Source organism: Microcoleus sp. Pol12B5, from assembly GCF_036701335.1.
Classification (GTDB): Bacteria; Cyanobacteriota; Cyanobacteriia; order Cyanobacteriales; family Microcoleaceae; genus Microcoleus.
Window position 1 is genome coordinate 1 of the sequence record NZ_JAUBQQ010000002.1, and the last position, 57671, is coordinate 57671.

At 46.2% G+C, this 57671-nt stretch carries 40 protein-coding genes (1 of these 40 running past the window's edge); 14 read left to right on the top strand and 26 right to left on the bottom strand.

The window, feature by feature from the left end; translation table 11 throughout:
- Together QUA24_RS01385 and QUA24_RS01390 are read left to right on the top strand one after the other, a co-directional pair.
- On the top strand, positions 1-4923 hold a 4923-nt coding region (locus tag QUA24_RS01385; RefSeq protein WP_445242577.1), incomplete at its 5' end, for a trifunctional serine/threonine-protein kinase/ATP-binding protein/sensor histidine kinase.
- A gap of 189 nt (positions 4924-5112) precedes the next feature.
- Positions 5113-5382, top strand: coding sequence for a hypothetical protein (locus QUA24_RS01390; RefSeq protein WP_333226617.1), 270 nt, complete (start codon positions 5113-5115; stop codon positions 5380-5382).
- Positions 5383-5397: 15 nt separating this feature from the next.
- On the opposite strand, the gene QUA24_RS01395 is transcribed toward QUA24_RS01390, so the two are convergent.
- The gene (locus QUA24_RS01395) at positions 5398-5832 is read right to left on the bottom strand and encodes an MAPEG family protein (protein ID WP_333226619.1); all 435 of its coding nucleotides are present in this window, start codon (positions 5830-5832) and stop codon (positions 5398-5400) included.
- Positions 5833-6270, bottom strand: coding sequence for a DUF6220 domain-containing protein (locus QUA24_RS01400; protein ID WP_333226621.1), 438 nt, complete (start codon positions 6268-6270; stop codon positions 5833-5835). It abuts the gene before it with no gap.
- Positions 6271-6440: 170 nt separating this feature from the next.
- On the opposite strand from QUA24_RS01400, the gene QUA24_RS01405 reads away from it, so the two are divergent.
- A complete protein-coding gene (locus QUA24_RS01405; protein ID WP_333226623.1) occupies positions 6441-7160 on the top strand; it encodes a LuxR C-terminal-related transcriptional regulator in 720 nt (239 codons plus the stop codon).
- A gap of 110 nt (positions 7161-7270) precedes the next feature.
- On the opposite strand, the gene QUA24_RS01410 is transcribed toward QUA24_RS01405, so the two are convergent.
- The 6 genes from QUA24_RS01410 to QUA24_RS01435 all read right to left on the bottom strand — a co-directional run bounded on the left by QUA24_RS01410 (position 7271) and on the right by QUA24_RS01435 (position 15302).
- Positions 7271-8344, bottom strand: a complete 1074-nt coding sequence (locus QUA24_RS01410; RefSeq protein ID WP_333226625.1) for a M14 family metallopeptidase — start codon at positions 8342-8344, stop codon at positions 7271-7273.
- Between the two features lie 256 nt (positions 8345-8600).
- Positions 8601-9416, bottom strand: a complete 816-nt coding sequence (locus tag QUA24_RS01415; protein ID WP_333226627.1) for a DMP19 family protein — start codon at positions 9414-9416, stop codon at positions 8601-8603.
- A 273-nt stretch (positions 9417-9689) separates the two neighbouring features.
- On the bottom strand, positions 9690-11276 hold the full coding sequence (ndhD1, locus tag QUA24_RS01420) for a photosynthetic/respiratory NAD(P)H-quinone oxidoreductase subunit D1 (RefSeq protein WP_445242578.1): 1587 nt from the start codon (positions 11274-11276) through the stop codon (positions 9690-9692).
- A 447-nt stretch (positions 11277-11723) separates the two neighbouring features.
- Positions 11724-13769, bottom strand: a complete 2046-nt coding sequence (locus tag QUA24_RS01425; RefSeq protein ID WP_333226888.1) for an NAD(P)H-quinone oxidoreductase subunit 5 — start codon at positions 13767-13769, stop codon at positions 11724-11726.
- A gap of 397 nt (positions 13770-14166) precedes the next feature.
- The gene (locus QUA24_RS01430; protein WP_333226629.1) at positions 14167-14544 is read right to left on the bottom strand and encodes a thioredoxin family protein; all 378 of its coding nucleotides are present in this window, start codon (positions 14542-14544) and stop codon (positions 14167-14169) included.
- A 44-nt stretch (positions 14545-14588) separates the two neighbouring features.
- Positions 14589-15302, bottom strand: coding sequence for an NnrU family protein (locus QUA24_RS01435; RefSeq protein ID WP_333226631.1), 714 nt, complete (start codon positions 15300-15302; stop codon positions 14589-14591).
- Positions 15303-15598: 296 nt separating this feature from the next.
- Between QUA24_RS01435 and QUA24_RS01440 the strand changes: the two genes are divergently transcribed.
- The 3 genes from QUA24_RS01440 (at position 15599) to QUA24_RS01450 (ending at position 19946) form a co-directional block, all read left to right on the top strand.
- The gene (locus QUA24_RS01440; RefSeq protein WP_333054398.1) at positions 15599-16603 is read left to right on the top strand and encodes a LysR family transcriptional regulator; all 1005 of its coding nucleotides are present in this window, start codon (positions 15599-15601) and stop codon (positions 16601-16603) included.
- Positions 16604-16742: 139 nt separating this feature from the next.
- Entirely contained in the window at positions 16743-18188 is a 1446-nt protein-coding gene (locus QUA24_RS01445; protein WP_333226633.1) for a serine/threonine-protein kinase, read from the top strand.
- Between the two features lie 63 nt (positions 18189-18251).
- On the top strand, positions 18252-19946 hold the full coding sequence (locus tag QUA24_RS01450) for an asparagine synthase-related protein (RefSeq protein ID WP_333226635.1): 1695 nt from the start codon (positions 18252-18254) through the stop codon (positions 19944-19946).
- A 450-nt stretch (positions 19947-20396) separates the two neighbouring features.
- Here the strand turns inward: QUA24_RS01450 and QUA24_RS01455 are convergent, their stop codons facing one another.
- Complete coding sequence (locus tag QUA24_RS01455) at positions 20397-21401, bottom strand: zinc-dependent alcohol dehydrogenase family protein (RefSeq protein ID WP_333226890.1); 1005 nt, start codon at positions 21399-21401, stop codon at positions 20397-20399.
- 197 nt (positions 21402-21598) lie between these two features.
- Between QUA24_RS01455 and QUA24_RS01460 the strand changes: the two genes are divergently transcribed.
- Together QUA24_RS01460 and QUA24_RS01465 are read left to right on the top strand one after the other, a co-directional pair.
- On the top strand, positions 21599-22657 hold the full coding sequence (locus QUA24_RS01460) for a transposase (protein ID WP_333226637.1): 1059 nt from the start codon (positions 21599-21601) through the stop codon (positions 22655-22657).
- A gap of 242 nt (positions 22658-22899) precedes the next feature.
- Entirely contained in the window at positions 22900-26445 is a 3546-nt protein-coding gene (locus QUA24_RS01465) for an EAL domain-containing protein (RefSeq protein WP_333226639.1), read from the top strand.
- Between the two features lie 50 nt (positions 26446-26495).
- Here QUA24_RS01465 and QUA24_RS01470 read toward each other — a convergent pair whose 3' ends face one another.
- The 5 genes from QUA24_RS01470 to QUA24_RS01490 form a co-directional block, all read right to left on the bottom strand.
- Positions 26496-26861 carry a four helix bundle protein gene (locus QUA24_RS01470; RefSeq protein ID WP_333210831.1) on the bottom strand — a complete coding sequence of 122 codons (366 nt, stop codon included), beginning with the start codon at positions 26859-26861 and terminating at the stop codon, positions 26496-26498.
- Between the two features lie 112 nt (positions 26862-26973).
- A complete protein-coding gene (ilvN, locus tag QUA24_RS01475) occupies positions 26974-27492 on the bottom strand; it encodes an acetolactate synthase small subunit (RefSeq protein ID WP_333210829.1) in 519 nt (172 codons plus the stop codon).
- 351 nt (positions 27493-27843) lie between these two features.
- Entirely contained in the window at positions 27844-28656 is an 813-nt protein-coding gene (locus QUA24_RS01480) for a carbon-nitrogen hydrolase family protein (RefSeq protein WP_333080387.1), read from the bottom strand.
- 252 nt (positions 28657-28908) lie between these two features.
- A complete protein-coding gene (psaJ, locus tag QUA24_RS01485) occupies positions 28909-29037 on the bottom strand; it encodes a photosystem I reaction center subunit IX (RefSeq protein WP_015174876.1) in 129 nt (42 codons plus the stop codon).
- A gap of 117 nt (positions 29038-29154) precedes the next feature.
- Complete coding sequence (locus tag QUA24_RS01490; RefSeq protein ID WP_333210827.1) at positions 29155-29643, bottom strand: Photosystem I reaction center subunit III; 489 nt, start codon at positions 29641-29643, stop codon at positions 29155-29157.
- Between the two features lie 330 nt (positions 29644-29973).
- Here QUA24_RS01490 and tsaD point away from each other — a divergent pair, with 330 nt between their 5' ends.
- Positions 29974-31047, top strand: a complete 1074-nt coding sequence (tsaD, locus tag QUA24_RS01495; protein WP_333226641.1) for a tRNA (adenosine(37)-N6)-threonylcarbamoyltransferase complex transferase subunit TsaD — start codon at positions 29974-29976, stop codon at positions 31045-31047.
- Between the two features lie 47 nt (positions 31048-31094).
- Entirely contained in the window at positions 31095-31583 is a 489-nt protein-coding gene (locus QUA24_RS01500; RefSeq protein WP_333226643.1) for an N-acetyltransferase family protein, read from the top strand.
- A 203-nt stretch (positions 31584-31786) separates the two neighbouring features.
- Here the strand turns inward: QUA24_RS01500 and QUA24_RS01505 are convergent, their stop codons facing one another.
- From QUA24_RS01505 to QUA24_RS01545, 9 genes are all read right to left on the bottom strand, one after another.
- On the bottom strand, positions 31787-32527 hold the full coding sequence (locus tag QUA24_RS01505; protein ID WP_333226646.1) for an HAD family hydrolase: 741 nt from the start codon (positions 32525-32527) through the stop codon (positions 31787-31789).
- Positions 32528-32767: 240 nt separating this feature from the next.
- Positions 32768-36985 carry a chemotaxis protein CheB gene (locus QUA24_RS01510; protein WP_333226648.1) on the bottom strand — a complete coding sequence of 1406 codons (4218 nt, stop codon included), beginning with the start codon at positions 36983-36985 and terminating at the stop codon, positions 32768-32770.
- Positions 36986-37218: 233 nt separating this feature from the next.
- Positions 37219-38628, bottom strand: coding sequence for an adenylate/guanylate cyclase domain-containing protein (locus QUA24_RS01515; protein ID WP_333226650.1), 1410 nt, complete (start codon positions 38626-38628; stop codon positions 37219-37221).
- Positions 38629-39026: 398 nt separating this feature from the next.
- The gene (locus QUA24_RS01520) at positions 39027-40136 is read right to left on the bottom strand and encodes a 30S ribosomal protein S1 (protein ID WP_333226652.1); all 1110 of its coding nucleotides are present in this window, start codon (positions 40134-40136) and stop codon (positions 39027-39029) included.
- Between the two features lie 639 nt (positions 40137-40775).
- Positions 40776-41333: a transcriptional regulator NrdR gene (gene nrdR, locus QUA24_RS01525; protein WP_333226654.1), complete on the bottom strand. Its 558-nt coding sequence runs from the start codon at positions 41331-41333 to the stop codon at positions 40776-40778.
- Between the two features lie 195 nt (positions 41334-41528).
- The gene (locus QUA24_RS01530) at positions 41529-41624 is read right to left on the bottom strand and encodes a photosystem II reaction center protein T (RefSeq protein WP_006635641.1); all 96 of its coding nucleotides are present in this window, start codon (positions 41622-41624) and stop codon (positions 41529-41531) included.
- A gap of 143 nt (positions 41625-41767) precedes the next feature.
- Entirely contained in the window at positions 41768-43297 is a 1530-nt protein-coding gene (gene psbB / locus QUA24_RS01535) for a photosystem II chlorophyll-binding protein CP47 (RefSeq protein WP_333080405.1), read from the bottom strand.
- A 198-nt stretch (positions 43298-43495) separates the two neighbouring features.
- Complete coding sequence (locus tag QUA24_RS01540) at positions 43496-43825, bottom strand: hypothetical protein (protein ID WP_333135220.1); 330 nt, start codon at positions 43823-43825, stop codon at positions 43496-43498.
- 743 nt (positions 43826-44568) lie between these two features.
- Positions 44569-45312: a DUF3800 domain-containing protein gene (locus QUA24_RS01545; protein WP_333226656.1), complete on the bottom strand. Its 744-nt coding sequence runs from the start codon at positions 45310-45312 to the stop codon at positions 44569-44571.
- Positions 45313-45516: 204 nt separating this feature from the next.
- Between QUA24_RS01545 and mnmG the strand changes: the two genes are divergently transcribed.
- Positions 45517-47433, top strand: coding sequence for a tRNA uridine-5-carboxymethylaminomethyl(34) synthesis enzyme MnmG (gene mnmG / locus QUA24_RS01550; protein WP_333226658.1), 1917 nt, complete (start codon positions 45517-45519; stop codon positions 47431-47433).
- Between the two features lie 74 nt (positions 47434-47507).
- Here mnmG and QUA24_RS01555 read toward each other — a convergent pair whose 3' ends face one another.
- The 3 genes from QUA24_RS01555 to QUA24_RS01565 all read right to left on the bottom strand — a co-directional run bounded on the left by QUA24_RS01555 (position 47508) and on the right by QUA24_RS01565 (position 54066).
- A complete protein-coding gene (locus QUA24_RS01555) occupies positions 47508-47912 on the bottom strand; it encodes a hypothetical protein (protein WP_333226660.1) in 405 nt (134 codons plus the stop codon).
- A gap of 309 nt (positions 47913-48221) precedes the next feature.
- Complete coding sequence (gene glgP / locus QUA24_RS01560) at positions 48222-50780, bottom strand: alpha-glucan family phosphorylase (RefSeq protein WP_333226892.1); 2559 nt, start codon at positions 50778-50780, stop codon at positions 48222-48224.
- 388 nt (positions 50781-51168) lie between these two features.
- On the bottom strand, positions 51169-54066 hold the full coding sequence (locus tag QUA24_RS01565; protein WP_333226662.1) for an EAL domain-containing protein: 2898 nt from the start codon (positions 54064-54066) through the stop codon (positions 51169-51171).
- Positions 54067-54861: 795 nt separating this feature from the next.
- Here QUA24_RS01565 and QUA24_RS01570 point away from each other — a divergent pair.
- The 3 genes from QUA24_RS01570 to QUA24_RS01580 form a co-directional block, all read left to right on the top strand.
- Positions 54862-55440, top strand: coding sequence for a hypothetical protein (locus QUA24_RS01570; RefSeq protein WP_333226665.1), 579 nt, complete (start codon positions 54862-54864; stop codon positions 55438-55440).
- A 353-nt stretch (positions 55441-55793) separates the two neighbouring features.
- The gene (locus QUA24_RS01575) at positions 55794-56834 is read left to right on the top strand and encodes a M28 family peptidase (protein WP_333226666.1); all 1041 of its coding nucleotides are present in this window, start codon (positions 55794-55796) and stop codon (positions 56832-56834) included.
- A 122-nt stretch (positions 56835-56956) separates the two neighbouring features.
- Positions 56957-57671, top strand: partial view of an ABC-ATPase domain-containing protein gene (locus QUA24_RS01580; RefSeq protein ID WP_333226668.1) — the 5' portion only. 1025 nt of this gene lie beyond the right edge of the window; the window shows 715 of its 1740 coding nt (coding positions 1-715); it begins with the start codon at positions 56957-56959; its stop codon lies off the right edge, out of view.

Below are 57671 nucleotides of genomic sequence, written 5' to 3' on the forward strand. Positions count from 1 at the left end.
AGATACCAAAGCGCCCTGGGGCTAAAAGCTGACCTAGAAATGTGCCGTCATCAACTGCAAACCCATGGGAAAATTGGCAACTTCTCAATCGGTAAGAAAGATAAATTTGGACAATTTATCATCCCGCAAAAACTCTATGGCCGCGAACAAGAAGTAGCTACTTTGATGGAAGCCTTTGAGCGAGTCTCCGGCGGCAACAGCGAAATGATGCTAGTGAGCGGTTACTCAGGGATTGGCAAATCTTCTTTAGTGAATGAAGTTCAAAAACCCATTCTCCGGCAGCGTGGCTATTTTATCTCCGGTAAATTTGACCAATTAAAGCGAAATATTCCTTATGCTTCTTTGATTCAAGCTTTCGCCGGCTTGATGCGGCATCTGTTAACAGAAAGTTCGGAAAAACTAGCGATTTGGAAACAGCAACTTTTAGAAGCTTTAGGGTCCAATGGCCAAGTCATAGTAGATGTCATTCCCGAAGTCGAACTGATTGTGGGATATCAAGAAGCTGTTCCGCAATTAGGGCCATCTGAATCCCAGAATCGCTTTAATCGCGTGTTTAAAGAATTCATTCATGTATTTACTAAACCCTCACACCCGCTCGTCGTCTTTTTGGATGACTTACAGTGGGCAGATTCGGCATCACTCAAGTTGATTCATCTGCTTATTTGTGACCCGGACAGCCAATATTTACTGCTGATGGGAGCTTATCGAGATAACGAAGTCAGTCCGACGCATCCGTTGATGCTGACGTTGGATGAGATTCAAAAGAATGGGGCGGTTGTAAATAATATCACCCTCCGTCCTTTGGATCTTGGCAACGTCAGCTTGTTGGTAGCAGATACCCTCAAGGAGTCTTCCGCTCTGAGAAACCGGGTTTCTGAATTGTCCGAGCTACTTTTCAATAAAACCCAGGGCAATCCTTTCTTCTTGACTCAGATGTTCGCTACTCTGCATCAAGAAAAGCTATTGACCTTTGATTTCAGTGCTGGGTTCTGGCATTGGTCATTGAACCAAATTCAAGCGGTAGGCATCACGGATTATAATGTCGTCGAACTGATTGCCAGAAATATTCAAAAACTCCCGGAGGAGACGCAGGATGTCTTAAAATTAGCCGCCTGTATTGGAGACAAATTTAATTTAGACGTTCTGGCTATTGTCAATGAAAAATCTCAGTCGGAAACGGCGGCCCATTTGTGGGAAGCACTTCAGGCTGGCTTGGTTTTGCCCCTGAGCGAAGCCTACAAAATTCCTCTCGTTTTTACCTCCGATGAAATGAGCAGGGAAGTAAAGGAGAGAATAGCTCCAGATTCTCCTCTGGTATCATCCTCACCGGGATCTTTGCCTTACAGTCATCACGCGCCTATCGCTTACAATTTTCTCCATGACCGGGTGCAGCAAGCGGCGTATTCTCTTATTCCCGAATCTCAGAAACAACAGACCCACTTAAAAATTGGTGAACTGATATTGGAGCATACTCCAGCAGAGGAGATTGAAGAAAATATCTTTGAGATTGTCAATCAGTTAAATGTTGGGGCTGGCTTCATCACCCATCAGGCAAAAAAAGAGCGTCTAGCCCGATTAAATTTGATAGCAGGCAAAAAAGCTAAGGCCGCAACAGCTTATGAAACTGCCGCCCGACAACTACGGGTGGGGCTAGAACTCCTCAGAGAAGATAGCTGGGAAAATCAGTATGACCTGACGTTCCCTCTGTATGCGGAAGCGGCGGCGGTGGAATTTCTAAACATCAACTTCGAGCGAGCAAAAATTCTTTCCGAGGAGGCTCTCAAACACGCAAAAACTCTGCTCGAAAAAGCCAAAATTTATGAAATCCAAATGCAGTTTTATTCCCAGCAAAACCAGATGCAAGTCGCGTTCGATATTGCCCTGCAAGTTCTGGGTCTGCTGGGCGTCTCCCTTTGTCCCGAACCTCCACAAGAGATGAATACAGAGGTGTTAGCTTCTCTACCCGAAATGACGGATCTCAATAAGCGGGTGGCGATGGGGATATTATTGAAATCCGCTCCTCTTTGTTTTCATGTGGCTCCTGCCTTATTGCCACAAGTTCCATTTACAATGATTCATCTGTGTATCCAATATGGTAATTCACCCCAAGCTGCTTCGGGGTATGCGGTTTATGGCCTGATTTTGTGCGGGCATCTGGGTGAAATTGAGGCGGGATATCGCTTTGGACAACTAGGTTTAAATTTGTTGGATCGATTTGATGCCAAAGAACTGAAATCTTACCTGTATGTAGTTTTTAATGCTCACATTAGACACTGGAAAGATCATGGAAAAGAAACTTTAGCACCCTTAATTGAAGGCATCAAAAGTGGTCTAGAAACTGGAGATTTAGACGATGTGGGTTATAGTTGTATTTACTATTGCGATCATATATTTTTTACAGGTCAACCGCTGGAGTTTGTGGATCAGAAGCAGGCGCAGTATCTTGATTTACTGCTAAAGCTTCAACAAGATTCGCATATTCCTTATTTGAAACTATGGAGAGTAATGGTATTACAATTACTCGCAGCCCCTGAAGAACAATATACGATCAAGGGCGAAGTTTTGAATGAATATGAACTCCTGCAACAGTCAATTGCCGACAATAAACATATGTTTGTTTTTGTGGCTTACCTGACAAAATTGATTCGATTTTACTTGTTGAAAGATTACGCTCAGTCAGTGAAAAGCGCCAGCGAAGCAGAAAAATATAAAGAAGGTGCACCGGCGCTGATGAGTGGTGCAGAACACAATTTCTACTATTCTCTGGCCCTCCTTGCTCAATATCCTGATGTTTCAAGCAGGGAACAAGCAGAATCCTTGGAGCAAGTAGCGAAAAATCAAAAACAAATGCAGGAATGGGCTATACATGGGCCGATGAATTATCAACACAAGTACGAGTTAGTGGAGGCCGAGAAAGCGCGGGTATTGGGAGAAATTGGCAAAGCGATGGAGTATTATGATGCCAGCATTCAAGGAGCCAGAGAACAGGGATACATTCACGAAGAAGCCATCGCTAATGAACGAGCAGCCGAGTTTTATTTCTCTCGCGGTCGAGAGAAGGTAGCGGAAATTTATTTGACCGATGCTTACTATGGCTATATTCGCTGGGGAGCCAAGGCAAAAGTAAAAAATTTATTTGAAACATATCCTGAGTTCTTCTCGCAAATACTGACCACAGAAGCCCCGATCCTCGATGTATCGCGGACGACCAGTTCGACGACGACTGGGAGTTTTGTCGCACTGGATTTCGCCTCTGTGATGAAATCTTCTCAAGCTATTTCGGGCGAAATTGTTCTGGAAAGCCTGCTTTCTAAGTTATTAAAAATTGCGATCGAGAATGCTGGGGCAGAAAAAAGCTACTTGATTTTAGAAAAAGATGGTCAACTGGTGGTAGAAGGGACGGCAACCATCGATAATGATGAGGTCGTAGTGCTTCAATCCACACCGATAGAAACGAGTCATAAATTGCCGTTTTCTATCCTCAATTATGTGGCTAGAACTCAGGAAAATTTGGTTTTAAATGATGCAAGCAGGGAGGGAATTTTTACCAGGGATAGCTATATCGTCAACGTCAAACCGAAGTCAATTTTATGTATGCCGGTTGTCCATAAAGGAAAGCTCATTGGTCTGCTTTACTTGGAAAATAATCTGACAACGAGCGCGTTTACTCCCGATCGCCTAGAAGTTTTAACCGTGCTCTGTTCTCAAGCGGCGATTTCGCTGGAAAATGCTCGACTCTATGCCAATTTGTCTGAGGCGACTGACAGCCTGAAACAAGCCAATGAGCAATTAGAAGATTACAGCCGGACTTTAGAACATAAAGTGGAAGATAGGACGCAGGAATTAAAGGAAAAAAATCTGCTCCTGAGCCAGGAAATTGGCGATCGCGTGCAGATAGAGCAAGCTCTGCGACAATCAGAAGCGCAATTAAAAAAACAAGCCGAACAACTAGAGCTTTCTTTCCAAGAACTCAAGCGCACCCAGACCCAGCTAATTCAGACTGAGAAAATGTCCTCACTGGGACAGATGGTGGCCGGGGTGGCCCACGAAATCAATAACCCGATTAACTTCATATATGGCAACCTGAGTCACGTCAGGACATACAGTGAAGACATACTAGGACTGGTAAAACTCTATCAAGAACAATACCCCCATCCCACAGCAGCGATTGTTGAGGATATTGAGGCAATCGAATTAGATTTCTTGATGGAAGACTTACCCAAAGTGCTGGATTCGATGAAGGTGGGGGCAGACCGAATTCGCGAAATTGTCCTCTCCCTGCGAAACTTCTCGCGATTGGATGAAGCGGAAATGAAACAGGTCGATATCCATGAGGGCATCGATAACACCCTACTGATTTTGCAGCACCGACTGCAAGCCAAATTAGACCAGCCTGCTATTCAAATCATTAAAGAGTACGGCCCGCTGCCGCTGGTGGAGTGCTATGCGGGCCAACTGAACCAGGTGTTCGTAAATTTACTGGCGAATGCGATTGACACTCTCAATGACCAAAGGGGGCCGCGGGCGATCGCAATTCGCACCTCAGTGGGGTATGGGGAAGAAGAAAAATCCCCGATTTCCAATCCCGCCCTTGCGGAAAGCTCTACAGTTTCTTCGGCTGAGGTGGATTCCCCCAACCTCAACCCGAGCCGCAAAGCTCCCCAATTTGTTGTGATTCGCATTTGCGACAATGGCCCCGGTATGACAGAGGAAGTGAATCGGCGGCTGTTCGACCCGTTCTTCACGACGAAACCCGTAGGGAAGGGTACTGGTCTGGGGCTGTCAATCAGCTACCAGATTGTGGTAGAAAAACACCGTGGACAGTTGAAGTGTGTTTCTCATCCCGGTCAGGGAGCAGAGTTCATCATTCAGATTCCTATTAGACAGCACTATCAAAAATTGGCTTTGCAAAGCAAAACGTGATGAGTAGTTGTTATTGGTATTTCCTGTAGTCCTAAACAGACAATGATCAGTTCTAGTGATGAATAGACATCTTGAAAAAGTCTGGGTGCACTTCCTTCTCTGCGCCTCTAATTCTATTCATCTTTATGAAGATTTTAAACTGGAGTAAGTTCATAATTATAAATTATAGCTATCAGTTACACTGTAAATATGATACCTCACTTGCTCCGGCCGATCGCCCTTAACAAATATCGCACTCTCCGTATAACAACAATCAGGCTAGAAACTAAAAAAGCGATCGCAATACCGAATGGAAGGGCGATCGACCAAATTGTAATTTTAAAGTATTGGGTATTGCGATCGCTAGTTCACTACTCGATTCAGTGGCAGACCGCCCTGCAAGACCCCGAACACACAGGCATAAACAGGGCGGGCTTTCCGCTGCACGCTCATTGTTCGGCGACTGTTGATAACTTCTAGCTCATTTGAGCGAGGTTAATCAATTATGCCAAAGTGGATAAGTGCTGCGCGGATCGCGATGAACCACACCGCGAGCGTGGCAAATAGGTAGAGGTAGAACCGAAGTATGATGAGATTGAATGTGCAATGGACAGCACTATGCAATGTGCGAAACATAACGAATACCCACGCCGCGTTCACATACACTGTATCCACCTGCTTTGTGATGAACAGATATAGAACAAGTGCATAGAAAAGTATCGGCATCTCGAACAGGTTTTTTAGGTTGTCCGATGGATTGGATACGCTTGGTGGTGAAATTTGTGCCAGTGCGCCCGGTACAGCAAGTTCATTCGGGGCGAGCTTTCTACTGGTGATAAAACTGATACGGCGGATGTACATATACACCCAGACTAAGAGTGTTAGAAACACTGTTGCAAAGAAGGGACTGAAAATTGTATCTTGCGTCATTTATACCTCTAAAATTTGATTATTCTGATAGTTGGTGGGCGATAAAGTGCGCGATATGCTATGTACAAGGCTTGAAGAAAAATAGAGTAACGTAAATCCAATTAGAGGATGGAGTATCTCTAGGTGAAGAGGAGTTTTGAGATGAATGCTGGCAAATTGTAGTCCAAACAGGACTGGTAAACTTGCGGCGAGATGTCGTATTCTGCGTGAGAATGGGGCGATAAACGACCATCCCAGTAATACTAATGACAGCCCACTGTACCCTCGCACTAGCCAAATATGAATATCCCACCATGCAGGATTATTGAAGTAGGCAACTCCAACCGTTAATAACTGAGCAATTAAGCAGAGATTAAAGATGATTGAAGTCACATAAAAGCCGAGCTGTATCCAACGTATGGGAGTGCGATCGCGATCGATTTCCGAACTTGTTGTCATGTCAAGTTGCTTTGGAGATTACAAGGGTAATATAATTCAAGTATTGCAATGCTTCTAGACCTCGATCGGGTACTCTTTTTGACAATCCAGCAATTTGGTTACAAGCCCCCGGATTTATCTGTCGGGTCAAATCTAAAATCTAAAATTTAAAATCGGTTGAGACCATGACCATGAAAAGCCTCTTGCAGCTTTTATTTGAAGCGATCGACCAGGTAAAGGACGAACAAGATTTGCGATCGCAAGTCGTGCCCAAAATCGGTGAGTATTTTGCAGCTAAACGATCGGGAATCTTTTTCTTCGATCGACTGCCGTTGTTAGATAGTAAGCTTCAGAAAACACTGCAAATTGGGCTATCGATCGAACATAATCCTGTTGTGCGTTATTTAGCGGAGCGCCATGCTCCTGTCCATGAAGCATTGGTGGCGTCTCCCAAGGTTTGGACAATAATTTGTCCCCGACCCGATCATTGGCACGTGATGGCGGGGCCGATTGTCAGTCGCGGTCAATTAGTGGGTGCAGTAGGTTGCACCCGCGATCGGTCAATGCCCGCCTTTGATACAGAAAATCTAGCCGATTTGAGTGCGATCTGTTTGCATTTATCTGTTTGGGCTGCAACCGTGCGATTTCAACACCAACCTTTCAAGACCTCACGCATAACGCCTCGTGAATTGCAAATTGCCGAATTGGTTGCTTTGGGGCGAACCAACGCAGAAATCGGCAGGGAACTTTGGATTACTGAGAATTCGGTGAAGCAAGCTTTGAAGCGAATGTTCCGCAAGCTTGAAGTTTCGTCTCGTGCAGAAATGGTTGCACAGCTTTCCGCGACAAAACACCATTTGCCAAGTGTAAAAATGTCTCCATCCAACTTGATGCAGAACACCCACCAATAAACTTAATGCTAGAAACTCAGAGAGCGATCGCAATACCGAATTGAAGGGCGATCGACCTACTGGTAATTTTCAAGTATTGGGTATTGCGATCGCTTACCGTCATAACCCTTTCAGTCAATCAAGGCTCGTTTACAAACCTCAAGTCCTTGACTTAAGCATTGTTCTCGCCACTTGTGAGATATGGGTGCAAACATTTCTACCAACTGGTCTTTTATCCATTCATAGCTCTGGTCTGACTTACCCCACCAGTAAGCACGATTCTCCGCCCGCAATGCCTTCAAGACTTGAATCGTTGAGTAAGTGCCAAATTCTGCGGTTAGTAAATCATAGCGACACTCTGGTAGAAGAGCTTGGCACCAAGTTTTTAATCCACCGCGAATGGGATATGACACACCTTCTGTACTGTTCGGTTCTATTGTTTCTGCTCCAAATCGTTGAGCTAGTCTTGAACAAGATTCTGATGTTGCAGATGCGTCAAGCAAAAGCTTATATGTTCCCGAACGTCCTAAACCTGTGTGGAAATCAATATGCAGTACCTCTGAAGAATTACCAATCCATTGGGACAAATTGCTAGCTAGAATCTCTTGAGTTTTGGATGCAGCATGGCCACCAAAAAAAAGTCCCTTTGGAAAATCGTATTGCCCTACAGGAAAAGTGTTTCTCAAACTGGTCATTCCATATCTCAATATCAGCCATATAGCTTGAAGGATATAAAGTTCAAAGCGTGATGGAGGTGAAGTGGGATTTAGAAAGGAATTGAATTTAGGATAAGCCTTTGGGCTGCCCTCAAAAACTTCTTCAGACAATAAAAAGTTACGGTTTAAATCTATGTTGTTTTCATTCCAACGTCTTCGCCATGCAAAACCATAAGGATTTAGAGCATGAATAAGTACAACTTTAATATCAGGTGACAACGATGTGAGAAGTTGGTGCTTTTCTAACAAGGTAAGTTGGATTGCCGAACCCAAAAAGCCTTCTACTCCATGCAAGCCACTAGAAATGACTACACATCGTCGTGGGTTGGAAGAACCACCGATCGCCACATCAATAGTTAATTCTTCACCAGTTGGACTCACCTGATCAATTGGATAGGCTGTGTGCTGATAACCCAAAGATGAAGATGCTGATCGAAATCGCTCTCGTGCAGTAATGTAGTTGGGTGAAAATGCTTCTGAATCGCTCATAAATCTTCGTTACCCACCAGTAACCTTACAATTATGCCTGAAAAGATAACTCACATGGCATGACTATTAATTATACTGTAGTTGCGGTCTAACACTTCGATCGCCCTTAACAAATATCGCACTCTTGGCCGAACAATAACGCTTTGCCGTTTGGTTAGTATTCCCTTTTATTCTAGCAAGTATAGAAATAAGAACAATTAAGAGTAAAGACTAAAAAAGATAGTGCATCAACCTAACTATTAATTTGGCTACATAGTTATACCACTACCAGCTCCGCAATCTGTTCCTCGGACTTTCCAGAAAACATCATTGCCTTCCCGTCAGCCTCCACCATAAAGTGATGCCCATTGTCAGTAATAAAGTGCCAAGCGACTATTCTTTTGCCACCGTACTCATTCATAGTATCGCCTGCCGTAACGCGCTCAAGCTTATGGCCGGCTGCATCACACAAGGCTCGTATCAGTTTAATGTATTTCGGCTCGGCAGCACTGGCCTGGGCGAGCCGGGCCTCGCGATCGGAAATACTCAATGCTCGTCGAGTGACTTCCTGTTGGATTCGATCTTCTGCTACAACAATCAGGCCGGGGCGCGCTTTTAACCAGTTAGCATTTAATCGTTCGAGACTCTCCTCTTGTGCGATCGAATAAAAGTCCTCATTGATGCCATTTAGCCTGTCTCTCTCAGCATTTTCGCCGAATAACCCACTCGAAAAGAACGATGCTAACTTTGTCTTTCCTGCTGTAACCAGCGCCTCTCCTTTTGCAAAAAGATCGGTATGTTGTGTCGCGCCGATTTGCCCAAGGCCTTCTTTAACTAGCGCGATGACCGCAGGCTGCCACCTTGTGTTATAGACAAACTGAGCAAAACCACCATTATTCACCTGCCCGAGGTAATAATCAACGTAGTAACTGAGGAGTGCGTCGTGAGAAATTTCTGAGAGATTCAGAAGCTCTTCAAATAGTGCATTCACAAAGTCAATATTTGATTGGATCGTCGCGCGGATATCATCGCTATTCATGCTTTCCGCTGAGAGCACGACCGCATCTTTCGAGCCAAGTATGTCGTCACTCATTTTTCCGTCTCCCTCTTAGGCTAAAACTTTTTATGTGGCCCAACTATTAATTATATTGCAGTTGCAACATTGAACATAGCCTATCAAGCTCTTTTATGCTTTTTGAGGAACGACAATACTGAAAATCACATCAGCGTTCATCTGTGTTTATCTGCTGAAATCTGCGGTTTAAAAATCCCAATCTAATCGATTTACTTCGATCCGGTATATAGAAAACCCCCAAACCATTTTAAAAATCAAGTTTGGGGGTTTTCTTCCTAAATGCAGTTTAAATCACAACTTACTCGGCTCGATCGCCGGAGCACGCAGAGACACAGTTTTATCCGCAGCAGCCTTAGCCACAAGCGACGGCACAGAATCCCGCAATCTTGCAGTCAACTGTACAGTAGTCGCATCGTAAACCTGAGTCAGCATCTTCGGATACAAACCAATACCAATAATCGGCACTAACAGAGCCGCAATAATAAACACTTCTCGCGGTTCCGCATCCACCAATTCTTCGTGATCGGACAATTCCTTATTTTCAGGCCCGTAGAAGATTTCACGCAGCATCGACAGCAGATAAATCGGAGTCAAAATCACCCCGACAGCAGCTAGAAATACCACACAAACCTTAAACACAGGATTGTAAGCATCGCTCGTTGCAAAACCTACAAACACCATCAATTCTGCTACAAAACCGCTCATTCCCGGCAAAGCCAAAGAAGCCATAGAACAAGCAGTCCACATGGCAAAAACCTTACGCATTTTCTGTCCTACACCGCCCATTTCGTCCAGCATGAGCGTATGAGTACGATCGTAAGTGCAACCCACCATGAAGAACAAACTCGCCCCAATTAAACCGTGGGAAACCATTTGCAGCATTGCACCGCTCATTCCCAAATCGGTAAACGAAGCTATCCCAATCAGCACAAACCCCATGTGCGAAATCGAAGAATAAGCAATTTTCCGCTTCAAATTTCGCTGAGCAAAAGAAGTTAAGGCGGCGTAAACAATGTTAACCACACCCAAAATTACCAAGATGGGTGCGAAGACAGCGTGAGCATCCGGGAGCATTCCCGCATTCATCCGCAGTAAAGCATAGCCGCCCATTTTTAGCAGAATTCCTGCTAGCAACATGTGGGCGGGTGCGGTTGCTTCGCCGTGAGCGTCAGGGAGCCAAGTGTGCAGCGGAAAAATTGGCAGTTTGACGCCGTAAGCTATTAAGAAACCTGTATACAGGAGCAATTCTACAGTGGGGGCGTAATCTTTAGCTGCGATCGCCCGCATATCGAAAGTCACCGTATCGCCGTAAAACGCCATCGTTAGCGCGCCCAGCAAAATAAACAGCGAACCGCCTGCGGTGTATAGGATAAACTTAGTTGCTGCGTAGAGGCGCTTCTTGCCGCCCCAGATTGACAAAATCAGGTAAATCGGGACTAATTCCAGTTCCCAAACTAGGAAAAACAGCAACATATCCTGTACGGCAAAAACTGCGATTTGGCCGCCGTACATTGTCAGCATCAAAAAGTAAAATAGCTTCGGTTTAAATGTGACCGGCCAAGCAGCTAAAGTAGCCAGAGTAGTAATAAAACCAGTCAGCAAAATCAGCGGCATCGATAAACCGTCAGCACCCACAGACCAATTTAAATCGAGTTGCTGCACCCAAGTATAGCTTTCTACCAGTTGCAAATCTGGATTGCTGAAGTCGTACTGAGTGTAAAAAGCGTAAACAAGTAGGGCAAAATCGATCAAACCGACAATTAGGGCATACCACCGCACCGTCTTGCCATCCTTATCGGGAATTAAAGGAATCAGCAAGGACGCAGCAATGGGAAACAGAATTGTTGTTGTTAACCAGGGAAAGTTAGCTGTATCCATTGCGTTTTAAAATGATCCATCAGTTATTAGGTTTAAACACATTTTGCCAATTTTAGCCTAAATTTTATACTTTCTTTATACGGCACAAATTTTTTTGCTATTATTTGGATAAATTATCCGATCGCAACAGTTAATTTTAATCAAAGATTACTTCTATTGGCTAATTGTCAATTGTGAGTTATTGAGCTGATACCATTTCTTAAAATATCTCCTAGTGGGGATACGGCCATGCCCAAAGCGTGTGAACTTAAGCCTAAAAACTTTTGTATCTTTCGTTGCTCGCCCAGTTTATATCCCCCTAAATCCCCCTTAAGAAGGGGGACTTTGAGAGAATACTCTTGTTCCCCCCTTATCAAGGGGGGTTAGGGGGGATCTAGACTTCGAGACAAACAAGAGATACAGTCGGTTTGACATTAAGTTGACACTAAATGCCGTGTCCCTACCGATTTAACTGACTCCCGAAACGATCGCAAAACCCAGAACTGCGACAAACACAATCAAGGCATAAAATTGAGCGCGACCGCTCTCAAAGTATTTCAAACCTTCGCCGCTAACTAGAGTGATAAACCCTGTTAAGTTGACGACACCATCGACGACTCGCAAATCAACTTCCATGACTTGCCGCGCTAAACGGCGACTGCCTTTGACAAAGAGAAAATCGTTGATATCGTCGAGATACCACTTGTTCAGGGAGAACTCGTAAAGCGGTTTGATTTTTTGGGCGATCGCACTTGGGTCAATTTTACGGCTCAAATACATCAGAGAAGCCAAAGTAATGCCCAGCAAAGCAATACCTACAGAGCTTCCGCCCATGATTAGAAATTCCGTCAAATTGAACTCAGCAGCGTGTTCCAAAACTTCTTCGAGAGACTCGCCTGGAGCGCGAACAAACTGCTCGAAATAATTGGCAAACGGCGTACCCAGAAAACCGATAAACACAGAAGGTACTGCCAGCAACACTAACGGCAGAGCCATTGTCAGAGGAGATTCGTGAGGCAAATGATCGTGCTCATCGTGACTGTCGCCAGTTGATGCCAATTCCTTAACGTTCATCGCTCCCGGGCCAAAAACAACACCGGGTTGCAAGAGTTGCCGCTTGATGGCGCTGTTATTGCCCCGGAATTCGCCCTCAAAGGTGCTGAAATACATTCGGAACATATAAAACGCGGTCATCCCGGCCGTCAACCAGCTAACAGCCCACAGAGCGGGATTTGCTGCGAAGGCGCTGGCGAGGATTTCGTCTTTTGACCAAAAACCAGCAAACGGCGGAATTCCGCAGATTGCCAAATTTCCGATTAAAAAGCAAGAAGCGGTAATCGGCATATATTTCCGCAAGCCGCCCATGACTCGCATATCTTGAGCGAGTGCGGGGTTGTGGCCTACAACTGCTTCCATCCCGTGAATCACTGAACCTGAACACAGGAACAGCATTGCTTTGAAGTAAGCGTGAGTCATCAAGTGGAAAAGTCCGGCACTGTAAGCGCCGACGCCCATCGCCATCACCATGTAGCCGAGTTGGGAGATGGTGGAGTAGGCTAAGCCTTTTTTGATGTCATTTTGAGTAATCGCGATCGAAGCACCCATAAATGCCGTAAAACAGCCGGTGCAAGCGATCAAATTCATGACAGCCGGCAGCCCTTCAAACACCGGGTACATCCGAGCGATCAGGAATACGCCGGCGGCTACCATTGTCGCGGCGTGGATTAAGGCCGAAATCGGTGTCGGGCCTTCCATTGCGTCTGGCAGCCAGACGTGGAGGGGGAATTGAGCGGATTTGGCGGCTGGCCCCAAAAATATGAGGACGCCGAAGATTGTCGCCAGAGTCGCGCTGAGGGCGCCGGATTCGACTAAGGAGTGCAGGCGTTCGCCCATCACCTCAAATTCAAAGCTGCCGGTGGCCCAGTAAATGCCGAGGATGCCCAGCAGTAGGCCGAAGTCGCCGACGCGGTTGGTGACAAAAGCTTTTTGGCAAGCGTCAGCAGCGGGTTTGCGATCGTACCAAAATCCGACTAGCAGGTACGAACACATACCTACGAGTTCCCAGAAAATGTAAATCTGAACGATGTTCGGGCTGATTACCAGACCCAACATCGAGGCGCTGAAGATGCTCAGGTAGGCGTAAAAACGCACGTACCCGTCATCGTGAGCCATGTAGCCGTCGGTGTAAATCATCACCAAAAAGGCGACCGTAGTGACGATCGCCAGCATCACCGCCGTCAGCGGGTCGATGATATAGCCCATATTCAGCGAGAAGTCGCCAGCAGAAGCCCACTGAATAGTGCGGGTGTAGGGTGCGTGGCCCTGTAGTTGACTCCACAGCAATGCGAAGGATAGTACCATTGACCCTCCGAGTGCGGACACGATTAATATCGCATTCGCTTGTCGGAGTTTGTTGGTTGCCTGGTTAAAGGTGATTAAGCCGAGACCTACTAGCATTGCGCCTGCCAGTGGCAGGACAGGAATCAGCCAAGCATATTGATAAAGCAGTTCCATGACTGATAGGTAGTTTAAAGTTTCTACTAGATATTGCCAAAACTGTAAACAATTGTGACACACGCCTGCGCGACCCGGCATAAATACTTGTTGTAATTCTCAAGCGTTGTCGATCGACAACGCTTGAGACCTACTGCCTATTTTCCCGATCGAGCCGATCGATCTAGTTCGCCTTAAATCTATGCCCAAATATAGACTGACAAATCGAGCTTGGACGGAAAGAAATCAAGAAACCTGGTTTTTTAACCGATACCCTGGCGCTTCACACTATATTTTTGTAAAAAACACTGTTTCTGCGTTCAGGACTGCGACATTTGGCGCTCAGGTGGCCGATCGACAAATGAGGAATTGCTTCTGCTTTCTACCTAAAAGCCGAATAACTTGCAGCCGTTACCTGTTAACTGCTTCTAACTGCTTCTGGTTGCAGGCGTTGAGTTTGGGAAGAAAGTTGAGTGACCAGCATCCAGGAATCCAGAGTCCGCCGCAGTTCCTCGCGTCCTTGGTAGTCTTCCAATCGAAATCGAACTTTATCGCCCTCAAACAAAATCAGCGTGGGCAGACTTGTCAGCCGATAAGTGTGGGCTAACTTGAAACATTGATCAGCATTCACCCCTACGAGCTTGACTTTTTCTGCCCACTGTGCTTCAAAAGTCTTAAGCGTGGGGTCGATCGCGCGGCACAAACCGCACCAAGGAGCCGAAAAGTGAACTAAAACGGGGGTAGAGGCTTGAAACACCTCTTGTGCAAAAGTGCGTTCGCTAACCGACAACACCATGAGCCCTCAAAATTTAATAATTTTTTTCTATCCTAGGGATCATGCTACCAGTATATGTTCCTAGTGACACGCATCAAAAAAGGATGAATTTCCCACAGCAAACCAGTAAAAATGACTACACCTACGTAGGAAGGGCGCAGAAACTCAAGCAAATCAAGGGTTTGACGCTTTTGTAGGATTGCCAAAAAAGGCATGATTGAGGTTCGAGATTTGATGGTTTCAAAGGATTCTCCAAAACGAGCCTGAAGCCGCCTGTCGCCGTGCCACACTCCGAACAGGTGGTGAAGTACCAAACCGATGGAAGTGACAAGGGTAAAGCTAGTGCCAATCCACAGGGTGTGGGCCACGCACCAAATCACCTGTCCCACCATTTGCGGGTGACGGGTGATGCGAATGATGCCAGTTTCGTAGAGGTGAACTTGGGGCTTTTGGACGGCGGCAATTTCTAGGAGGTTGAAAGTTGCTGGGTACAAAAACAGAAAGGAAATTGCCGAAAGTATCCAAACTGTCGGTTTAACTCCGGGTAATCCCTGTACTTGCCAAAGCTGTACGCCGTCGTAGCGGTGGTTGAAAAAGTAGACAATCAGAATGACGGCTAGCGGCAAACTGACAAGGGCAAACAAAACGCGATAAAGTCTCGGCCCGATCAGCTTTTCACCTTTGGGTCGGAGTGCTGCTAAACCGCTGTGGGCGATCGCAAAAACCAGTAACAAGCCCAGAATAATTAAGTGGGAGTCGAGCGCCAAGTCGATCGTCATTGCAAATATTAAGAAAAGTTATTGATTCTCGGCCAATTTGTGTCACAAAGTATCTATGGGAGCATTCAGCGGTTATCAGTCATCAGTCATCAGTCATCAGTCATTAGTTACTCAATAGCAACTAAAGACCGCTGACAGAGGACGAGTACAACTGACTTTAAGGTTGCGTGTGTTGCAGCCAAATGACTGGCATCGAAGTCAACTCCGACTGTTGCACACCAAATCGAACCAGCTTGTCGATTGACCGCAGAGATTGACAGAAGACCCGCCCCTACACCTACTGACAATTTAGATATATGTCTGACCTTCCTTTCACTTTAGACCAGTTACGCATTCTCAAGGCGATCGCCTCTGAAGGAAGCTTCAAACGCGCTGCCGACAGCCTCTATGTATCCCAGCCAGCAGTTAGCTTGCAGGTGCAAAACTTAGAGAGACAGTTGGACGTGCCGTTGTTTGACCGGGGGGGGCGGCGGGCGCAACTGACCGAAGCCGGACACCTGCTGCTGAGTTACGGCGAGAAAATTTTATCGCTTTGCCAGGAAACTTGTCGAGCTCTGGAAGACTTGCAAAATCTCCAAGGGGGTACTTTGATCGTCGGCGCTTCTCAAACAACGGGAACCTATTTGCTGCCCCGGATGATTGGGATGTTTCGCCAAAAGTACCCGGATGTAGCGGTACAACTTCACGTTCATTCGACCCGCCGCACGGCGTGGAGTGTGGCCAACGGGCAAATCGATTTGGCAATTGTTGGCGGAGAGATTCCTACCGAACTTGTAGAAGCTTTAGAAATTGTTCCTTACGCTGAGGACGAACTGGCTCTGATTCTCCCTCCATCTCATCCGATGGTACAACAAGAAACTATCCAAAAAGAAGACCTTTACAAATTGCAGTTTATATCCCTCGATTCGCAGTCTACGATCCGCAAAGTAATCGATCAGGTACTGACTCGTTGCGGCATAGACACGCGCCGCTTGAAAATAGAGATGGAACTAAATTCGATCGAAGCCATTAAAAATGCCGTTCAGTCGGGGCTGGGAGCTGCTTTTGTCTCGGTTTCGGCGATCGAAAAAGAGTTACTCATGGGCGTCTTGCACAAATCTCAAATGGACGAAGTTTTAGTAACTCGCATTTTGTCGCTGATTTACAACCCCAACCGCTACCGGTCTAAAGCAGCAGAGGCTTTCAGCAATGAAATTTTGCCCCAGTTTGCTACTTATTCGACCATCCTGGAGAAGAAAGAGCCTCCGGCGCTCGATTTGGGATTCATAGAAATAGGAACTCCCAACTCGGCGGGAAGTTAATCTCTTAGGTCGCTGGCAGTTAGCAGTTCGCGGTTAGTTGAGAAATCGAAATCTGATTTAACAATCACTTTTTCTTCCCTCTTCCCTCTTCCTTTTTCCCTCTTCCTTCTTCCCTCTTCCCTCTTCTTAGCAAACCAAAATGGAAGTTTACTGCACCCGACCGGGCTGCCCGCGCCCTCAAAACTATTTTCCCGACCTCGATGACAGTTCGCTGCTGAAAACCGTGCAGCAAAAGTTTTGCACGACTTGCGGGATGCCCCTAATTTTGGGCGGGCGCTATTTGCCCGTCAGGTTGTTGGGTCAAGGGGGTTTTGGGGCGGCATTTTTGGCCAGAGACCGCTATACTCCGGCGATGCGGCAGTGCGTTGCTAAACTTTTGCAGCCGTCGGTAAGTCTGACTCCGCCCCAGCTAAAAATCGCTCAAACTCTGTTTGAACGGGAAGCGGCGGTGCTAGAAGAACTGGGAAACGAACATTCCCAAATTCCGAGTTTGCTGGCTTTTTTTGAGCTGACTGTTATGAGTTTGCAGCCGGGAAAAAACGATCAGTTTTTCTATCTGGTTCAAGAATTTATAGACGGTCAAAATTTGGAGGATGAACTAGCTGTTAAAGGCAAGTTTTCGGAGGCGAAAACGGTGGAGGTGCTGCGGGAAATTTTGAAGGTTCTCGATTTTGTACACTATCGCGGTTCGATTCACCGAGATATTAAACCTGCTAATATTATGCGGGGTAAAAACGGTCGGCTTTATTTATTAGATTTTGGGGCGGTTAAACAAGTAACACAAAGTGTGGGAAGTGTAAAAGCTTCGACTGGTATTTATTCTTTGGGTTACGCTCCGCCAGAACAGATGAGCGGGCAAGAAGTTTATCCGGCAACGGATTTGTATGCTTTGGCTGTGACTTGTATTACTTTGCTGAGTGGTTTGCAGCCGACGGAGCTTTTTGATAGTTATAGAAATGAGTGGAATTGGCAGTCGCGGGTGCAGGTAAGTTCGCGTTTGGCTCACGTTCTCGATCGAATGTTATTATCAGCTCCCAGCCAGCGTTTTCAATCTGCGAGGGAGGTGGAAGCAGCTCTGATGTCTGGCCCTCAACAACCTTCTCAACCACCTACAGTCGTGGTGGCACCGCCTCCGATACCTCTTCAACCGACTCTGCCTCCTCCTGTACGGGTTCCTGCAACACCTCCGGGAGGGCTGCAACCTTCGCAGAGAGCGACTTTTTCGATTTGGGAGGTTTTGTCGGGGGCGGCGTTTACGGGTTTTGAGGGAGGGGTGTTGGCGATCGCCCTGACGAGTTTGCTGCCCTCTCCTGGTTTGAGTATCGGATTGTTGGGGATGATTGTGGCGGGTTTGATTTACGGCCAGTACCGCAGGGCGATCGAACAAACTGAGATGTTGATTATTGGTGCAGGTACTGTGGCTTTGCTGTGGTTTTTCCCGGTTTTACAGACGGCGGCTGTTGCGATTTATCCGAATTCTCCGATCACTGGCGTGTTGTTTGTGGGGTGGTTGGGTGCTTTGGGTGCGATCGCTGGAACAGCTATTTTTCGATTGATATATAAGTTACTTTCAAACGTTTTTTAATGTAATAGTCATCTCCAGAAAAGCCTGTTTTGAACAGGCTTTCCGGCCTGTTCCACAATAATTATGGGAGATGTTTTATTTAAAATGCAGACTCAGAAGTCTATCTACTCTAATTGGGTGATTGCTTGGGGCCCAGAAGCCCGATCGCACCCTGGAACTTGGGAAACCTCCGGTTTTGCCATCATCGGAGCTGACCCCACCTTCAGCCCCAATCAGCGATTTGTGCTGGTAGGTGACTGCTGCTTCGATCGCACTCCAATGCTCAAACAACAGATTGACACAGATGGATTGACCGATTTGGCGATCGTCGCGCGGCTATGGGAGCAGTACGGTACTAAAACACTGAGCTTGCTGTCAGGACAATTTGCCCTTGCAGTGTGGGATAGAGACGAGCAAACCTTGTGTCTGGGGCGCGATCGCGTTGGAGCCAAAACCCTCTATTACACCCGTACAGGAACGACTCGCTGGATCGCGCCCCGACTGCGATCGCTCAATCCGTATCACGATCGAGAACTTGATTTAGTTGCTTTGCGCGACTACTTGTGTTGTGCCTTTGTACCCGGAGCACAAACGCTGTGGGAAGCGGTGCGAGAGTTGCGACCCGGTAGCTACCTGTACTTACCGGATATTGAGGCGCAGAGATACTGGCAGCCACAGGAGCAAATTACTAACGCCGATCGCCCTTTGGAATGGCATAGTCAACAAGTGCGATCGCTTTTGGAACAACTGGTGCAGGAAGCGCTACCAGCGGGCGAACCAGTCGCAGCATACCTTTCGGGCGGGATTGACTCAAGTTGCGTCACGGCGATCGCCACAAGGCTGCATGATCGTCCGGTACACACTTTTTCGATGCACTTTGGCGCTCAATATCCCAGCGAGATTGAATTTGCCAACATCGTTGCGGCACATTGTGGCACTGAGCACCACATTTTGGAAGTTTCGCCGCAGCAAATTTGGGAGTTGCTGCCGGAAACGCTGGCGGCGATGGATGATCCGGTGGGGGAAGGCTTGACGGTTCCCAATTTGCTGTTGGGGCGATCGGCAAAACAATTCGCAGATGTGGTACTGAATGGCGAAGGCGGCGATCCGTGCTTTGGCGGGCCGAAAAATAAGCCGATGCTGCTGAATAGTTTGTACGGTTCGATTCAGGGTAAACCAGATCCGATCGCAGCTTACTTGACTTCGTTTCAAAAATGCTATGTGGATTTGCCACGTTTGCTGAAGCCGGAGGTTTGGGAAAAGGTGAAGAATGCGCCTTCCGTCTTTGCTGAGGAATTGCAACAGACAGAAACGACGTTTTTGAATCGGCTGATGCGGCTCAACATTGAGTTTAAAGGAGCCGATTACATTTTGACCAAGGTGAATAATCTCACGGCTGCGGCGCGACTAAAAGCTCGATCGCCTTTGTTTGATTCGCGGATGGTGGCACTGAGTTTGCAAATTCCCCCAGAATATAAGCTTTCGGGCGCGCAGGAAAAAGCGGTTCTCAAGGCTGCTGTGGCGGATTTGCTGCCCGATGTCATTGTCAACCGTCCGAAAAGCGGGATGGTGATGTCGATGCAGCAGTGGTTTTTGAGGGATTGGCAGCGGCAAGCGCGATCGTTGTTGCTGAATCGTCATGCGGCGATCGCGCCTTACCTCGATCGAACACTAATCCGCGAGTGGCTAAACTATCGTGGGGAAGTTTTTCCCCGCTATGGGCTGAAGTTGTGGCTGCTGGTGACGCTGGAAATTTGGTTACAAGTAAATCGCCGTTAGTTACCCCCAATTAGGGTACGGGGCCGTGCCTTTCGTCGTGTCAACTTCAGCAGTTGACCTTCAAATTTATCGATCGACAGTGGCATTTTCCCGATGCGGTTTTTGCTCTTGTTTATAGAACCGAATTAAACCGCAGAGGGCGCAGAGGATACAGAGAAACGGAAGAGACAGATGAATCATTCCGATGCCAACGGATTTGATATACAGTGTATTTCATAAACCTGGAATACGCTGTATATAGCCATCCTAAATAATTTGTCAATTTCTTGCTCCCTCCCCGCGGGTTCGGGGAGGGTTGGGGTGGGGTAAAAAGTTTACGACTCCTGCAAGAATTGCTTTAGCTCTCCTGCGATGATTATGGGATGTTTGGTTTCAGGCTTTTTAAATTCGCCAACAGTCTATTGAAATAGCCCGCGATTCTTCAACCCGCAAATTTAACCATCCGCATTTTTAACCCCCAATTTCAAGCACTATTTTACCGGTTACTGAGCCTGTTTCTAACAGTTCGTGAGCAGCTTGCGCTTCTTCGAGAGGGAAAGTTTTGCTGACGTGAATTTTTAGCAAGTTGCGATCGCACAAACGAGCACACTTCTGCAAAATATGAGCCTGCTGTTCCTGTTCCTCCACCAAACCTTCTAGCATCGGTGTCAACATTAATTCCAGACTAATTCGCAGATTCCGCATTCTCGCTGTTTTCAAATTGCCCAAAGCTGGATCGGGTTCCAAAATTGTTACTAAATCTCCATAAATTTTCACAGCCGGAATAGTTTGGTAAAAAGTTTCTCCCCCGACTGTATCGAAAGCCAAATCAACTCCTTGTCCTTGAGTCCAAGTCAAAACCTCATCGACAACATTGGTATTTTTGTATAAAATAACTGAATCTGCACCTAGGTGCTTGACAAGATTGGCTTTTTCCTGAGAACTAACAGTCGTGCAAACCTCTGCACCCTGCAACTTCGCCAACTGTACCGCGACGTGGCCGACACCGCCGGCACCAGCTTGAACCAGGACTTTTTGACCGGCTTGCAAGCGCCCTCGATCGTACAGCGATTCCCAAGCTGTAATTAAAACTAACGGTGCCGCCGCCGCCTCAGCAAAACTTAAAGCAGCAGGCTTGAGGGCGAGAAAGCGTTCGTCTACTACGGCAAACTCAGCATAAGTACCCCTCGATCCGCCCAAACCGCCATTGCAGAAAAAAACCTCGTCTCCTACTTGGAAACTTTGCACACCAACACCGACAGCCTCTACGACTCCAGCACCGTCGCACCCCAAAACGTGAGGAGCTTTATCGGGGTAAAAAGTGCCGCGCGATCGCAACTTAGTATCTATCGGATTGATACCCGCCGCTCGCAATCGCACCAAAACTTCAGTTTCTGTTTGTATAGTAGGAGCGGGGATATCTTGCAGTTTCAATACGGACGGGCTTCCGGGGGTTTGAAAAACAATCGCTTTCATCATGGGTGTTACACTAGATCAGATAATCCCTAAACTTTATTGTATATTGCTTAGCAAATCAACAAAAAACTTTTCGTTTATCCAAAATTTATGATTGTTGTTGAAAGGCATTATATAGATAGTCAGCATCCGTTTTATAAAGAGTTTGATGACTTATCATTTCTGTTAAAAATTTTCTACTATCATGGTAAATATTTATGATAAAACACTTTTTTACTTCGCGATATCAAGTTGGTAGCACTAGAATTATCAGACAGTTATTTGCCATCTTAAAACCTAGAGACATATCTCAATCATTCACGGCTAAAATTAGAAATCACGGTCTTAAACAAGTTGTTCACGATTGGGAGGATTGCCAAAATTCAAGAATAGCTTATGACTTAGATATACCTCGATTTTCATTCCTACCCAGCATTTCCCAATACCAACATAAAATCTGTACACGTAACTTGTTAAGTTCTGATAACCAATCCATAGAAAAAAAGGGGATAAACCCCAATCAGGGACTACTTCATTTATCTCAAAGTGACATAATAATTTCTACAAAGTCCCAAGATGTCATAAAGGTAAGGGTAGTTCCTGCAACAGCGCCCTACTTTTTTGAGGTTGCTAATCAAAAGCCTGTAACGTTGATGGATTTAAATTACCACCTCAGAGCAGGTATAGATTTAGGGATTGATCACTTCGTCGCTTTGGCATCTAATAAGCCAACATTTACTCCAACTATTTATGATAAAAAACATCTCAAATTAATTACTCAAGGTTTCAATCAGCCCAGAGCATTTTTACTGTCGAAAATAGATCGGGAAAAATATACCAAGCGTCAAATCCAGCAAATCACATTTAATCGAAACAAGCCCTTAGAAAAATACCTTAACCAGACCAGCAGCTTGATTGTCAAGCGGTTGGAGTATGAGAAAATAATCCAGTTAATTATTGGCACAAAGGTTAGGAATAAGCCGAATATAAAATTACAAAAAAAGCATCATATTTTTGGCGTAATTCCTCATACACAGCCCATAAAATTTATTACTTGCAAAACTGAGTTACTCGGTATCAAGGTAATAGTTACACAAGCACATTATACAAATAAGTGCAGATTTGGGGATTTAGAGCCTGTCGGTAAGAAAGAGTCTTACCAGGGTAAGATCGGTAAACGCGAGTGGTTTCGGACTTGGAATGAAAGTCGAATTAATTCTGATGTGAATGCATCGTTAAATATAATTAGAAAAGTAAACGTAAACTCACCCCCTTAGAGGAGTGCCACAATCGTATATATGTGTTTACAATTTCACCTGTACGGGTTCAGCCTGTACGAAAAAAACCACAAAAAGTTCGGTAATGTCAAGTATTGCCAGGTTTTTTGTGAACTGTTAACTCTCTTGTCGCCTTCACGGCGATCAGACCTTGTATTCGTTACCCATCCGTGACGATACTTAGTTATTTTTAAATAGATTGGCTTCAGATAACTACAACAATTGTCGAGCGGTGCTAATCGATGTTCGATCTAGATTTATTTTTTTACTTTGAGATTCTTGCATATCTTCTGGGATTATTGGCGACTTTAGCCGTGGTGTCCGCGATTTATCTCAAGTGGCACCGAAGGCCTTCCAGTCTACCGCTAGCCAAAGAGCAACGGCAGTTGGCAGACTTAAAACCGGACGATTTATCTGCAGGATTGAAAATGCGAAAAAACTTTTTGATTTTCCCGAACTCAAATCGGTGGCCGGCAACTGACAGCTTCTTGGGTAAAGTTTTAGGTATGGGCCGCGCTGTATTCTTGGCTAAGCAACAGCGCCTAACTGTGAATTCTTCGCCTCTTTTGGGGCCTGGAACTAGCAAAACCCTAAGTCTGAGCATTTCGGGTTCGATGGGAGACAATCCCGATCGCCCGAATGCCGAGAATCCTCCCAAAGTTAATGCTTTCGCCCAATTAGAGGAAGATTTGCTGGGCGAAATCCTAGCAGGTACTGATTCGCCGGGGGGAGCAGAATTCTTTGATGCCTTAGTTTGCCACTTAGCCTCAGCACTGGGAGTTCGCACCGCCGTCGCTGCCAAATCGATTAAGTCGAAGTCACGCACCGATGCTGCTGCCGATAGATTGCAAGTTATTAGTTTTTGGAGCGACGGACAGCAGCAGCCAAACTTTGAGTGCGACACCGCCAATACTCCCGAAGCGCAGGTGCTGGAGGGGGGAATGTATTCCTGTCCCGACTACCTCTGGGAAACTTTTCCAGAAGACCGCAGACCGGTAGTAACAGGTGCGCGCAGTTTCCTGGGAGTCTTGCTGAAAAACTCTTACGGCGAACCTTTAGGCATTATCTGTATTTTCCACGATCGCCCCCTGGTGGAAGCACATCTTGCCAAATTCCGATTAATTCTCAGCATCTTTGCCGGACGGGCGGCCGCCGAATTAGAGCGGCAGCGCCTAGAAGCAGCACTGTCCACTGTAGAAGCGAAATACTGCGCCCTGGTAGAACAAATGCCGGCTGTCACCTACATTTCTCCCCTCAACCGCACGGCTGCCAAACTTTACATCAGCCCGCAAATCGAGACTTTTCTAGGTTATTCTGTAGCTGAATGGAGAGCCGATCCCGACCTGTGGCTGAAACTCGTTCACCCAGAAGACCGTGACCGCGTGTTAGTTGAAAACGCTACACAGAAATTCACCGATGGAGAAGATATCTTCTGCGAGGGGTCGCTGGTTTCAGAATACCGCGCGATCGCCCGCAACGGTCGAGTAGTCTGGTTCCGCGATCAAGCTACCGCAGTTCGCGATGAAGCAAGCAAATCTGTCATCCTTCAAGGCGCAATGTTTGACATCACAGAGACTAAAGTAGCTGCCAGCGCACTGCTAGAAAGCGAATACCGCTATTACACCTTGGCAAAAATACTGCCGGTCGGGATTTTCCGCGCCGACGCTGCTGGAGATTGCTTGTACGTCAATGAGCGATTTTTGGAGATGGCGGGACTGACTGCACCAAAGGCACTAGGCGAAGGTTGGGCGCAAAGTTTGCATCCCGAAGACCGCGAGCGTGTTTTGAGCCAGTGGTATCGCGCTGTCATAGACAAGTTGCCCTGTAAGTTAGAGTACCGTTTTTGCAACGGTGACTTCACAACCTGGGTATTTTGGCAAGCAGTGCCAGAAATGACGAAAAGCGGGGAAGTTCTAGGCTATCTCGGCACGTTGACCGATATCACCGATCGCAAGCAGGCAGAATTCGCGCTACAACAGGCGGAAGAGAAATACCGCAGTATCTTTGAAAATGCGATCGAAGGCATTTTCCAGATAACGCCTGACGGGCGCTACCTCAGCGCTAACCCTGCTTTGGCGAGAATTTACGGCTACTCCTCGGCTGCCGAATTGATCGCGAACATACGCAACATCGACCGCCAACTTTACCTCGATCCCAACCGCCGCGTCGAGTTTTTGCGTGCGATCGAAAAACAAGGTTTTGTGTCTGAGTTCGAGTCTCAAGTTTACCGTGCTGACGGCACTACTATCTGGGTTTCCGAGAACGGCCGGGCAGTTCGCGACCCTAACGGAAATTTACTTTACTACGAAGGTACTGTCGAAGATATTACCCTCCGCAAAATAGCAGAAGATAAGTTGGTACACGATGCTTTGCACGATATGCTAACCGGTTTGCCCAACCGATCTTTATTTATGGATCGCTTGGGGCACGCGATCAATCTTTCAAAACGCCGCCCCGAAATTTTGTTTGCGGTGCTGTTTATCGATCTTGATCGCTTTAAGGTTGTTAACGACAGTTTGGGGCATTTAGTGGGCGATCGGTTGCTAATCGCGATCGCGCAGCGCCTGGGAATCTGTTTGCGCGCTGGAGATACCGTTGCGCGTCTTGGCGGCGACGAATTCGCTATTTTGCTGGAAAATATCAAAAGCACCGAGGATGCGATCCAGATTGCCGAACGAGTGCAAGCGGAACTGGCAGAGCCTTTTTACCTTAACGAATATCAAGTTTTTACCAGTGCTAGCATTGGGATTGTTTGTTCTGGTTTGCCTCGGTATTCAAGGGAAACCAGCAAACTGTCGAGTCCCGAAAATCTGGGAAATATCGATCGGGAAACTTCTTTGTCTTGCTTATCTTCCGACTCTCCTGTTCCCAATGTCCCGTTCCCAATGTTGTACGATCGACCTGAAGAACTGCTCCGAGATGCAGATGCTGCCATGTATCATGCTAAGGGATTGGGCAAAGCTCGCCACGAAGTTTTTGACTTAAGTATGCACACTCGCGCCGTCGCCCTTTTGCAACTGGAAAACGACCTGCGACGCGCTTTAGACTCCCAGGAATTTCAGCTTTACTATCAGCCTATCGTCTCTCTAGTTACTGGTAGAATCAGCGGTTTTGAAGCGCTGATGCGGTGGTATCACCCGCAGCGGGGTGTCGTATCTCCCGGCGAGTTTATTTTAGTAGCTGAAGAAACTAGATTGATTATACCTATGGGCTGGTGGATGATGCGATCGGCTTGTCATCAGATCCACGAGTGGCACCAAAAATTCCCAGCTAATCCGCCGTTGACTGTCAGCGTCAACCTTTCTAACCAACAATTTAAACAACCGGATTTAATTGATCGCATTCGCGATATTTTACAAGAAACTCAGCTTGACCCCCGCACTTTAAAGGTAGAAATTACTGAAGGCGTCATCATGGAGAATGCTGAATCAGCAGTGGCTATCCTCGCGGAATTGAAAAATTTAGAAATTCAATTATATATTGACGATTTCGGCACTGGCTATTCTTCTTTGAGCCGCCTACACACCTTTCCAACTGATGCTTTAAAAATCGATCGAGCTTTTGTCAGCCGCATGACTGAAGATGAAGGAAACGAAGCGATTGTACAGACTATTTTAATTTTAGCCAGTCATTTAGGTATGGATGTAATTGCTGAAGGAATCGAAACCAGCGAACAGCTTAATTTACTTAGAGCTCTGCAATGCGAATACGGACAAGGATACTTTTTCTCAAAGCCGATAGACAGCATCGCAGCCACACTTTTGATAGCAAGTCAACCTAAATGGTAATTTGACTGTTGGCTGTTGACTGTTGGCTGTTGACTGTTGACTGTTGACTGTTAACCTTTGGCTTTTTGTTTTAGTGAGTTAAGATAAGCATTAAGTTTTGGTGAAAGTTCATTTAATAAGGGATGCAGGCGATCGCTCTGTTCTTGGGTTAAAAGATTTCGAGCGTAGGCAAGTCTTAACCAGTGTCTTGTTTCGTTTAAGGAGCCTCTGGCAATTTTAACAAAACGCTGATTATCTTGGCAGCTATAGCGTCCATGTCCTTCTACAATATTAGCACCAACACTATCAGCAGATCGCACTATTTGTTTGCCCATCGTATCCTTCGTAAACTCGTCCCATTTTTTAACAATAAACCATATTTCGTTTGATATTTTTTCAGCTAATTGATAAACTTGTAGCTGTTGAAAGCTTTCCATATTAGCTCCTTTAACATAGTTGATGGCAAACCGTCAACTGCCAACAGTCAACAGTCAACCGTCAACAGTCAACCGTCAACAGTCAACCGTCAACCGTCAACCGTCAACTTCCTTAAACTTTCGCTTCCAAAGACTTGAGAAACTCAGTATTTACCCCCGACTCGCGCGTCAGGGCAATTTTCCCAGTACGAGCAATTTCCTTAATCCCAAATCTATTCAGAACCTGGACGATCGCCACCATTTTACCGGGATCTCCCACAACTTCCAATGTCAGCGTATCATCACCAATATCCACCACTCGCGCTCTAAAAATTTGAGCTAACTCAATGATCTCCGATCGCGCCCCGCTAGCAGCATTAACTTTCAGCAACATCAACTCCCGTTCCACACAGGGAATTTCCGTTATATCCTGAACTTTAAGCACGTTAATCAACTTGTACAGTTGCTTTGTCAACTGTTCGATAATTTGGTCATCTCCGGGTACAACCATCGTAATCCGAGACACTCCCCCTTGTTCCGCCGGGCCAACGGCCAGACTTTCAATATTAAAACCCCTACGGGCAAATAAACCAGCAATTCGAGTGAGGACACCCGCTTCATCTTCAACTAAAACCGAAAGAGTGTGTTTCATTTCTCCAAAAAGACGCATTTCGTGCAATTCTACTTTCGCTAATTCACCTTTTAGCAGAAGTGCACGCCCATTGAACCTGCCTTAGACATTTTATCGCGAGTTATTGGCCGTTCATCTGCAGGAAAAAACAATATCATTAAGCTGTCGGGGCCAGAGTCACCTCCGATCGACAATATCACTCATAGATCGGCGTAAATCCGCCCCCTCCCGCTTATTGTTGTCGATCGCACGCACATGATCTAAGTAATTGTGTGTACGAACCTACACAATTACTTGATCGAATAAAAAGTTTTCACGTCGGTTGGCCCAGTAGGACTGAAATTTTGAGACCCAATGGGTCTCAAAATTCCTTCACAGAAAAACCCGGTGTTGCAGAGATGGCATCTGGCGGCGGACTTGTTCTAGTCGATCGGGATTAATTTCTGCAATTGCCACACCCGGTTCGTCTCCAGCATCCGCCAAAACCACACCCCAAGGGTCTACAATCATCGCGTGACCGTGAGTTTGACGGCGACCGTAGTGACGGCCAGTTTGTGCGGGGGCAATCATATAACAAGTATTCTCGATCGCCCTAGCTTGCAACAAAACCTTCCAGTGATCCTTGCCAGTGTAAGCAGTAAACGCCGCCGGCACGAACAAAATATCAGCCCCCTTGTACGACAAATGCCTGTACACTTCCGGGAACCGCACGTCATAGCACACCGAAAGTCCCAGCGTCCCCAACTCCGGCGACACATAAACCGGCGGCAAATCTTCACCAGCTTTCACAGTGTTCGATTCCCTGTAAGTAATACCGTCTGGCACATTCACATCGAACAAATGTACTTTTCTGTACCTTGCCACTTCAGTGCCGTTTGGGTCTACCAGCAAACAAGTATTGTATACCTTCCCTCCCTCCGTCGGCACTGGAAATCCGCCGCCCAGAATCGTTACCTGGAATCGCTGGGCCATCGTTTTGAGGAATTTTTCGCTTTGGATGCCGATCGCCTCTGAAGAAGCAATCTTTTCCTCCTCTTCTCCCATAAACGAGAAATTTTCTGGTAAGGAAACTAACTCCGCACCCCGACGCACTGCCAGGTCGATTAATTCCTCTGCCTGAACCAAATTTTTTTGCAGGTCAGGCAAGCTAGTCATTTGAATTGCTGCGGCGAGATAAGACTTCATCGATTCACAATATTAGTCATTAGTCATTAATCATTAATCATTAGCCATTAGTCATTAGTCATTGGGAACTAATTTGATAACTAAATAGTTTAGATCCTTGGTTTTCACCCATTTAGGCGCTGGTTTTGTACTCAATGCTCCAGTTTGAGAGTTTTGATATTTGAGCTTTGAAATAACTTGATAAATCACCGCTCCAACTTCAAAACTCTCAACTTTTTTTTCTAGGTTTAGGAACCTAAATCCACTGATTTTTTATGGCATCGGATGGAAAAGCAAGTCTGGGAAAAAACGGTTGAATTCAATTAAAATTCCCGCCGTTATCACCATCCAAGCTGCTGCCAATACTGGTGCGGTCGAAAGATACTTCAGAAAGTATTGCATGAATACTGCTCCTCAAAAGTCGAGACAACTTAAATTATGCGAACCGATTTTAGATTAAGGATTTTAGGCTGGGAATTTGTAAACCAACTAAAATCTAAAATCTAAAATCCCAAATTGCTAGCGCGGCGAAACAGTAATTTCGTCGTCCTTCGCAAACATTTCACCAGTGGTGATTTCTTTGAGAGCTGCTAGAGGCCACAAAAAGCCACTCAGCATCAATGGGACTGCCTTTGGAACATCGATAATAATCTCTTTTTCCTCAGGAGAGCCAGATTTTTTGGCTGCTTGCAGATAAGAACGGCCTACCCAACCAATCCAACCAGCAATATACAAGAACAGCACGCTGGGAATCAAAAAGTCTCCGGCTTTGCTCAAATTGCCGTCTACGATTAAGTGCGGGTATCCTTCCGGGCCGCACATAGCTTGAGAATAGCGATCGAATCTTGCTTTGGCAGATGCGGGGTCGCCATTCGTAGAACGGGCATTTTTAGCCAGTTCCTTGAATTCGGGAGAGTCCTTGCACGGCACTAAATTGTAAGCCGAAGCAACTGGAGCAAAACTGATCCAGACACTCAACACTAAAATTGCAGCAAACAATCGTCGCATGGAATTGTTTCCTTTTGTTACAAAACAATAAGTTTTTGTACAAGCATTTCAACTTGCCGATCTGGAATCCAGATTACCGTGTTTGTTGACAGTGTAAAGTATCCATCATTGATGCGGCAAATCCCAATAGAATGAGGGATTAGCGTTTTCATAGGTCAATGCTGAGCTAGCAATACCGTGAGGATATTCCTTCTTTGCATCCGATGATGGTCTTACCTGTCGATCGGGCAAAAATCCCTTAACAATAACCTGAGTACAGGTAGAGCGGGGGACTTGCGCCGAATTAGTTAAGCTAGCAATAACTAACCTATCAAATAAAATTACCAGTTAATGGCAACCATTTTCGCAATCGAAACAAGTTGTGACGAAACAGCAGCAGCGATTGTTAAGAATCGTCAAGTTTGCAGCAATGTTGTAGCATCACAAATTAAAATCCACGAGCAGTTTGGCGGGGTAGTGCCGGAAGTGGCTTCGCGGAGTCACCTAGAAATGCTCAATCAGGTAATTGCCCAGTGTCTCGGTGAAGCAAACCTGAGTTGGTCAGAAATTGACGGCATTGCAGCGACTTGTGCCCCCGGTTTAGTAGGTGCATTGTTAGTCGGGCTGACAGCGGCGAAAAGCTTGGCAATAGTCCATCAAAAACCTTTTTTAGGCGTCCACCACCTCGAAGGGCACATCTACGCTTCTTACCTTACCGAACCCGACTTGCAGCCACCGTTTTTGTGTTTGTTAGTTTCCGGGGGACATACTAGCTTTATTTATGTCAAAGATTGCGGTGTTTATGAAACAGTAGGACACACACGCGACGACGCCGCTGGCGAAGCTTTTGATAAAGTTGCGAGACTGTTGCAGCTAGGATATCCCGGCGGGCCGCTGATTGACAAATTGGCCGCCCTTGGCAATCCCCAAGCATACCCTCTACCAGAAGGCAGAATTTCCTTGCCTGGTGGTGGCTACCATCCTTACGACAGTAGTTTTAGTGGCTTGAAAACTGCTGTTTTGCAATTAGTACAGAAACTCAAGAAACAAAATAACAATGTGGGTGCCGAAGACCTCTTGCCTGCCTCTACAATTAATGATATTGCGGCCAGCTTTCAGGAAACAGTAGCTAAGGGTTTAACAAAAAGAGCGATCGACTGTGCCGTAAATTTCGGGCTTACCACTATTGTAGTCGGCGGCGGAGTTGCAGCAAACAGCGGACTGCGAAAACACTTACAAGCCGCAGCAGGAAAACACAACTTGCGAGTATTGTTTCCGCCATTAAAATATTGTACAGACAACGCAGCAATGATTGGCTGTGCGGCGGCAGAACACTTGCAGCGAGGACACACATCGCCACTGACTTTGGGAGCAAATTCAAGAATGGGTGTCAGCGATATTATGGAACTGTACAAGAGTCATTAGTCATTAGTTAATTAGTCATTAGTCAACAGTCAACAGTCCACCAAACGATGAAAATCCGAGACGCAGAAGAAAGCGATTTGCCAGCAATTGTCCAAATATATAACGCAGCAATACCAGGCAGAATGGCCACAGCAGATTTAAAACCAGTCTCAGTCGAAAGCCGCCTTCCGTGGTACAGAGAACACTCCCCCAATTCCTGGCCGATTTGGGTAATGGAATCAGAACAAAATATTGTTGGCTGGCTGAGTTTTCAGATTTTCTACGGACGCGCTGCCTATCAGCATACAGCAGAAGTTAGCATCTACGTTGCACCCGATCGCCAACGCTGCGGAATCGGACAAAATTTATTGCAATCGGCAATTGTGCGGAGTCCAGAATTGAAGCTTAAAACTCTCATAGGAATTATTTTTGCTCACAATCAGCCGAGTGTAAAATTGTTTGAGAAATTTGGCTTTCAGCGGTGGGGATATCTGCCACAAGTTGCGGAACTTGACGGCTTTGAAAGAGATGTCGTAATTCTGGGTTTGCGTTGTTAGCTGTAGGGAAACGGCAATGCCCATTGGTGTCAACTTAAGGTCAAACGTAATACCGGTCTGCTGTTTGACGATTAGGCCTCGATCCCCCCTAGCCCCCCTTAAGAAGGGGGGGACAGGAAGCGCTCAAAGTCCCCCTTTTTAAGGGGGATTTAGGGGGATCGAGACTACGGTAGAAGCGAGATTTTCCAGGCTCTGATGTTTGCTCAATCTGCTAAAATTGTAATTTCATCCAAAGATGCGATCGCCACATCCGCATTTTCCAAATGACTAACCTGGGCCTTTCCCCAACAAATCCCGATACAGCCAGCCGCGCCCGCATTTTTACCCATCTGAATATCGCCTGCTGAATCTCCTACCATTAAAGTTGCTGCGGGATTTACTCCGAGTTTCTCACAAGCTTGCAAAAACAATTTCGGATCGGGTTTGTGAACCGTTGAATCCACTCCCATTTCTAACTGAATCCACTCGGCCAATGCGTGGTGTTTCACAAACTTCTGCACAACCTCCGTCGTAGCCGCCGAAAGAATTCCCAGTTTTAAACCCGCTTCCGAAAGATATTTCAGCACTTCCAAACTGCCGACAAATAGAGGAGAAACAGCACTATTTTTAAACATTTCGTCAGCTTCGTCAAAAGCGCGGCGCGCAATAGTTAAAGATTCCAGCCATCCTCTGCCGGTTTCGGCGATGTATCCCGCCGCCACAATCTCATTTTCCCTACGACTACCGACTGCCAGTAAGCCCGTGGGGTCAATGCTGCCGCCTTCGATACCAAAAGCCATTTGTAAAGGCTCTCCAACCCCCGGAATTTGAGCGTCTGCGAGGCGCGCTCGCTTAATTCCCAACAATCTCAAAAATTCTTGAGAATCCTCTAGAGTGCCGTCTTTGTCAAAGATTACGGCTTGGATATTCGAGAAGGTAATGCCCCGACATTTAATAGTTACCAAGAATCTGAACTCCGTAATTTTTATAGTTTTTTCTATTTTCCCATATTGCGCTATTTTTGGCAATTCTTAATTGCCCAGGATCGTTGTGTTCCTAGAAAATCATGTCCAACATTAGACATCTCCAATAACCATTGTGGAACAGGCATCTTGCCTGTTCAAAACAGGCTTTTATGGAGCTAACTCTTGTTGTATTCCTACAAAACTAGGACACAACATTGTTGTGTCCATACAATCAATAAATTAAAATCGTCCTACTAAATTAGCCACCATTAATCCTAGTACAACCGGCTGGATTGGCTTAACCATATGCCTTTGAAAACCAGCTTCGATCGCCCTTTCGCGTTCTTTATCGCCCGCATAGGCAGTCAGCGCCGCGGCGGGGATTTCTCCTCCGGCTTCCGCAGCAAGAGCTCGCACTTCTCGAATTAAGAAATACCCATCTTCCTCTGGCATTCCGATATCGGAGATTAGCAAATCATATCTGCCCGGATTTTCAGTCAAAGCAGCGATCGCACTTCTGGCAGATCCAACTGCCAAAACCTCCGCCCCGTAGCCTTCAAGCACAAATTGTAAGAAGTCGCGCGTATCGATCTGATCGTCTACGGCTAAGATGTGCAAGCCTTCTAGAGAGGGGACGCGATCGCTAGAGGCGTTTAAAGACCCTACCAAAGCAGTTGACTTTAAATTGATCGCCGATGTCAACTCTGGCGGTAGGGATCGCAACGGCAATCTCACAGTCATTGTAGTTCCTTGTTCCTCACCCGGGCTTTCGGCTTGCACAGTTCCCCCGTGCAATTCAACCAGGTGACGCACGATAGATAAACCCAATCCCAGCCCTTGATTTGCCTTAACGCTGCTGGAATCGCCTTGATGGAAACGATCGAAAATATACGGCAAAAATTCTGCCTCAATGCCTTTTCCCGTATCGCTGACTCGAAGTTGAGCATGATTCTCGATCGTCGATAGCAGGATTTCTACTCGTCCCCCCGCCGGAGTAAACTTAATCGAATTAGACAGAAGATTCCACACAACTTGCTGCAAGCGATTGATATCCCCTAAAACAGTCGTAGAAATCAACTGCGAAACAATTTGAATGTTTTTTGCTTCGGCTGATAATTGAACGCCCTCCAGCGCCGCTTGCACCACTAACCGCAGATCGATCGGACAAATGCACAGTTGAAGCTTGCCACTCGTAATCCGGGAAATATCCAGGATATCTTCGATTAACTGAGATTGCGCCCTCGCGCTGCGCTCGATCACCTCTAGAGCCTTATTAACGGCTGCTTCCTTCAGTTTCCCGGAACGCAGAATTTGTGCCCAGCCCAGGATCGGAGTCAAAGGATTGCGTAATTCGTGGGAGAGATTCGCCAGAAATTCATCTTTACTACGGTTGGCTGTTTCTGCCTGGTGGCGGGCAAACTGTTCCTGCAGTAATAACTGCGATCGTACTGTCTCCAACTGCTTGCGCTCCGTGATATCCTCGATCGACAACAGAATCATTAAAGCTTGACCTTCTCTTTGAAGTTTACAAGCATTCAGCAGCATGGTTTTGGGCCCGATATTATCAAACAGGTGATCCAACTCAAAGTTTTCAAGCTGAACATCACTAACCAGAATATCTTCCAGAATCCATCGCACTTGGGGGATATTCCACTGCCCGTTCCCTAGCTCAAGCAGCGAAGATTTTGCAGTTTCTGACGGTGAAACCTGAAACATTTCATAGAACGAGCGATTTGCTTTATTCACTCGGAAATCAGCATCTAGGACGACTAAAGGCGTTTGCACAGTTTCCACAATGGTTTCAGCATAATTTCGGGCCTCCTCCAAGGTTCTGGCACTGCGTTTAAGAGCATCAATATCGAGCAAAACCATTACCACACCGTCAATCTGGTTTTCCGTTGTCCGGTAAGGACGAATGCGGAGGTTGTACCAATATCCCGATAAAGTTTGAACTTCTTGTTCTTTCGTCTGGAGAGTATCAATCACCTCCAAAATCATCTGTTCCAAGTCAGGAACGTTCAGAGTTGAGCGGATGTCGCTAAAAGGTCGTCCAACATCTGTGGGAATCACACTAAAAATTTGCTGGGCCGTTGGCGTAAAGCGTCGAATCTGTAAATCGTTTGTCAGCATTAAGATAGGGATATTGATACTGGAAAGCAAATTTATCAGATCGTTATTGACCAAGCTTTGTTCAATATTTCGGCTGCGAAGTTCATCATTAGTGGTAGTGAGTTCCTCGTTAGTGGCTTGAATCTCTTCTTTGGCAGTTTCTAACTCCTCATTGGTGCTTTGCAACTCCTCGTTGCTCGATAGGATTTCTTCGTTCGCAACTTTGAGGTCTTGGTTGAGACTTTCCTGATCCTGGATCACCGCTTGCAGTTGGGCTTGAGCAGCAGTTTTTTCTTGGTTAGCGGCTGCAAGTTGCTGCCTCAGCAGCTCAATTTCAGGATATAGATCCGCTTGATCTAAGCTTTCAGAAGTGAGGATGCTGAGGTTAAGCACCGTGGGTGAAACCTCTTCAAATAGCACCAAAAAGTAGCGTCCTTCGACGGCCTGTGGCTGGAAGGGAATCACCTCAAAATTTACGATACTCGATCGTCCGCCCGATTCAAGCAATACCCTTTCTTTCCTAATGGTTACGTTCTGCGTTTGTGCCTGATAAATCGCGGTGCGAAGCTCAACCAGCAAGCCTGCCCTTGCCATTGCCAGCAAGTTTAAGTCGGGCGTTCCGGCTACCACTCTCAAGTAAGGATCGATGTCTCCCCGCACTTGCAAGATTTTCATCTGCTCGTTGACAACCACACTGGCTGGGGCATATCGATTTAAAATCAGTTGGTCAGTTTCTTGTTGTAAATCAAAGCTATTCGTAAAATTGTCCTTTACTTCCTGCGGTTCACGTGGTTTAGCTACGGGATAGGAACTCGGCGTAAACGAAAAATTGGGACGAGTTGCAGTCAACTTTTTGGCATAAATTTTAGACTTTTTATCCACTGAAGTAAACAAGTAGGAAAATTCTCCGGTACTCTCAGAAGTGCCTAACAGGAGAAAGCCCGTTGGCTTAAGACTGTAATGGAAAATCGGCATCACTTTTTTTTGCAATGACTCTCCCAAGTAGATCAGCACATTGCGACAGCTAACTAAATCGATATTGGAAAAAGGCGGGTCGCTGCCTAAGTCTTGTCGGGCAAATACACAAAGTTCGCGGACGGCCTTGCTGATTCTATAGCTACCTCTTGCTTCGGCAATAAAGAAGCGAGTACGTCGTTCTGCTGAAACATCTACCATCTGGTTTTCTGAGTAGACGCCAGACCTCGCTTTGTTGATAGCGTGTTCGCCAATGTCCGTGGCAAAAATCTGGATCGGTGGCTGGATGGCTCGATCGCCCAAAAACTCTAACAAGCAAATCGCGATCGAATAAACTTCTTCACCTGTCGAACATCCTGCAACCCAGATCCGAATCGGAGTTTCGGCCGATTTATTTTGGGTAATCGTGGGGAAAACCAGCTCTTTTAACTTTTCAAAGGCTTCGGGGTCACGGAAGAAACTGGTAACGTGGATCAGGATTTCTTCATACAGCGCTGTGACTTCAGCCGAATTGTGTCGAAGATGTTGGGCGTAATCATTCAAGCTTTCCAGCTTGTACAACACCATCCGTCGCTGGATGCGTCGAGCGATCGTGGTGGGTTTGTAGTGGCTAAAATCAACCCCTGTGCTCGATTTCAGCAGCGCAAAAATAGTTGCCAGGGCATCTCGCTGTTCGGGCGATTCCTCAACTTTTGTCATGGGAAGCGGGCCAGTCAGAAGGGTATTGTGACTATAGTTTGCCAGTTCCTCGGCAATTTTTTCCGGTGGCAGAACGAAATCGACATTGCCTGTGGCAACAGCGGTATTCGGCATACTATCGACTTTTGCTGTGCCTTGACATTGAGCAAAAGTCATGCCTCCGGCTGCTTTGATTGCCTTGAGCCCGAGTGAACCGTCTCCGTCTCCCCCGGATAAAACTACGGCGATTGCTTTGTGCCCGCGATCGATCGCCAATGAGGTAAAAAACGCATCTCCCGGCATATATTTGCCATAAATCTTCTCGCGCGGTGATAGTTGCAGCACGCCTTTATATACCACCATCTTGGTGTTGGGCGGAATAACGTAGACTTGATTGGGCTCTACAGCTACGCCGTCTTTTACCTCATTAACAGGCATTTGCGTCGTTCTCGCGAGAATCTCGCTAAGCAGACTTTTGTGATTGGGATCTAAATGCTGAATCAGCACAAACGCCATACCCGTATCGCTCGGTAAATGGCTCAGTAACCCCGTGAATGCTGCCAAACCTCCTGCTGAGGCAGCAATCCCAACAATGGGAAACGGGGCATCGGTTTCGGTTAATTGTTCGGTATCGACTGCGGCTGGTGCGATCGATTCTTCGGGTGTATTTTCTTGAGATAATTGATGAGAAGTCATGATATGAAGTCCTCGACTTCAGTTATTGAGCCACAAACATATCTGGTAAGCGTGCGGCTGATTAATTCAGACTATTTTTATCAGAGCTGAGGTTGCCATCATAACGACAGTCGCTTCAGGATTAGCTAAACTGTTGGAGCTATTATCTGAGGGCGATCAAAGAACTCTATCTGCTGTCGGGACGATCGCAACGAGAGGCTGGCAATAACTAAGTAGTATATCTGCTTACCTACTTAGCTTTTTTCAGCGACCTGTGTAGCAGAAAGTGCGATTACTGATTCCGTATTAATTCTAGCAGTATAAGTGACTTGTGCGCCTTGTATGCCCTTTAAATCCTCAACTCGTTTGTGAATTTCGGACACTCCAGCAGCTTTTAATGCTGTCAAAAATGCTTGGTCGCTGTAAACATCTTCGGAAAACGAAACTTCGTCACTTTTAGAAAGATTTTGAATCCTGGCAGCTTTGTTGACTATGGAGCCAAAATAGTCGATCGAATTATTGAGATTTACGAGCAAAGCCGTACCTCGGTGAATACCAATTCTGACTTGAATCCACTCTGCTTGTTGGCGAGTTGAATTGTATTTCCTGAAACTAGCCACAGCATCGGTGGCTGTCATAATTGCTTGTTCGTTGCTGATAAAAGAAGCCATGACGGCATCGCCGATGGTTTTAATTACTTTTCCGCCAAATTTCTCGATCGACTCAAAGAAAATTTCAAAATGATCGCGGACAATATTGTAAGCTTTGGTATCTCCCAGCGTTTCGTACATTCTGGTAGAACCGGTAATATCGGTAAACATAATAGTAATCGCCCGAATCTTGACTCGCTCTCTTTCCGATATTACTTGATCGCCAAACAAACGCTTATAATCCGGGTGATGAAGCAGTTGCATTCCTGACAGCTGCAGGGGCAGTTGTTCTAATGTCAGTTCATCGGGCAATTGATCTGAATGCAAAATCAGCCCGGACAAATTGTGTTCGGTATTAGTTAATTCAAGCTTAACTTTTCCCGGACGCACGGCGAGCTCTTTTTTGTCAAAATCTGGGCCGGCTAACTGCTGGAGTTTAATTTCTTGTATGGCTTCTGTTTCTTCGCCTTCAACCTTTAAAATCCCTTTAGCTAAAGTTAGGGGACAGCAGTAGCGGTATCTACCTTCTTCTAAGGTGACAATCTCCGATTCGGTGCAGTATAAAGGCGTTACCAGTTGCAGTTTGCTCTGGAGTACGGGAGGGGGAGCGCAGACGGGCCGCAGTTGCGGGTCTTCGATTTCTTTGTTCAGGGAAAAAGTAACTTCGACGCGATCGAGCAAATCTATTTTAAACTCGCGCTCGCACATCGGGCAAAAAGATATTTCTGATGTGTCTGCCAAATCTTTAAATTCTTCTGTAATCATGTTGCAGTGGGGGCAGTGAATATCCCAGTGCAAGTCGAAGACGCCGGCTTTCACTCCGTGCAGAAATTCGGAAGTAATTTTTTTAACATTCTTGACTGTATCGCCTGCTACGTAGTAAGGATTAATTCTCAATCTTTGCAAAATGTGGGAACCGGTTAACCAGTTTTCGATTTGGTCGATCGTTCCTTTGCTCGAATTGGGACGTTTTTTTAGCTGTTCTAATTTTTCTTTTAATAGTTCGATGTTCATGATCCACTTGCCTTTGAGCGTTAGGGCAAGAAATTTCTAAGTATTATTTTGTGTAATTTGCTTGTCTAATTTCTTTTTGCCTGACAATGCTGATGAGTTTGCACTTGTGCGGATGTCCCTGATGTTTGTAAATCTTAACAAATTAGCAGCGTAAAGGCTAGGTTTATTTAGGCAGATTGATCGCGCTGCCACTTTTTTTGATTCAAAGTGCGATCGGTGCATCGGTCTACAGAAATATCTTAAATCTACGTAATTAAGAATGGGGAAGTGGGAATTGGGAATTGGGAATTGTCAACCATCCAGCAGCGACTAATGACTAATGACTAATGACTAATGACTAATGACTAACTAAAAAAAAAGAGGGAAAATTCCCTCTTTTAATCACACTAACTGTGATGTTATTCTTCCGTCGCAGGAGGGATTTCTTCCTCTACATCTAATACTGCTTCCGGTGCTGCTTCCGGTGCTGCTTCCGGTGCCGCTGCTTCCGGTGCTACATCTTCTGGCAGATCCTCTTCCATTGCTGAGGGCACATCTTCGAGTTCGTCGGAGAGGTCATCATCAGCATCGATCGAGTCTACAGGAATGTCTATGCCTGCTTTAGCTTGCTTTTGAGCCAGCATTTTCTCGCGGAACTTAGCTGCCATTTCCTCAGCTTTTTCGTATACCAATTCGCGATTTTTGACCATCGCGCCCGGTTCCGGTTCCAACTGCTTGGTGGAGAGAGAAATCCGGCCCCTCTCGGCATCCAAGTCAATGATCATCACTTTCACTTCGTCGTTGACATTGAAGACGCTATGAGGCGTATCGATGTGATCGTGTGAAATTTCCGAGATGTGCAGCAAGCCGCTGACGCCGCCGATGTCGATAAAGGCACCGTAAGGCTTGATACCGCGTACTGTACCGATGACGACTTCCCCGACTTCGAGGCGGTTCATCTTGCGCTCAACTAAGGCGCGACGATGACTCAACACTAGGCGGTTGCGGTCTTCGTCTACCTCTAAGAATTTTAATGGTAATTCTTCGGCGACTAATTCTTCCTTCGGTTTGCGGGTACTGATGTGAGAACCGGGAATAAAGCCTCGCAAGCCTTCTATTCTCACGAGTGCGCCGCCGCGGTTGGTGGCAAATACTTGCGATCGTACTGTGGCATCTTCTGCTTGCAGTTGTCGCACTCTTTCCCACGCCCGCATATACTCGATGCGCCGGATGGACAGGGTTAATTGTCCGTCTTCATTTTCATCGGTTAGAATGAAAAATTCTCTGGTTTCGTTCGATTGCAATACCTCTTCAGGGCTTTCCACTCGATTGATGGACATTTCCTGAATGGGAATGTACGCTGCTGTTTTAGCACCGATATCAATCAGAGCGCCCCTGGGTTCTATACTAAAAACTGTACCCGCTACTACATCGCCCGGGCTAAAGTGATAGTCATATTTATCAAGTAGGGCTGCAAAATCTTCGTGAGTAAAGCCGATGTCTTTGACTGTGGTTTTGAGATTGACCATGCGAATAGTTTCCTAGGATTTCTCTCCTTCATGTTTTTCGTTTGTGCCGGCAGATATTAGAGATTTTGGTGAAAAAGTGATTAACTTTTTTCAAAATCTTTTACTAAAGTCAGTTTTCGCTAACTTTTGCCGGGTGCAACTGCACACCAGCGCTTGCCATTACTGTTACTCCATACTCTGTGTTAAAACGTTGCATCTTAACATTCCGAGTCAAGTAGACTATTTTGACACTCTCAGGTATAAATAAACTGAGATTCTTCATTCAACGAGCCGACTTGCTGGCGACAGGATTACTCCAGTCTAAGTAGAGGTCGGTTTCTCCAGAAGCGTAAATTTCGGTATGCCCTACCGTATTTAATTAGTCACCGATCTTTAGTTAGGTTTTGTTCAAATGCGAGCTTTCCTAAACTGCAACACCGTTAGGTGTGACTACGCACTCAACTAATCCAGTTAAGTTTTTACGTTGTCTAGTTATACTCTATTTTAGACCGATGACGATCATATCACACCCAGGACTCTTACTGAGAAAAAAGAACACTCGATCGAATGAGAGTCCCTTGAGTCGCTATTTCTCCCGGCCTTCCTCGCGACACGGTTTTCAATCTCCCAGAATATATCGATAAATTAATTTAAGCGAGCTTAGCTGGGAGTAGCGCAGGATGCTGGGCTTTCTCGATCGACTGCTTCGGAATCCGGCAAATCTGCGTCAAAATTTGTCTCCGTTTCTGTATCTTCAGCTTCGTTGAGGGGATTCTGAAGGTGATTTAGGGTATCTACAAAATCTCGGATGCCTCGAAATTGACGATATACGGAGGCAAAACGGACATAAGCGACTTCGCTGAGCGGCCGCAGGTGCAACAGCACCAGTTCCCCTATTTCTGAACTGGCGATTTCTCGGAGCGATCGACCTTGGAGTTGGGCCTCAATTTCTTCTGCCAGAGTTTCGAGATGCCCCGAAGACAAACCGGTTTTTTCGCAGGCCCGAACCAATCCCCTAACTAATTTTGACCTGTCAAAAGATTCGCGCTTGCCGTCCCGCTTGATCACCGTAATCGGCACAAATTCTATGCGTTCGTAAGTTGTGAAGCGGTGCTGGCAGTTCAAACACTCACGCCGCCGACGGATGCTTTGACCTGATTCGGCTGAACGCGATTCTAAAACGCGACTATTTGTGTGTTGGCAGGAGGAACAGCGCATGATTGCTGATTTTAAAAGGCATGGCCAGCAAATTGCCATTCATCTAACCGCCTGGGGTCTGATGAATGGCTGGACTAGAAAAAATCACTTAGCACACAGCGGTGAAATAGTCCCGCACCAAATTAGATCACTATGATGCGGGCTAACCGCAGTCCGGTTCAAGATATTTTGGACTTGCTGGAGGCGTATAGCTAATTATTTGCCAATCCGGGGAGGTTCCCGAAAGGCGATCGCAAAAAATAGTACGCCTATGGCTAAAGCCAGAATCAAAATGTAAGCAACGCTTTCCATGTTAAATTTTCCCTATCTTCCCTTGCCGTATTATCTTATCTTAATTGTTGGTTTTATTATTAACTAAAAAAACCCGGTTTCTTCAAGAAACCGGGTTTTTTTACACCGGGGATGTTTCCCGGCTAGCCAGAGGCTGGCAAAATTTAGAGAGGTTCTTCTCTTCTGGTGGTCACGTCGCCCAGTTTTTGGAACAGGCCCCACTCGACTTGTTCTTCCAAGTCAGCCTCAACTCCAGCAAACACGTCGCGGAAAATAGTCCGAGAACCGTGCCAGATATGGCCGAAGAAGAACAGCAAAGCAAAGCAAACGTGTCCGAAAGTGAACCAACCGCGAGTCGAAGTGCGGAACACCCCGTCAGAGTTCAAGGTTTCGCGATCGAACTCAAATACTTCACCCTTTTGAGCAGCGCGAGCAAACTTCTTAACATCTAGAGGATTATTAAAGGTTTGACCGTTAAGTTCGCCGCCGTAGAAGCTGACGGTAACTCCGCTTTGTTCAAAGCTGTATTTTGATTCAGCACGGCGGAAGGGGATGTCAGCGCGAACGACCCCATCTTTGTCCGTCAAAATTACTGGGAAAGTTTCAAAGAAGTTGGGGAGGCGGCGAACCGACAATACCCGACCTTCGCTGTCAGTAAATACTGGATGGCCCAGCCAGCTTTTCGCAATACCGTCGCCATTGACCATCGCGCCGGCCCGGAACAAACCGCCTTTAGCAGGAGAGTTGCCCACGTAGTCGTAGAAAGCCAATTTTTCAGGAATTTGTTCGTAAGCTTCTTGGAAGCCTTGACCACCGGCCAAGCTAGCTTGAGCTCTGCGATCGATTTCTTGTTGGAAATAGCCGCTGTCCCACTGATAGCGAGTCGGGCCAAAAAGTTCGATCGGAGTAGCAGCAGAACCGTACCACATCGTACCCGCAACCACAAAGGCTGCGAAGAAAACGGCAGCGATACTGCTAGAAAGTACAGTTTCGATATTTCCCATCCGCAGGGCTTTGTAAAGACGTTCCGGCGGCCGCACTGTCAAGTGGAACAAACCGGCAATTACGCCGACTACGCCCGCTGCAATGTGGTGAGCCACGATGCCACCCGGATTATACGGGTCAAAGCCTTCAGGGCCCCAAGCAGGTGCCACTGGCTGGACGTGACCGGTCAGGCCGTAGGGGTCGGAAACCCACATTCCCGGGCCAAAAAGTCCCGAAAGGTGAAATGCGCCGAAGCCAAAGCAGAGCAAGCCGGAGAGGAACAGGTGAATGCCAAACATTTTTGGCAAGTCGAGGGCTGGTTCACCGGTGCGAGGGTCTCTGAAAAGTTCTAAGTCCCAAAATACCCAGTGCCAAACTGCTGCTAAGAACAGCAGGCCAGAAAGGACGATGTGAGCGACGGCGACGCCTTCAAAGGACCAGAAGCCCGGATCGACGTTACCTTCGCCAGTGATGCTCCAACCACCCCAAGAACCCGTAACTCCCAAGCGAGTCATGAAGGGCAACACGAACATCCCTTGACGCCACATTGGGTTCAGAACTGGGTCTGTGGGATCAAAAACTGCTAGTTCATAAAGGGCCATTGAGCCGGCCCAACCTGCCACGAGGGCAGTGTGCATTAAGTGTACAGAAATCAATCGGCCTGGGTCATTTAAGACGACTGTGTGTACGCGATACCAGGGTAGTCCCATTGACTGCGGTTCTCCAAGGTGTAAGTGATGATGTCTATTTTTACGGAAAAATCAGATTCTTAATCCCCAGCAGTTACCTGCAGGGTTTAAACTCTGCCTTTTGCCGACTGCCATCTACCTTCAAAGGTGGAGGCATAAAAATGAAAGTTATTTAAAGAAGTGTATCGAGTGTTAGAACCGATTGCAATATGTTGAGCATTACATTAGTTGCGGGTTGCCCATTTCGCAGCGGGCGGCGATCGTCCCGAGGCGTTCGAGGACTTGCTCGGCATCGATCAGTCTGGTGAGGGTGACGTTGCCGATATTTTTGGCGGGATCGGCAGGATCGGGACGGACTGCTGGTTGGACTTCTACCATGAGTACGGCGTCTTCTACGCGGTAGAGCCACATTTTTTCGTTGCGATCAAAAAGACAGAGGTTGAGCTGTTGGATGTCCGGCGCCCGCCTCCAGGCGGCGTGACTCCACTCGCCGCCCACGCCCCAAACGCGCCCAACTTTCCAGCCGTCGGATAAGAAGAAGTATTTCACTTGTGTACGCTTGTTGAGATTTTTTTGTCTAACATAGCGCAAAACTGCAATTGTACAGAATGATTGAACCGCGAAGGCGCGTTCGGCGAAGCCGTTCCCGTAGGGTAGGGTGCGAAGGAAGAGAAGATGTAGGTAATCTGCAAGCTGTTGGGTAAATCTACAGCATTGTCAGATAAGTTTCGGTCTGGCTAATCGGTAAAATATCCAATCTTAGATTTTTCAAGTCGAGTGCAGTTCCCAGCATTTCGAGGAGGAATACTCGTCACAGCGGCTCGCTTGGGTCAGAAAGTTCTAAACATTCAAATGTGCCTTCGGGCCCTAACAAGGTTGTGGTAATTTTGCTGTTTTGGTCGCTGGCTGTCGATCGCATCATCTTAATCTCAATTAATATGCCCCAATTATGAGCGATCGATATTTGACCAAACCTTTTACTATACTATATAATGGTATTAAATGACAGGTACCCTGAACTGCACGGGGAGGTATGGTACGGTTGAGATACCGTGCGCCTGTCAGAGACAAGGTGCCCCGAACTGCACGGGGAGGTATGGTACGGTTGAGATACCGTGCGCCTGTCAACCTGAAACATGATTTTAATGATCATACCATCACTGCCAAAATAACGCCCCGCCAAGGCGTAGAGAGTTATTTTAAGCCCCTCTTAAAAGAGGGTTAAGCTCTCAATAAGGGCGAAATCCACGACTATTATAGTCGTGGATTCGCATTTAAACTTACCCTTCATTTTAGCGGTCTTCAAAGGGGATTTTATGCTGGAGAATAGGAATTTTCAACAACTGCATTTTCGGCTCAAGTAGATGGAAGGCTTCCTCCAATTCAGTATGACCACTGGCTGTCCCTGCTTCCTTTGAATAACGATCTATCAAGTACACCACATAATCTGCTAGCGGCAAACCAGTGTAAAATTCTGAGAAGCCAAACAAAGGTAGTTCCACAAAGTTAGAATATTTTTTTTGTGACTTCCAATCTCGATACACTCTGATCAATCTCCCATCCTGAATACTGGTATGCTGAGTTGAGCGCGAATCCATAAGTAATATTCCAGTTTCGCTAGATTGCTTTAGATAAGAATCTAGCTGCTCTAATAATTGATTGAAAGTTAAGCGATACAAACCAGTTTCATCTTTAATATCTTCGCTGGTTTCGCGCAATCTTTTTTTGTTGACTTGAACAGCGAACATATGGCTAGGTAACTGACTGATAGTTTCTGAAACTTTCTTGAACGCTTGAAGACGGAATTCCCTTGGAAAATTCTTAAATGAACCCACACCTTGCCAAATATCCCGCCCCTTAAGTTCCCAGTCTTCAGGTTCCTTCCCACTAAATAGCTCCTTTTTAAGTGCTGAAAATTTTCTATCCATTTGTGACCAGTGCTGGACATGGATAGCAAAACTAGCTAAAAAAAAGAAATTTGTCTCCATATCTTTCCAGCCAGTGCCACCCTCATCAACGTAAAATAAAATCGTCATCTCGCCTTATGGTAACTTTTTGACATAAACGCTACATTATAAGTGTTTTTTAGCTTTTAACTTATACTAGAATAAAGACAAGACTAAAACCCCATCTCTCACCGGCGCTTATATTGATGGCCAACATCCAGGATACAAGCCCCCAGATTAATCCTTAGAGTCACCTCTTCAATTTAAAATCTAAAATCTAAAATCTAAAATCGAATGACCGCACAAACACCAGTAGAATTCCAAGACAGTTTCGACATCATCGTAGTAGGTGGTGGACACTCCGGCTGCGAAGCCGCCCTCGCCACTTCTCGTCTCGGCTGTCGCACCCTTCTCCTCACCCTCAACCTCGACAAAATTGCGTGGCAACCTTGCAATCCTGCTGTCGGTGGCCCGGCTAAAACCCAACTTACTAACGAAGTTGATGCGTTAGGCGGGGAAATTGGCAAAATGGCCGATCGCACTTACTTACAAAAACGCATCCTCAACTCTTCCAGAGGCCCCGCAGTGTGGGCCCTGCGAGCACAAACTGACAAGCGGGAATACGCCGCTGTAATGAATAATATTGTTGAAAACCAAGAGAATTTGACCATCCGGGAAGCGATGGTGACAGACTTAGTTCTGGGCAAAAACGAAGAAGTAATCGGAGTAGAAACATACTTCGGCGTCGCTTTTGAATGCAAAGCAGTAATTCTGACCACAGGCACTTTTTTAGGTGGCACGATTTGGGTAGGGAACAAGTCAATGCCCGCCGGACGTGCCGGAGAATTTGCCGCCGTTGGTTTGACGGAAACTCTCAATCGTTTGGGCTTTGAAACTGGAAGGTTAAAAACAGGAACTCCGGCAAGAGTTGACAAACGTACTCTCGATTACACCAACCTGGAACCGCAGCCGGGAGATGCAGAGGTTCGCTGGTTTAGTTTCGATCCAGAAGTTTGGATCGAACGGGAACAAATGCCTTGTTATTTAACTCGAACTACACCAGCTACTCATCAGTTAATTAGAGACAATTTGCACCTTTCTCCAGTCTACGGCGGCTGGGTTGATGCAAAGGGGCCGCGCTATTGTCCGAGTATTGAAGATAAGATTGTGCGGTTTGCGGATAAGGAAAGTCACCAGATTTTTATTGAACCGGAAGGTAGAGATATTCCTGAACTTTATATCCAAGGTTTTTCGACTGGTTTACCGGAAAATTTGCAATTGCAAATGCTGCGGACTCTTCCGGGTTTGGAAAAGTGCGAGATGATGCGCCCTGCTTATGCTGTGGAGTATGATTATTTGCCGGCAACTCAGTGCTTTCCCACGCTGATGACTAAGAAGATTGAAGGGCTGTTTTGCGCGGGTCAGGTGAACGGTACAACTGGATATGAGGAGGCGGCTGCACAGGGGATTGTGGCGGGGATTAATGCGGCCAGGTTTGCGAAAAATCAGGAGATGATTGTGTTTCCTCGCGAGCAAAGTTATCTCGGGACTCTGATAGATGATTTGTGTACGAAGGATTTGCGGGAACCTTACCGGATGTTGACTTCGCGATCGGAATATCGGCTATTATTGCGATCGGACAATGCTGACCAACGCTTGACGCCGCTGGGACGGGAAATTGGTTTGATTGACGATCGCCGCTGGGAGTTATTTGAGCGGAAAAAAGCTAATATTGTGGCAGAGAAGGAACGCTTGTACTCGACGCGGGTGAAAGAGCACGAGGAAGTTGGTAAGGCAATTTTTGCGGGCACTCAACAAGCGATTAAAGGTTCAATTACTCTTGCTGATTTGTTGCGTCGTCCTGGTTTTCATTATGTGGATTTGGAACGCTACAATTTAGGCAATTCTAGTCTGAAGTTGGCTGAGAAAGAGGGTGCGGAAATTGACATTAAATATTCTGGCTATCTGCAAAAACAGCAAAATCAAATTGATGAAATTGTCAGACATGAACGCCGACAATTGCCTGCGGATTTGGATTACATGGCAATTACAACTCTCTCGAAAGAGTCGCGGGAAAAGTTGGCTAAGGTGAAACCGCTGACGATTGGCCAAGCGGCGAGAATTGGCGGGGTGAATCCGGCTGATGTTAATGCTTTGTTGATTTTTCTGGAAGTGCGAAACCGTCAGCAGCCAGCGGGTGTAGGTAAATAATTTAAACTAGAGGTATCTCCAGGCTTCCTTCAATTTTATGCAATATAGCAATCCTTGCAGGAGTCGTAAACTTTTTACCCCACCCCAACCCTCCCCTTATCAAGGGGAGGGAGTAAGAAATTCACAAATGATGCGAGGATTGCTATAGTAGTATGAAAAAGTTTGGCTATTGTGGCACCACTTTTTTGTTTGGCGGCTTTCATATTGATGGATATAGATTCTGGGCTTTGCTGAGTCACGGTATGAATCAACTTTTCGCTTGATGTTACAAAACTCACCCGACTGGGCTTATAAAAATTCCGAAATCTTGAATTTATACCTGTCTTCAGCAACGCCATAAAAAAGGAAAACTGGCAGAATGTCAACTCTAATTGATGAAGTTCTGCCAGTATATTGTAGATATTGATCAATCCTCGAACCAAGTCTGAATTTCGCAAACATCCTGCATAAGAATTAGCGTTCATCGGTGGTTCAAACATCCCCGAAATTCCCACCAGTGTTGCCCCCATCAAAGGCTTAAAAGAACAGCCAGATGCCTTGCTGTACGCTTATATACGCGGTCACTGGTGGTACTGGGAATCCAGCGGAATTTGGTATTGGGCGATCGCACAATCGGCTACATAGTCATTCCCCAAGTTCGATAAGGAGAGTGGGAGTGGGAGAGTGGGAGAGTGGGAGAGTGGGAGAGGGGGAGAATTGGGAAACACAGTTAAATTCATCCGTGTATCCGTGTCCGAATCCGTGTCGTGCCTTCCTTCTTCCCTCTTCCTTCTTCCTTCTTCCTTCCTTTAATGTGCCCAGAGAATCACACCAGCTTCATAAGGACTGCTGAGATTATTGTGCTTCGGCAAAACGCGCAACGACAAACCTTGCAAACCGCTAGAAGTATAAGTAATGTCAGCCGTATAAAGGCTAGCATTGTGAGAATCTTCTCCCAAATACTCCATCACCACCGGCACGCCACCAATGATATCGCCGTTAGCATCAACCGAGCCTTGATAAAGTTCAACTTGTACGTCTGCAGGCGTCAATCCCATCAGATTAATCCGAGATTTAACAGATATCGACTGATTGACCTTAACTTCTTTATCCTGCGAAATATCAACAGCCTCAATCTTAATATCGTGCCATTTCGCGAGAACGTGCTTCTTCCAGTGAGACAACTCCTTGGCCGGAGCGCAATTATCCGAAGTCATGGTGTGGTAGCGATCGCTCACCGGGAAATATGCCCGTCGCGCGTAATCTTTCACCATCCGAGCAGTATTGAACAAAGGACAATTCAAGCGAATAGAATCCTTCATTTTCTCCGTCCAACCGCGGGGAATGCCATCAGCATCCCGGTTGTAAAACAGCGGTACAACTTCTTTTTCCATTAAGTCGTACAAAGCATTAGCCTCGACCTCATCCTGATACTTAGTATCTTCGTAAAACTCCCCATGTCCGATCGGCCAACCGGTACGAACATAATCAGCCTCATCCCACCATCCGTCAAGAATGCTCAGATTCGGCAAACCATTCATCGAAGCTTTCATCCCGGAAGTACCCGAAGCCTCACGCGGGCGGCGTGGCGTATTCAGCCACACATCGCAGCCAGACACCATCATCCGAGCAACGTTAATGTCGTAGTTCGGTAAAAACACCATCGAGCTCATCGTCTCGTGCTCGCGGATGAAGTGAACGATATCCCGAATCAATTCCTTACCCGGAATATCCATCGGGTGAGCCTTCCCAGCAATCACAAACTGCACCGGGCGATTTTGATCCCGCATGATCCGCATGATTCGATCGACATCGCGCAAAAACAGCGTCGCCCGCTTGTAAGTAGCAAAGCGGCGGGCAAACCCGATCGTCAGCACCTTGGGATTGAGAGCTTCCCGCGCGTGTTCGATTTCCGTTTGGGCCGCACCGCGCTCGCGCAAAGTCTTTTGCAGCCACTCCCGCGCGAACACCACCAACTCCGATCGACAGCGTTCGTGATTGCGCCATAGTTCCTCATCAGGAATCGACGAAAGCCTGTCCCAGAGACGATCGTCCTTACCGGTCATTTCCCAGTCCGGGCCAAGGTATCGATCGTACAACTCCTGAGTAGACTTCGCCACACAACTGCGAGCGTGAACCCCGTTGGTAATCGAAGTAATCGGTACTTCTTCCTGCGGCAAACCCGGCCACAAACCCTGAAACATCGGGCGCGACACCACACCGTGCAAAGCCGCCACCCCGTTGACAAAACTCGACATTTTAATAGCCAAAATTGCCATATTCAGAGGTGCGGACAAATCGCCAGTATTCTCCCGGCCCAATCCCAAAAACTCATCTTGCGACAAGCCAAATATCTTGGGATAGTGACTCAGATAGTGCATCACCATATCCGGCTCGAACAAGTCAAATCCAGCAGGTACCGGCGTGTGAGTCGTAAACATACTGCTCGAAACCACCACCTGTTCCGCTTCCACGAAACTCAGGTGATATTCCTCCATCAGCATCCGAATGCGTTCCAAAGCCATGAAAGCCGCGTGGCCTTCATTCATGTGATAAGCCGTAACTGTCAGCCCCAATGCCTTGAGCATTTTCACGCCGCCGATGCCCAGCATGATTTCTTGGTGCATCCGCAGAGTTTTATCACCGCCATACAGTTGGTCGGTAATATCTTGGTCGTAGCGACTATTAGGTTCAATATTTGTATCCATTAGGTACAAAGGAACCGTTCCCACTTGTACCCGCCAAATCCGGGCATACACCTTGCGGCCGGGATAGTCTACCTCAATCCGCAATTCCGAACCGTCGGGATTGCGTTCTGGGTGCAGCGGCATATTGTAGAAATCGTTGAGCGGATAGCGTTCTTGTTGCCAGCCGTCGGCGTTGAGATACTGCGAAAAATAACCTTCTTGGTAGAGTAGGCCGACACCGACTAAGGGCAAGCCCAAATCACTAGCTGATTTGAGGTGGTCGCCTGCGAGCACGCCCAAACCGCCTGAATAGATGGGTAGGGCTTTAACTAAGCCGAATTCCATCGAAAAGTAAGCGTAGCATTCCTGCTGCTCGGTGCCGCGCTGTTTGCGGTACCAGGCGCGATTTTTGAGATAATCGTCTAACTGCTGGGCTGCTCGGTTCATTTGGGCAATGAAGCCTTCGTCTTCTGCCATTTCTTGCAGCCGCTCTTGAGATATGGTTCCGAGCATCAGCACCGGGTTTTGGTTGCTGGAGTCCCACAGGTCTCGATCGAGGCGGCGGAAGAGGTCTTTGGTATCGACGTTCCAGTCCCAGTGCAAGTTGTAGGCAAGCCTGCGTAGGGGTTCGAGAATTGTCGGTAGCGACGGGGAAACGTTAAATGTGCGAATTGGCTGCATAGACAAAGCCTTTATGTTGGGGTAGCGATATTTTCCTCTGTCTTTAGGTACAAGTCCGTTATTCTGCACACTATTTTAAGTTTTAACCAGTTCATGCACGATGCCATCAAGCAGACGAAACGGAAGCGCAGGTCGTTCGATGTGAGCGAACTAGCCGTTTTCGGCTGCGATAACTGTCGCAAGAAGGCCTCGCCACCAGACCATCACGACTGGACGGCGATCTGTCTTGAGTGCGGCAACGAGTTTTCCTACAGTGGCTGCTCGTGCGACGGCTGTTGCGGCGGGACCTATGCGGGTTTCGGCGGTGGTCGCACGACTTTTTACGTGTAACGTTCGCAGGACTTGCACGCAGCGTTACAACCTCACGCAGTCGTAAGTCGCGACCCAATTAAGCAATTTGCACTTGTCGCAAATGAGAATTTACCAAAAGTTTGCTAGCCTCACCAGCCGAGAGGGCAGGGCTGAAATAGTGGCCCTGAATTTCTTGACAGTGGAGTTCGCGCAAACACTCCAACTGCTCTTTAGTTTCTACTCCTTCGGCTACCACGCTCAAGTTCAAATCTCGCCCCAGGGTCGCTACAGCCTTGGCGATCGCCCGTTCGCAGGGATCAGTAGTCAATCCGCTGACAAAGGATTTATCTATTTTTAGGATATTCAAGGGAAACTTTTTGAGATAATTTAGAGAACAATAACCCGTGCCGAAATCGTCCAGCGCAATTTGCACTCCCATATTCTGCAACTCCCTGAGAACTTTTGTGGTATAATCCACATCTTGCATAGCTGTAGTCTCGGTAATTTCTAACTCTAAATACTTGGGTGCTAAACCGCTTTTTTCCAAGCATTTCGCTACCATTTCTAATAAATTAAATTGCTGGAACTGCCGAGCCGAAACGTTGACTGCTACCCGCAAATCTGGCTGCAAAGCATCTTGCCAAGCTTTATTTTGAGTGCAGGCTGTTTGCAGCACCCATTCCCCAATAGGTACAATGAGTCCGTTCTCTTCGGCGATCGGAATAAATGTAGCGGGAGTAACTAAACCTAATTGTGGATGTTGCCAGCGTAGCAGAGCTTCCATGCCCTGAATTTGCCAAGTAGTGATGTTGACTTTGGGCTGGTAAAAAACCTCAAATTCTCCCTGTTCTAAAGCTTCGTGCAGTCTGTGTTCTATAGTTAGTAAATGGCTGCCGTGGGGATTAAGTGTTGAAGTATATAACTGATAGTTATTTCTTCCCATTTCTTTAGCGTAGTACAAGGCAGCATCGGCATTTTTGACTAATGTTTCGGCATCTTCACCATCATCGGGATAAAGGGCAATGCCGATGCTGCTGCTGACATGAAACGGTTGTCCTTCTAGTTTAAATGCTGGCTTTAAATTGTTGAGTATTCTTTGAGCTGTTTTAACTGCATCTTCTAAGCAATTGATGTCGGGAAGCAGTATGGTAAATTCGTCGCCTCCCCAGCGGGCAACCGTGTCACTCGATCGCAAAGTGTCACTAATGCGTCCGGCAAAACCTTCTAACAGGCGATCGCCCGCAGCGTGACCTAATGTATCATTAATCTTTTTGAACCTGTCCAAGTCTAAAAACATCACAGCAAGCATTTTTTTTGTTTGTTTAGCTTGTTTTAAGGACGCCACCAGCCGCTCGTTAAAAAGTATCCGGTTCGGTAAACCGGTGAGTTGGTCATAAACAGCTTGATAGCGAATAATTTCTTCAGCTTGCTTGCGCTGAGTGATATCCATCATCGTGCCGATCGCCCTGACTGCTTGGCCACTTTCATTGCGGATGATATAGCCGCGATCTAGCACAAAAACATATCCCCCATCTGCACGGTGAAAGCTGTATTCTTCCGACCAACATTGAGCGTCTGAGTTCATTGTTTGGTTGAAGCTTAACATCACTCTTTCCCGTTCTTCGGGATGAATATTTAGCCACCATGATTCTAACTCTATAGTCTGAGTTTCGTTGAGTTTGTATCCAAAAACTTTTTCAAATTCTGCGCTCAACCAATACTCATTTTTTAACAAATCAAAATCCCATACGGCGTCATTTGTCGCCCGCGTCAGCAGGTGAAAACGTTCTTCACTTTTGCGGAGTTTTTCTTCGGATTGCACCCGTTCCGTTACATCCCGAAAGCTGAATACTCGACCAGTAATTTTGCCTCCCGTGCGCTGGGGCAACGAGTAGCGCTCGAAGATTCTGCCATCTGTCAACTCGATGAGATCGTAACTTTCTGCTGCAGGGCGATCGGACAATTCTTTAGCACGGTTGAGAAATATTTCCGGGTATTTTAACTGGTTGATTTCAAAACCCAAAATTTGGTTATTATCTCTCGAATCCACCAGCAAATCTGGCAAATGCCACATTTCGGCAAATTTACGGTTAAAGCTAACAACTTTTCCTTCACTGTCAACCGCCAGAATACCGTCAGCCGTAGATTCAATGGTTGCTTGAAGCAACGAAAGAGATGTTTCTAGTTCTAACTCTGCTAATTTGCGATCGCTGATGTCAAATGCTGTGATTAATATTGAGGCTTTTTTTTCAAATTTTATAATATCTACAGTTGCTTCAATCCAGCGCATTTCTCCAGTTTTCGTGACTATTACTAATTCATATTTAGAGCCTGCAGTTGAGCGCGCATGGCTGGATTTACCCCATTTTTTAACTATTTCTATAAAATCTAGATGAATTAAGTCGTATAAATCCAATGCTAGTAATTCTTCGCGAGTATATCCTGTCAGAGCTTCTGTCTGAGCATTGACATAGCGGAACTGTCTGCGGTGATAGATAAATGCAACAGCATTCACAGTTTCTATCAGTTGGCGAAACTTTTTTTCACTGCGCCGCAAATTTCTTTCAGCCCGCTTGCTATCAGTAATATCTTGTGCTATGTATAACTTGCCGCTGACCTTGCCTTGACTGTCGCGAATAATTGAAATAGAAAGCAGTATAATTATTTTTTTTTTCTGTTTAGAAAGGTAGACTTTTTCCACGTTGTGGACAGAACCTTCGGCTGTTAAACTTCCTAAATCTAACTCCGGGGCTGGTGATTCACTTTTCTTAAAAAGTCCGGCTATTGGTTTGCCTAACAACTCTTTTTTAGAGTATCCCAAAAGTTGACAGGTAGCTTGGTTTAACGACAGGATATGACCGCCGGGGGTAGTCGCAATTATCGAGACGTTCATTTCCTCGCAAATATCCAGGGCATATTCGGCAGTTTGCTGCAAATCTTGGGTCATTTGGGCAATAGTATGCCAGATATCCTGTTCTTTTTTTGGATACAACACTTTTTCTCCTTTTGGTAGCTTGTCATTCTCTGTTTCAGACTTCGGCTTGATTAACCTCATCGTCTTGGATAAGCTATTTACTGTTTTACACCTGATTAATAATGAGATTACTAAACAAAGAAAAACCAGGTAATAAGGGATTGTTTTTAATCTAATCCTAGCTTCTTTTTTAGGAGTTTTCTGAGATTCTATATAATTGTAACTCGGTAATTTTACTGGCTCAATTTGGGATAAATTATCCAAAAATAATGGGGCTCTTGCAGAAGTAAGTGGGCGAGCTGTCGATCGCAAATAGCTATGTTTCTGAGACCGAACCAAAATCCCTTCTACAGGGCGAGTCCCAGGTTCATCTCCTAGACTTGTCGGTAATATTTTGTGATTTATGCCACATTCCGCAGCAAAAATAGCAACCGCGAGATATCCCAACATTAATTGCAAAATTATTTTCATTGGCTCTTTTTCCTAATTTTAAATAACTTCTTTTACGGTAATCCTAGATGTTGAAAATTTGAGCAGAATTGGCTCTGCCATAGGAAAACCCAGTCAACCTTAATTTATGTGGATTTGTAAATTAAATTTTACCAAGCTAATAACTTAGCTTTATAACTAATTACAATTTTAATCTTAATTTAAAATGTGTCATCAGCCATTGTGCCACAAATTATCCGCCATTCTGCCTAGACAATGGGTGGAAGCGCGCTAAGATTAGATAATTCCCGCAAGGAGGCGATCGGGATTTGTTATAAAAATAAACAATTAGCTTAAAATCGATGCAAAGGTCCACTAATTGAACCCATGAGTCAGACCATCCCAGAACTCCAAAAAGAAGTCCGCACGCTGCAAGCAGAAGTTACCGCCCTGCAAGAGTCGCGGGAAAAACTTGCCGTACAGCGCTCAGAGTGCCGAGTGGCAGTCAGTTTTCCCAAAAATAATACTCCTGAAGCCATTGCCGAGTTCCACCAGCAAACTGCTGCTTTTGGGGAGCAGTGGTTGCAGCAAATCCAGGAAATTGACCGAGAGACTAAAAATATTGAAAAGCAACTGCAACAAAAACAGACTTTACTCAATTACAAGCAAGGTGAACTAAAAAAATTGCTGGCAGGAGAGCACTGGCAAGAAGTAGAAAATCACGTTCAAACTGGGGAAAAACGCTTGCAAGCACAAGCTCGGAGAATCAATCAAGCAGCAGCGCAGCTAGAGGCAGAGATTCAAGCTTTAAAAGCACTGTACGATCAACTCAATCCCAGTTATTCCGAGTGGTTTCAACAACCAACTCAAATAGTAGAATTTTCGGCAAAAACTATTCCTTATGCTTTTCCCAGCAGCAGCGGGTTGATTTTGGAAAATAAGGATATTGAGTGGGAAAAAAAGTAATTTTGGCTTGTGAATTTTAAAGGTAAATTAGTGATTTGAATGTCGCCGTCGAACGATCCAATAAGGAAGACAAATTCGACGGCAACATCCCAAGGCTTTTACCTAATTTTTTACAGAAAAAATACAAAACTGCCTCTGGCGCAGTTAATTTTAAGAGTTTTGAGTTTCATTTTTTGAAACAGGTTTATTTTTAACTGGGGTGTCAATCTAAAATCTAAAATATATACAGTTCTGGACGCATCAACCGGGTTTTATGAAAACACTTTGTTGCAGCCATAGCTTCCGCTCAAAAACCCAGTTTATGAGAGCGAGGAGTGCGTAAGCCCTGTCTAACATCTCAAATATACTTACTGATGAAACAATTGATTTGGATAGCGCTATTTATTCTGGTTGCGGTGGCGGCTGTGGGTTGGCGTTCTGACTCGTGGCAGCGGTTGTCGAGTGTACCGGCAGTTTCGCTCGATCGCAATATCGACACTTCCCAAAACCCGTCTCCTTTACCGCTTCCTGCTGAAAAAAATACTTTTTTTCAGCCCCAAATTGACCCGTCTCGTTTGTGGAAACACGTCGATAGTTTAGCAGGAGAACGCGAGGAAGAACGAGATCGCTCTTTTACGAGAGATTACATTTCTAAACAACTGCAAACATTAGGATTTTCCCCAGATTTGCAGCCGTTCGATCGCGGAATCAACGTCTTCGCTGAGAGAAAAGGCACTGACTCAAACGCGGGTGCAATTTTAGTGGCAGCACACTACGATACTGTACCAAACTCCCCGGGCGCTGACGACAATGCGACGGGAGTTGCAGTAGTTTTAGAAGTAGCAAGATTGCTGGGTTCTCGCCCCACACCTCGGACATTGCAAGTAGCTTTTTTCGACAGGGAAGAACTCGGACTTTTAGGCAGTTTAGCATTTACAGGTAGCGACGCGCGGTTAAAAAATTTGCAGGGTGCGATCGTCCTAGATATGGTAGGTTATGCCTGCCACACGCCCGGATGCCAGCAATATCCCGAAGGATTGACAGCGCAACCTTTTCTAGAAGCATCGGGGGTGACATCTCCCGATAAAGGCGAGTTTATCGCTGTGATTGGGGATGCGGAACATCCGCTGCTATTGAAAAGTTTTGCGGAGTCTGGAAAAGCCGATTTGCCGCCGGTGGTGGCGCTGCCGGTTCCCTTGAAAGGGTTGCTGACTCCCGATGTTTTGCGGAGCGACCACGCGCCTTTCTGGTATAAAGGAATTGGTGCTGTGTTGGTGACGGATACTGCAAATTTGCGATCGCCCCACTATCACCAATCTAGCGATACATTAGCAACTATCGATCGACCTTTTTTCGCCGGTTCTGCTCAAATTGTTGTCAATGCCGTGGCTAAATTATTGGAATTAGGTAATTAGTAATTGAGAATTGAGCATGGGGAATTGGGAATTGGGGATGGGACATCGGGCATCGGGCATTGGGCATGATGACAGTTATTGATACTGGCAACTGCCAACTGCCAACTAATAACTAATGACTAATGACTAACAAAGAAAGCCTGCAACGGCATTTACTGCAACTAGACAATCGAGGCTACAAAGCCTACAAAGACATTAAAGGTAATTACGAGTTTTCTGAATTCACATTAATTATTGATTACGTGCAGGGAGATCCGTTTGCTTCTCCCAGTAAATTTCGAGTCATAGTTCCGCCAAACATTACTCAAATTCCCAGCGAACTTTTCAATTCTCGCAGTCGAGAAATAGCCTTGCGAGATTACCTAACTCGCCAGTTTGACAAAGCCGCACACAGCATCAGCAGCAAGCGCGGCACTGGGAAAAGCGGTTTGATTGCAGTGACTCTGTTCGGACAAGAAGTTGTAGAGCGAACTTCCGCATTTATCATTTCCTCAAATACATCCGATATCGAAGATTTAGGAGGAGTTGAACTGCGATTTGCCGTCGGACTTCCAGCGGGCGGACGCAGTATATTAGGGCGACAAGCTGCTGAAATGCTGTGCGAAGATATCCCGGAAATTGTCAGCAATTCTCTGAAGTATGCTAACTTAAATGCTGCTGAATGTCGCCGTCACGTTGAAACGGTAGAAGATGCTGACTGGCTGCGGCAGCAGTTAGCTCAAAACGGATTAGTTGCGTTTGTGGCTGACGGTTCTATTTTGCCCCGCCGCACGGGTGTTGACGATCGCCCTTTGTTAAATAATGCTGTGGCTTTTCAGTCGCCGCCGTCGTTAAAAG

What these genes read in the sequence shown, in the direction of transcription:
- QUA24_RS01390 (WP_333226617.1), top strand. Translation starts at nt 5,113, where the DNA reads ATGATACCTCACTTGCTCCGGCCGATCGCCCTTAACAAATATCGCACT.
- QUA24_RS01395 (WP_333226619.1), bottom strand. Translation starts at nt 5,832, where the DNA reads ATGACGCAAGATACAATTTTCAGTCCCTTCTTTGCAACAGTGTTTCTA.
- QUA24_RS01400 (WP_333226621.1), bottom strand. Translation starts at nt 6,270, where the DNA reads ATGACAACAAGTTCGGAAATCGATCGCGATCGCACTCCCATACGTTGG.
- QUA24_RS01405 (WP_333226623.1), top strand. Translation starts at nt 6,441, where the DNA reads ATGAAAAGCCTCTTGCAGCTTTTATTTGAAGCGATCGACCAGGTAAAG.
- QUA24_RS01410 (WP_333226625.1), bottom strand. Translation starts at nt 8,344, where the DNA reads ATGAGCGATTCAGAAGCATTTTCACCCAACTACATTACTGCACGAGAG.
- QUA24_RS01415 (WP_333226627.1), bottom strand. Translation starts at nt 9,416, where the DNA reads ATGAGTGACGACATACTTGGCTCGAAAGATGCGGTCGTGCTCTCAGCG.
- ndhD1 (WP_445242578.1), bottom strand. Translation starts at nt 11,276, where the DNA reads ATGGATACAGCTAACTTTCCCTGGTTAACAACAACAATTCTGTTTCCC.
- QUA24_RS01425 (WP_333226888.1), bottom strand. Translation starts at nt 13,769, where the DNA reads ATGGAACTGCTTTATCAATATGCTTGGCTGATTCCTGTCCTGCCACTG.
- QUA24_RS01430 (WP_333226629.1), bottom strand. Translation starts at nt 14,544, where the DNA reads ATGGTGTTGTCGGTTAGCGAACGCACTTTTGCACAAGAGGTGTTTCAA.
- QUA24_RS01435 (WP_333226631.1), bottom strand. Translation starts at nt 15,302, where the DNA reads ATGACGATCGACTTGGCGCTCGACTCCCACTTAATTATTCTGGGCTTG.
- QUA24_RS01440 (WP_333054398.1), top strand. Translation starts at nt 15,599, where the DNA reads ATGTCTGACCTTCCTTTCACTTTAGACCAGTTACGCATTCTCAAGGCG.
- QUA24_RS01445 (WP_333226633.1), top strand. Translation starts at nt 16,743, where the DNA reads ATGGAAGTTTACTGCACCCGACCGGGCTGCCCGCGCCCTCAAAACTAT.
- QUA24_RS01450 (WP_333226635.1), top strand. Translation starts at nt 18,252, where the DNA reads ATGGGAGATGTTTTATTTAAAATGCAGACTCAGAAGTCTATCTACTCT.
- QUA24_RS01455 (WP_333226890.1), bottom strand. Translation starts at nt 21,401, where the DNA reads ATGAAAGCGATTGTTTTTCAAACCCCCGGAAGCCCGTCCGTATTGAAA.
- QUA24_RS01460 (WP_333226637.1), top strand. Translation starts at nt 21,599, where the DNA reads ATGATAAAACACTTTTTTACTTCGCGATATCAAGTTGGTAGCACTAGA.
- QUA24_RS01465 (WP_333226639.1), top strand. Translation starts at nt 22,900, where the DNA reads ATGTTCGATCTAGATTTATTTTTTTACTTTGAGATTCTTGCATATCTT.
- QUA24_RS01470 (WP_333210831.1), bottom strand. Translation starts at nt 26,861, where the DNA reads ATGGAAAGCTTTCAACAGCTACAAGTTTATCAATTAGCTGAAAAAATA.
- ilvN (WP_333210829.1), bottom strand. Translation starts at nt 27,492, where the DNA reads ATGAAACACACTCTTTCGGTTTTAGTTGAAGATGAAGCGGGTGTCCTC.
- QUA24_RS01480 (WP_333080387.1), bottom strand. Translation starts at nt 28,656, where the DNA reads ATGAAGTCTTATCTCGCCGCAGCAATTCAAATGACTAGCTTGCCTGAC.
- psaJ (WP_015174876.1), bottom strand. Translation starts at nt 29,037, where the DNA reads ATGCAATACTTTCTGAAGTATCTTTCGACCGCACCAGTATTGGCAGCA.
- QUA24_RS01490 (WP_333210827.1), bottom strand. Translation starts at nt 29,643, where the DNA reads ATGCGACGATTGTTTGCTGCAATTTTAGTGTTGAGTGTCTGGATCAGT.
- tsaD (WP_333226641.1), top strand. Translation starts at nt 29,974, where the DNA reads ATGGCAACCATTTTCGCAATCGAAACAAGTTGTGACGAAACAGCAGCA.
- QUA24_RS01500 (WP_333226643.1), top strand. Translation starts at nt 31,095, where the DNA reads ATGAAAATCCGAGACGCAGAAGAAAGCGATTTGCCAGCAATTGTCCAA.
- QUA24_RS01510 (WP_333226648.1), bottom strand. Translation starts at nt 36,985, where the DNA reads ATGACTTCTCATCAATTATCTCAAGAAAATACACCCGAAGAATCGATC.
- QUA24_RS01515 (WP_333226650.1), bottom strand. Translation starts at nt 38,628, where the DNA reads ATGAACATCGAACTATTAAAAGAAAAATTAGAACAGCTAAAAAAACGT.
- QUA24_RS01520 (WP_333226652.1), bottom strand. Translation starts at nt 40,136, where the DNA reads ATGGTCAATCTCAAAACCACAGTCAAAGACATCGGCTTTACTCACGAA.
- nrdR (WP_333226654.1), bottom strand. Translation starts at nt 41,333, where the DNA reads ATGCGCTGTTCCTCCTGCCAACACACAAATAGTCGCGTTTTAGAATCG.
- QUA24_RS01530 (WP_006635641.1), bottom strand. Translation starts at nt 41,624, where the DNA reads ATGGAAAGCGTTGCTTACATTTTGATTCTGGCTTTAGCCATAGGCGTA.
- psbB (WP_333080405.1), bottom strand. Translation starts at nt 43,297, where the DNA reads ATGGGACTACCCTGGTATCGCGTACACACAGTCGTCTTAAATGACCCA.
- QUA24_RS01545 (WP_333226656.1), bottom strand. Translation starts at nt 45,312, where the DNA reads ATGACGATTTTATTTTACGTTGATGAGGGTGGCACTGGCTGGAAAGAT.
- mnmG (WP_333226658.1), top strand. Translation starts at nt 45,517, where the DNA reads ATGACCGCACAAACACCAGTAGAATTCCAAGACAGTTTCGACATCATC.
- QUA24_RS01555 (WP_333226660.1), bottom strand. Translation starts at nt 47,912, where the DNA reads ATGTTTGAACCACCGATGAACGCTAATTCTTATGCAGGATGTTTGCGA.
- glgP (WP_333226892.1), bottom strand. Translation starts at nt 50,780, where the DNA reads ATGCAGCCAATTCGCACATTTAACGTTTCCCCGTCGCTACCGACAATT.
- QUA24_RS01570 (WP_333226665.1), top strand. Translation starts at nt 54,862, where the DNA reads ATGAGTCAGACCATCCCAGAACTCCAAAAAGAAGTCCGCACGCTGCAA.
- QUA24_RS01575 (WP_333226666.1), top strand. Translation starts at nt 55,794, where the DNA reads ATGAAACAATTGATTTGGATAGCGCTATTTATTCTGGTTGCGGTGGCG.